General features: G+C 35.3%; 31 protein-coding genes. 17 read left to right on the forward strand and 14 right to left on the reverse strand.

Annotated elements, in window-relative coordinates; genetic code table 11:
• Positions 1 to 397: 397 nt before the first annotated feature.
• The 3 genes from APR43_RS02895 to APR43_RS02905 are packed head-to-tail and all read left to right on the forward strand — an operon-like array spanning position 398 to position 4,226.
• Complete coding sequence (locus APR43_RS02895) at positions 398 to 1,036, forward strand: 2Fe-2S iron-sulfur cluster-binding protein (RefSeq protein ID WP_053471955.1); 639 nt, start codon at positions 398 to 400, stop codon at positions 1,034 to 1,036.
• A complete protein-coding gene (locus APR43_RS02900; protein ID WP_053471954.1) occupies positions 1,033 to 2,013 on the forward strand; it encodes an FAD binding domain-containing protein in 981 nt (326 codons plus the stop codon). The genes APR43_RS02895 and APR43_RS02900 overlap by 4 nt, the downstream gene beginning before the upstream one ends.
• 8 nt (positions 2,014 to 2,021) lie before the next feature.
• Positions 2,022 to 4,226 (forward strand): xanthine dehydrogenase family protein molybdopterin-binding subunit, encoded by a 2,205-nt coding sequence (locus tag APR43_RS02905; RefSeq protein WP_053471953.1) that lies wholly within the window; start codon positions 2,022 to 2,024, stop codon positions 4,224 to 4,226.
• 160 nt (positions 4,227 to 4,386) lie between these two features.
• On the opposite strand, the gene APR43_RS02910 is transcribed toward APR43_RS02905, so the two are convergent.
• From APR43_RS02910 to APR43_RS02965, 12 genes are all read right to left on the reverse strand, one after another.
• Positions 4,387 to 4,866, reverse strand: coding sequence for a DUF1203 domain-containing protein (locus APR43_RS02910; RefSeq protein WP_053471952.1), 480 nt, complete (start codon positions 4,864 to 4,866; stop codon positions 4,387 to 4,389).
• 405 nt (positions 4,867 to 5,271) lie between these two features.
• On the reverse strand, positions 5,272 to 5,835 hold the full coding sequence (locus APR43_RS02915) for a DUF2911 domain-containing protein (protein WP_053471951.1): 564 nt from the start codon (positions 5,833 to 5,835) through the stop codon (positions 5,272 to 5,274).
• 102 nt (positions 5,836 to 5,937) lie between these two features.
• Positions 5,938 to 7,740 (reverse strand): glycoside hydrolase family 2 protein, encoded by a 1,803-nt coding sequence (locus APR43_RS02920; RefSeq protein WP_053471950.1) that lies wholly within the window; start codon positions 7,738 to 7,740, stop codon positions 5,938 to 5,940.
• A gap of 255 nt (positions 7,741 to 7,995) precedes the next feature.
• Entirely contained in the window at positions 7,996 to 10,410 is a 2,415-nt protein-coding gene (locus APR43_RS02925) for a glycoside hydrolase family 2 protein (RefSeq protein ID WP_053471949.1), read from the reverse strand.
• Positions 10,411 to 10,505: 95 nt separating this feature from the next.
• Positions 10,506 to 11,678, reverse strand: coding sequence for a glycoside hydrolase family 88 protein (locus APR43_RS02930; RefSeq protein WP_053471948.1), 1,173 nt, complete (start codon positions 11,676 to 11,678; stop codon positions 10,506 to 10,508).
• 286 nt (positions 11,679 to 11,964) lie between these two features.
• Positions 11,965 to 13,485: a RagB/SusD family nutrient uptake outer membrane protein gene (locus tag APR43_RS02935; protein WP_053471947.1), complete on the reverse strand. Its 1,521-nt coding sequence runs from the start codon at positions 13,483 to 13,485 to the stop codon at positions 11,965 to 11,967.
• 13 nt (positions 13,486 to 13,498) lie between these two features.
• Entirely contained in the window at positions 13,499 to 16,501 is a 3,003-nt protein-coding gene (locus APR43_RS02940; protein WP_053471946.1) for a SusC/RagA family TonB-linked outer membrane protein, read from the reverse strand.
• A gap of 215 nt (positions 16,502 to 16,716) precedes the next feature.
• Positions 16,717 to 20,808 carry a two-component regulator propeller domain-containing protein gene (locus tag APR43_RS02945; RefSeq protein WP_053471945.1) on the reverse strand — a complete coding sequence of 1,364 codons (4,092 nt, stop codon included), beginning with the start codon at positions 20,806 to 20,808 and terminating at the stop codon, positions 16,717 to 16,719.
• A gap of 326 nt (positions 20,809 to 21,134) precedes the next feature.
• A complete protein-coding gene (locus tag APR43_RS02950) occupies positions 21,135 to 22,763 on the reverse strand; it encodes a DUF4955 domain-containing protein (RefSeq protein ID WP_053471944.1) in 1,629 nt (542 codons plus the stop codon).
• A 323-nt stretch (positions 22,764 to 23,086) separates the two neighbouring features.
• The gene (uxuA, locus tag APR43_RS02955; protein ID WP_053471943.1) at positions 23,087 to 24,274 is read right to left on the reverse strand and encodes a mannonate dehydratase; all 1,188 of its coding nucleotides are present in this window, start codon (positions 24,272 to 24,274) and stop codon (positions 23,087 to 23,089) included.
• A 125-nt stretch (positions 24,275 to 24,399) separates the two neighbouring features.
• Positions 24,400 to 25,212, reverse strand: a complete 813-nt coding sequence (locus APR43_RS02960; protein ID WP_053471942.1) for an SDR family oxidoreductase — start codon at positions 25,210 to 25,212, stop codon at positions 24,400 to 24,402.
• A 190-nt stretch (positions 25,213 to 25,402) separates the two neighbouring features.
• Positions 25,403 to 25,855: a YhcH/YjgK/YiaL family protein gene (locus APR43_RS02965; protein ID WP_053472032.1), complete on the reverse strand. Its 453-nt coding sequence runs from the start codon at positions 25,853 to 25,855 to the stop codon at positions 25,403 to 25,405.
• Positions 25,856 to 26,068: 213 nt separating this feature from the next.
• Between APR43_RS02965 and APR43_RS02970 the strand changes: the two genes are divergently transcribed.
• Positions 26,069 to 27,076: a LacI family DNA-binding transcriptional regulator gene (locus tag APR43_RS02970; RefSeq protein ID WP_082356420.1), complete on the forward strand. Its 1,008-nt coding sequence runs from the start codon at positions 26,069 to 26,071 to the stop codon at positions 27,074 to 27,076.
• A gap of 105 nt (positions 27,077 to 27,181) precedes the next feature.
• Here APR43_RS02970 and APR43_RS02975 read toward each other — a convergent pair whose 3' ends face one another.
• A complete protein-coding gene (locus APR43_RS02975) occupies positions 27,182 to 28,351 on the reverse strand; it encodes a DUF4861 family protein (RefSeq protein WP_053471940.1) in 1,170 nt (389 codons plus the stop codon).
• A gap of 165 nt (positions 28,352 to 28,516) precedes the next feature.
• Between APR43_RS02975 and APR43_RS02980 the strand changes: the two genes are divergently transcribed.
• The 9 genes from APR43_RS02980 to APR43_RS03020 all read left to right on the forward strand — a co-directional run bounded on the left by APR43_RS02980 (position 28,517) and on the right by APR43_RS03020 (position 48,864).
• On the forward strand, positions 28,517 to 29,440 hold the full coding sequence (locus tag APR43_RS02980; protein WP_053471939.1) for a YybH family protein: 924 nt from the start codon (positions 28,517 to 28,519) through the stop codon (positions 29,438 to 29,440).
• A 68-nt stretch (positions 29,441 to 29,508) separates the two neighbouring features.
• Positions 29,509 to 29,976, forward strand: a complete 468-nt coding sequence (locus APR43_RS02985; RefSeq protein ID WP_053471938.1) for an NUDIX hydrolase — start codon at positions 29,509 to 29,511, stop codon at positions 29,974 to 29,976.
• A gap of 89 nt (positions 29,977 to 30,065) precedes the next feature.
• Complete coding sequence (locus APR43_RS02990; RefSeq protein WP_053471937.1) at positions 30,066 to 30,704, forward strand: HAD family hydrolase; 639 nt, start codon at positions 30,066 to 30,068, stop codon at positions 30,702 to 30,704.
• A 533-nt stretch (positions 30,705 to 31,237) separates the two neighbouring features.
• Complete coding sequence (locus tag APR43_RS02995; RefSeq protein ID WP_053471936.1) at positions 31,238 to 34,168, forward strand: triple tyrosine motif-containing protein; 2,931 nt, start codon at positions 31,238 to 31,240, stop codon at positions 34,166 to 34,168.
• A gap of 528 nt (positions 34,169 to 34,696) precedes the next feature.
• Positions 34,697 to 38,653 carry a family 16 glycosylhydrolase gene (locus APR43_RS03000; protein ID WP_053471935.1) on the forward strand — a complete coding sequence of 1,319 codons (3,957 nt, stop codon included), beginning with the start codon at positions 34,697 to 34,699 and terminating at the stop codon, positions 38,651 to 38,653.
• Positions 38,654 to 38,831: 178 nt separating this feature from the next.
• Positions 38,832 to 41,501: a beta-1,3-glucanase family protein gene (locus APR43_RS03005; protein WP_053471934.1), complete on the forward strand. Its 2,670-nt coding sequence runs from the start codon at positions 38,832 to 38,834 to the stop codon at positions 41,499 to 41,501.
• Positions 41,502 to 41,672: 171 nt separating this feature from the next.
• Positions 41,673 to 43,313: a glycosyl hydrolase family 18 protein gene (locus APR43_RS03010; protein WP_053471933.1), complete on the forward strand. Its 1,641-nt coding sequence runs from the start codon at positions 41,673 to 41,675 to the stop codon at positions 43,311 to 43,313.
• 261 nt (positions 43,314 to 43,574) lie between these two features.
• The gene (locus tag APR43_RS24645; protein ID WP_240514915.1) at positions 43,575 to 46,436 is read left to right on the forward strand and encodes an RICIN domain-containing protein; all 2,862 of its coding nucleotides are present in this window, start codon (positions 43,575 to 43,577) and stop codon (positions 46,434 to 46,436) included.
• A gap of 502 nt (positions 46,437 to 46,938) precedes the next feature.
• Positions 46,939 to 48,864, forward strand: coding sequence for a metallophosphoesterase family protein (locus APR43_RS03020; RefSeq protein ID WP_053471932.1), 1,926 nt, complete (start codon positions 46,939 to 46,941; stop codon positions 48,862 to 48,864).
• A gap of 469 nt (positions 48,865 to 49,333) precedes the next feature.
• Here APR43_RS03020 and APR43_RS03025 read toward each other — a convergent pair whose 3' ends face one another.
• Positions 49,334 to 50,392, reverse strand: coding sequence for a phosphatidylinositol-specific phospholipase C1-like protein (locus APR43_RS03025; protein ID WP_053471931.1), 1,059 nt, complete (start codon positions 50,390 to 50,392; stop codon positions 49,334 to 49,336).
• A gap of 264 nt (positions 50,393 to 50,656) precedes the next feature.
• On the opposite strand from APR43_RS03025, the gene APR43_RS03030 reads away from it, so the two are divergent.
• The 4 genes from APR43_RS03030 (at position 50,657) to APR43_RS03045 (ending at position 57,321) form a co-directional block, all read left to right on the forward strand.
• A complete protein-coding gene (locus APR43_RS03030; RefSeq protein ID WP_053471930.1) occupies positions 50,657 to 51,181 on the forward strand; it encodes an RNA polymerase sigma-70 factor in 525 nt (174 codons plus the stop codon).
• Between the two features lie 83 nt (positions 51,182 to 51,264).
• Positions 51,265 to 52,194, forward strand: a complete 930-nt coding sequence (locus APR43_RS03035) for a FecR family protein (protein WP_053471929.1) — start codon at positions 51,265 to 51,267, stop codon at positions 52,192 to 52,194.
• 72 nt (positions 52,195 to 52,266) lie between these two features.
• The gene (locus APR43_RS03040; RefSeq protein ID WP_053471928.1) at positions 52,267 to 55,548 is read left to right on the forward strand and encodes a SusC/RagA family TonB-linked outer membrane protein; all 3,282 of its coding nucleotides are present in this window, start codon (positions 52,267 to 52,269) and stop codon (positions 55,546 to 55,548) included.
• 3 nt (positions 55,549 to 55,551) lie between these two features.
• The gene (locus APR43_RS03045; protein ID WP_053471927.1) at positions 55,552 to 57,321 is read left to right on the forward strand and encodes a RagB/SusD family nutrient uptake outer membrane protein; all 1,770 of its coding nucleotides are present in this window, start codon (positions 55,552 to 55,554) and stop codon (positions 57,319 to 57,321) included.
• The last annotated feature ends 350 nt before the right edge of the window (positions 57,322 to 57,671 follow it).

Raw genomic sequence — 57,671 nt, forward strand, 5'->3', positions numbered from 1 at the left:
CCCGCCGAATATCAATTCCAGCTTTGCGAACTTTGCCTTTGCTTAACATAAAGTGAGATTAAAAACCTTTGCGCACTTTGCGTTAAAAAAACACCCCAATATTCAAATCCCAGCTTTGCGAACTTTGCCTTCGCTTAACACAATGTGAGATAAAAAACCTTTGCGCACTTTGCGTTAAAAAACACCCACAGAATATCAATTCCAGCTTTGCGAACTTTACATTCGCTCAACACAATGTGAAATAAAAAACCTTAGCGTTCTTTGCGTTAAAACCCACACCGAAATTGTAATTATTCTAAATAAGCACAATGTTTGAATTTCGTAACTTTTTGTGGATTAAGATTGTTAAATTTGTTAGAATACCCAAGAGTTTTTGCTAATTTAAAAGAGAGATGGAATGGCTTCTAAAAAAACAAATCCAGATAAAGTAACAGAGAATGATTCAAATTCCCGTCGTGACTTTATAAAAAAATCAGGACTTTTTACTGCCCTTGCTCTGGCGCCGCCTTCGCTGGTTATGGCTTCAGAGAATAAGTGGGATGAAAAAATAGCGGAGTATTTAGAAACAGTACCGCTTTCTATCGAAGTAAATGGCAAAAAACACAGTCTTAATATCGAGCCTAGAACTACTTTACTCGATTTATTAAGAGAGCAATTATTGCTGACCGGAACAAAAAAAGGCTGTGACCACGGACAATGTGGTGCGTGTACGGTTCACGTAAACGGAACCCGAATTTTGTCGTGTCTGACTTTGGCAACCATGCAGCAAAACGCTCAGGTTACCACAATCGAAGGACTTTCAAAAGGAAAAAAACTGCACCCAATGCAGGAAGCTTTTATCAAACATGATGGCTTTCAGTGTGGTTATTGCACGCCGGGACAAATCATGTCGGGAATTGCCTGTATTAAAGAAGGTCATGCCAACAGCCGTGAAGAAATTAGAGAATACATGAGCGGAAACATCTGTCGATGCGGCGCTTATCATAATATTGTTGATGCAATAACCGAAGTGAAGGAAGGAGGGAAGGAATTATGAAAAATTTTCAAATAATTAAAGCATTATCTTCAAGTTCGGCGGTATCGAACATCAGCAAAGAAAAAGAAGCTATGTTTATTGCCGGCGGAACAAATTTGGTAGATTTAATGAAAAAGAATGTGGTGGCTCCAGACAAACTGGTTGACATTACAGGATTAGATTTAAAGAAAATAGAATTCCTAACCGGAAAAGTTTCAATAGGAGCCTTAGCTAAAAACAGTCAAGTTGCCGAAGATGCATCCATAAAAGAAAAACATCCTTTGCTGGCTTTGGCTTTAGCAGCCGGAGCATCCCAGCAAATCAGACACATGGCAACTGTTGGTGGTAATATGCTGCAAAAAACACGTTGTTCCTATTTTTATAATACGGATATGCCATGCAATAAACGAACTCCCAAAAGTGGCTGCGGTGCAATTGGAGGCTCTAACAGAATGCACGCTATTTTTGGAGCTTCAGACAGTTGCATTGCCGTTCACCCAAGTGATATGTGCGTGGCATTAGCGGCATTAGATGCAAATGTTTTAGTCGAAGGTCCAAAAGGAAAACGACAAATAAAATTTACAGATTTCCATCGTCTGCCAGGAAATACTCCTGAGAAAGACAATACTTTAGAAAATAAAGAATTGATAACTTCAGTTGAAATTCCAGATAATAATTTTACCAAAAATGTACATTATTTAAAAGTTCGTGACAGAACGAGTTATGCTTTTGCATTAGTTTCTGTTGCCGCGGCTTTAGATATAAAAAATAATGTAATAAATGATGTTCGACTGGCAATGGGCGGTGTAGCGCATAAACCCTGGAGATTAACTGAAGCAGAAGAATTCCTAAAAGGAAAAACAGTTTCGGAAGAGATATTTAGAAAAGCGGCAGATTTGTCAATGAAAGGTGCGAAAGCATACGGCGGCAATGATTTTAAACTAACGCTTGGTCCAAATGCAATAACAGAAGCACTTACAATAGCAGCATCAAAATAATTAGAATTATGAGCAAGACAAGTAATATTAATAGAGTTGACGGATTTGCTAAAGTAACGGGATCAGCAACTTATTCTGCCGAATATAAAACGCCCGGAGTGGTGTATGCATGCTTGGTGGGAAGTACAATTGCAAAAGGAAGAGTCAAAACCATAGATACTAAAAAAGCAGAATGGGCGCCGGGAGTTCTCGCTGTCATTACGCATTTAAATGTAGACAAACCTGCCGGATATCAAAAAGCAAAAGACAAACATAATTTTGGCCAGCCCCTGCAGATTTTCAAAGATGATTCGGTTTTGTATTATGATCAGCCTATTGCGTTGGTAATTGCCGATACTTTTGAGCGTATGCAATATGCAGCGAGTTTAATTAAGGCCGATTATTTTAAAGAAGAACATTCGACTGAACTTCAAAAAGCTGCGGATAAAGAGAAAAAAGTTGAAACAGATAAAGGGAATGATTACCACAGAGGAGTTCATGACGGTTACAAAAATGCAGAAGTAATTTTAGAAGCCGATTATACGATCCCGACGGAAGTTCATAACCCAATGGAGCTGGCGAATATTATCGCAAAATGGGACGGAAATAAACCCATTTTATATACCAAAAGTCAAGGCGTTGAAGGAACGCGAAAAAGTGTGGCAGGAGTTTTTGGAGTGCCGGTTGAAGATGTAGAAGTACACTCTGAATATCTTGGAGGTGCATTTGGAATGGGATTACATACCTGGCCATATGAAATTGCAGCATTAATTGGGGCAAAGAAATTAAACCGTCCTGTAAAATTAGTTTTGCACCGTGAGCAGATGTTTACCAATGTTGGTTTCAGACCTTATACGATTCAGAAAATGGGTCTTGGTGCAACAAAAGCCGGAAAACTAACAGGATTAACACACGAAGCTGTTGCGATGACTTCGAGCTATGAAGATTTCATGGAAGGAACCGTAAACATGTCCCGATTTATTTACGATTGTGAAAATGTTTCGACACGTTACAGAATTGTTCCGTTAGACACTTGTACGCCAATCTGGATGCGTGGTCCGGGTGAGGCTACTGGTTCTTTTGCATTAGAATGTGCAATGGATGAAATGGCTTATAAATTAAACTTAGATCCAATAGAATTTCGAAAATTGAATTATGCTGAGAAAGATTTGGAACAAAATAAACCGTGGAGCAGTAAATATCTTTTAGAATGTTACGAAGGCGGAATGGAACGCATTGGCTGGAAAAACCGTAAAAACGAACCTGGTTCTGTAAAAGAAGGAGAATGGCTAGTAGGTTACGGAATGGGAACCGGAACTTTTGGCTGTTATAGAAGTCCAACTTCTGTAAAAGCAAAATTTTTACCCGATGGAAATTTAGTACTTCAGTGCAGCGTCAACGATATGGGACCGGGTACGGCAACTATGATGACGGCAATTGGTGCTGAAATTACTGGTTTACCTGCTGAGAATGTAATTATCGAAATGGGAAAAAGCGGATTACCAAAAGGCCCAACACAAGGAGGATCGGCAACGACTTCGTCTGTTGGTTCTGCGGTTCATGATGCTTGTAATTTGTTGGTAAGTAAAGTGTTGGGATTAGCGACTGAAAACCCGGCTTTAAAAGGAACTCCAATTACAGATTTAACTTTTGCAAATGGAATTGTTTCTTCAACAAAAGATACTGCTAAAACTGTTGCTTTGACTTCTTTGCTTAGTGCGAATAAATTAGATGGATTGGAAGTTGAAAACCAATCGAAAGGAACGGAAGAAGCTAAGAAATATTCCATTTATTCGTTTTCAGTTCACTTTGTAAAAGTATTAGTGAACCCGAATTTGGGTAAAATACGTTTGGCGCATGTTGTTTCTTGTGCCGATATTGGAACGGTTATCAACCAAAAAACTTCTGCGGGACAAATGTACGGCGGTGCAGTAGGAGGTATCGGAATGGGATTAATGGAAGCATTGGAAATCGATCATCGTTTCGGTCGTCCAATCAACAATAATTTTGCCGATTATCATGTTCCCGTAAATGCCGATATTGAAAAGCAGGAAGTTTTCTTCGTCAATAAAAAAGACCCAATCAGTAACCCAATGGGAACAAAAGGTCTTGGAGAAACGGCTTTGGTTGGAATGGCGCCAGCAATTGCAAATGCTGTTTTTAATGCTACCGGAAAACGTGTTAGAGATTTACCAATTACATTGGATAAAATTATAGAAACCGTTAAGGTTTAAATCAAAAAAGAGACATTGAAAAATGTCTCTTTTTTTGTATTCTATTTTCAAATATTGCCTGTGGTTTCAACCACAGGGACACGAATTGTGTTTTGATTGTGTCCCCGTGGTTGAAACCACGGGCTATGTTTACATTTAATTACGTCTCAATTGGCATCGATTATATTCTTTCAATTTTACAAATAAAACAACAAGCTTCTGAATTTCTGGCATGAAGATATTCAACATTATTTTCATTTTCAAAGATTTCAGAAATTAACTGATCAACATCATTGTCACCAACCAGTTTTGTAAAAATCATTTTTTGTTCATTATCATAACCAATTAGCGACAAAGGAAAATTTTCTTTATCAGCTTTTATTTCTGGCGGAAAATTATAAACGTCTGAATATTCTTCCACCTCATTTTTATGAATAAATATTGGTCCGGATTGATTGAAAGCATTGTTTTTTGAGAATGGGCTGTAAGCAAAAACCAATCTAATGTCTTTACCAATATTAAACGGTTTCAGGGAAACTCTGCAAGGGCCTTTTCCAGATGCTAATTGCTCATATACTTGATTGCCGAAATTATCTGTATTGGTATCACGAATTTTGTTGGCAAATTCTTTTGAAAGCGGAACAATCTTAAAATTTTTCATAATTTATGTATTTTAAATTTGATCAAATTTCTATTTTGTTCGTTCTATTTAAAACCCGTTTCTTGCTAAATAAGAATGTGATAAATATATATTTTGCGGCTCTGATAGGGATTGTGTCCCCGTGGTTGAAACCACGGGCAATGTTTATATAGAATTGTATTAGCAGGTAAAGAAAAAAATAGTAATCAAAAAAAGAAGCATTTGAAATACCTCTTTTTTTGATTACTATTTTCAAATATAGCCCGTGGTTTCAACCACGGGGAACGTATACATACACAATTTATTTCATCCCAAGAATTGAAATCATTAGCAATGTTCTAAGCAACGTATTTAGAAATAAAGTATCATCCATAAAAAAAGAGCCATTTTTAAATGGCTCTTTTTTTTATATCTGAAAACGATTAATTATTTAACCGTAATAGGCAATTCAACCGTAGTTTTATCCCATCCAATAACTAAATTAGCTACATTACCCTGAGTTGTAAAAGCAATTGATAAAGCTTCAATAACTTCATTTACTGGTTTTATAGGAACAGAAACTCTAACAATATCTTTGCTTTCGTCATAAGCATAAGCACCCCATAAATCAATTTCTTTATTGATAATGATAGTCCATTTATCTTTTTCAGGAATAGCAAATAAACTGTAAGTTCCTGCTGGAATACTTTTACCGCCAATTGTTACTGTTTTGTAAAATTTAATTTCTGTATTTTCATTCGCACCAACTCTCCAAACTTCACCAAACTTCACGATATCTCCAAAAATAGTTCTCCCTTTTACAGAAGGTCTTGCGTAGATAACTTTTACAACCGGACTAGGATTGTCTGTTTTTTTGAATTTAACAGATTTGTTTGGGAAATAAGAAATATCAACCGGACTTGCATCAAGCGGAGCAAATTTTACTACATCTTGAGCTTGAACTGTAAAGGCAGCAAATAAAGTAACTGCCATTAAATAAAATTTTTTCATAAGGTTACAATTTTTAGAATAACTACAAAGTAAGTTAATAATGAAGAAAAATCATATAAATACAGTCTGTTTTTTGTTAATGAATTGGTAATGGTTCTTAATTTATTTTTCTTCTTTTTTCTTTTTTTCGTACCAATTCTGCATAATGTAAAAAGCTTTCTTCTTTTCACCATCATTTGAAATTAAACCTTTACGATTGTAACCGTCCTGAATACCCGGAAGTAATCTTTTTGGAGATCTGAAATCAACTAAAATCCACGGACTTAATCCGCTTAAATGAGGGATTTTTTCAATCATTTTCAAATTCTGAATGTATAAATATTCCTGATATTCTTCTGTCCAGCGTTCGGTTTTATCTCCGTGAAAGCCAGCTTTTGCATCACCTCCAAATTCTGAAACAAAAACAGGTTTGTTGTATGGAGTAGTCCAAAATGTTTTTTCAGCATTTTCTAAGTTACCGCCGTACCAGCCTAAATATTGGTTGAAAGCAATAATATCAAGCGATTTACCAATTTCATCGTCAATTTTTCCGTTACGCGTTAATAAAGCCGCACTAATTAATCTTGTATTATCAAGAGATTTTGTATGCGTTACTAAATTCGTGATAAAAGTATTTCTGGCATCAGAAATAGGAGTTTCATTTGCCATAGACCAAATTACGATACTCGCTCTGTTTTTATCTCTGGTAACAGCAGCAGTTAACTGATCTTGGGCATTTTTATAGGTATTTTCATTTTTAAATTCAACCGTCCAATAAACCGGAATTTCTTCCCAAACCATTAATCCCATTTTATCAGCCTCTCTAATAATGTTTTCGTTATGCGGATAATGCGCCAAACGAACATAATTACAGCCTAATTCTTTTGCCCAGTTTAATAAGCGTAATGCATCTTCCTGAGAATTCGCACGCCCGCCTTTGGCATTTTCTTCGTGAATAGAAATTCCTCTTAAAAAAACCTGTTTTCCGTTTAATAAGATTTTATCTTCTTGTGTTTCAATCGTTCTAAAACCAATCTTATCATTTAATTTCTTTCCGTTAAAATCGATTGTAACATCATATAATTTCGGATTTTCCGGCGACCAATACGAAATCTTTTTAGCTGGAATTTCAAAATTTAAAATTCCGTCAGCACCAATTTTTCCTTTGTAATTAATTTTTAATTCCGGAATAGAAATCGAAGCCTGATTTTGTGCCGGATTCAAATTATTGATTTTGATAAAACCAGAAATAATATTGGCATTATTCTTTTTAAGCTGAATGGTGTAATCTTCAATAAATGCAGATTCTTCTTCGATTAAAGTAACATCGCGTGTAATTCCACCATAATTCCACCAATCGGTATTAACTGTCGGAACATCTTCTTTATGACGCGTATTATCTACTTTAATAACTAAATAATTGTCTTTAGGTTGTACAATCGCAGTAACTTCATAATTAAATGGAGTGAAACCGCCTTCATGAGTTCCTAGTTTTTTTCCGTTTAAATAAACATCAGCTTTGTAATTGATGGCTCCCAAATACACAAAAAGACGTTTATTAGCGGCCAAATTGTAGTCGAAAGATTTTTTGAACCAAACGTTTCCTTCGTAATATTTTAGTTCTGTAACCTGTGAATTCCAGTCGCCGGGAATATTTATTGTTGGCGATTTATCAAAATCATATTCTACTAATTCCTGTTTGTTTGCCGCGTGATAATTACTAAAAAATGCGCCTTTTGCCGGTTTTTCCTGTTTGTCGTATTGATCAAGGTGAAAGCTGTAAAAGCCTGTTTGATACGGATCAATAATATAATTCCAAACGCCGTTTAAAGAGGTTGTGTTTCGGTTTGGAACGTTTGAAATTAAACCTTGTGATTGTCCGGCAGCGAACGTTGTCAGGAATAATAGTGTTAGGATTTTTTTCATTTTTTGTAATCTTTGTTTGTAATGTATTTATGTGTTTTGCCACAAAGGCGCGAAGGCGCAAAGTTTTTTCATTTTTGTCAAGATTGGCGATTTACATTGTGGAAATTCTAGTGCGATTTACTTCGTCCGTTCGCTATCGCTCGGGTCTCTTTCCTCGAAATGACAAACTTCACGCTTATTTTTTAAAATCTTTTTAATCCTTTTAATCTGTGGCAAAAAAAACTTTCTGTCTTAGCGCCTTAGTGGCTAAAAATCTTATTGAACAGGTATTTTCAAATATTCTCCTTTAAAACTTTGGTTAAGCGCCGTTATTTCAATAGGATCATTAGAACCATCAGGAATAACTTCAATAGACGCTTTTCCATTTGCCATTTTTATCGATTCACTTCCGGTTGGTGTTCCTTGATTCTTCAAAGTTTTTCCACCTTTCAAACATTGGAAATAAACACTTTCTTCATAATCTAAGCAGCGTAAATTGTTATTATCAATTGCAATTGCCGTAACCAGATAATTACCATTTTTTAGTTTCTCTGAAGACAATTGTAAAGACGAAGCCGTATCATTTTTATTGAAACGATAATTAACCTTAATCGTATCAGAAACCGTTTTACCGTCTTTATTTTTACCAATAGCAACTAAAACATTTTCTCCTTTTTTAAAATTGACATCCCAAGTTAGCCCATTTGCAGGATATAGAGCAAGATTTCTTTGCTTTTCACCAAGAGATTTTCCGTCATGGAATAAGGTAACTTTCTCGCAATTACTAAAAACATTTATCGTTCTTGGTGTATTTTCAGGACCTTGACGTTCTGTCCATGTATGCGATTCTATGTAAGCGAAAGGCTCTTTGCTCCAATAACTTTTAAAAACATAATACGCATCTTTCGGATTCCCGTTTCGGTCCACCAAACCTTTTTGGTTCATATACGGAATATCATCTTCTGGACGTAAAGGCGTTGCAAAATCCTTAAATGCCCATTGTACATTTCCCACAAAATTTGGGTCATTCTCGGATATATGCAAGTGCCAGTCAAATAAATCAACGATATAATTTTCGCTCCAATCTCCAATTTGAGCAATATTGGCCACTTTAGTCTGTACAATTGCTTCTTCCCAGCCTTCCGCTTTAATAACATTTTCGCCTGTTACTGGGTTTTCGCTGTGACGGCCTACGTGGCTGTCTCCGCCATATTCAGCGTGAATGAAATGTTTGTATTCTTTTTTGTAAACATCAATTGCTTTTTGGTAGCTTTTGTAACTTCCAGAATACCAGCCAGACCAGATAGAAGGGGAGAATACATCCACAATATGTGAACCTTCATAATATTTTCTAATTGCCGTTTTTCTGGTTGGGTCCAGTTTATGCGCAATGTCATTTAGTTCCGTTAAAAAAACATTTGTTTTTTCTGTATTGTCACCATTAGGAAAATCAGGAAGCCAGTTCATTTCATTTCCAAGTGACCAGATTATAATACTTGGATGATTGTAATTTTGATTAATAATTTCTTTAAGCATGTTTTTAGTATTTGTCTGCCAAAGTTCACCGCCAATTCCACCGCGGCACCAAGGAAGTTCATCCCAAACTAATAATCCTAATTCATCACAAGCTTTGTAAATTTCAGGATCTTGCGGATAATGTGCTAAACGAACAAAATTTGCCCCCATATCTTTTATTGATTTCATGTCGGCCCAATGTTGTGCATTGCTCATTGCCGCGCCAACTCCGGCTTGTTCTTCATGGCGATGTGTTCCGCGAATCAATAAACGTTTTCCGTTTAAATAGAAAGGACCATGATCTTTAAACTCAAACCATCTAAAACCTACTTTCTCAGAAACGCTGTCTTTAATTTGATTTTTTTCTGATAAAACAGCCGTTAAGGAATATAAATTTGGTTTTTCGGTATCCCAAAGTTCCGGGTTTTTGATGTTTTCAAAAGTGATTGTCGAAGTTTTATCTGAAACAGGAATAGTTCTACTCGCCACTTTTTTTCCTTTCGGATTTTTAAGTGTTACGGTTAACGATAAATCTTTTGAATTATCTGAATTAATGAAAGAAGAAACAACTTGTACCGTAGCATTTTTAGCCGAAACTTCAGGCGTTGTAATCTTCAAATTATCAATATGATTTTTGTATTTCGAAACGAACCAGACATCGCGCGTGATTCCGCCATAAATAAAGAAATCACTTTTTTGAGACGGAATAATTTCGATATCGTAACTATTATCAACGCGAACAAAAATATCGTTGTTTCCTTCTTTAATAAAGTTAGTAATGTCTATAGAAAAGCCAATATAACCGCCAATGTGTCCGCCGGCTTCTTTTCCGTTTACATATACTTTTGTGGTAATATTTGAACCTTCAAAGTATAACGAATACACTTTGTTTTTGTCAATTTGCGGAATATTTAATTTCTTTTGATACCAGCTTGCGTCACGTCGGTAACCCGGATATAAATCGGTTGCATCTTCGGCATTCCAGGTATGTGGTAAATTTATAGAAGTCCAGTTTGAAGCCTTTAGAGCTTCGGTAAGATTTGAAGTATGATTTTCAAGATACAGCCAGTTGTCGTTAAAATTCATCTTTGTCTGAGCAAAACTGCTGCTCAGACAAATCTGAAAAAAAACAAAAAGCGCAAAAATTGAAAATGTATTATTTTGATAATTCTTCATGTGTGTTTAGGTTCAGAGGTTCAAAGTGACAAAGGCTCAGAGGTTCAAAGTTCAAAAGCTGAAAACCTTTGTCGCTTTGTACCTCTGTACCTTTGTTACTTTTTTCTAAGTAACGCTTCCAAAAAATAATAGTCGGCGTAGATTATTGGTTCGTCAATTTCGTCATGTTTTGGCCAGTTTCCTGTGCTGTGATCAAATAGAAAAGGAGCCTTAATTTTAGAATCTAAAATATATTTATCAGTTTGAACCGATGCTATTAGTTTATCGGCGAAAGCCAAATAACTTTTATTTTGTGTATAACTATACAATTCATATAATCCTGATGCCATTACCATTGCAGCTGAAACATCTCGCGGCGAATTTGGAATACTAGGATCTTTTAAATCCCAATACGGAATTCCGTCTTCCGGCAGATTTTTATTTGTCATAAAAAACTTTGCTGTCGCTTCGGCTTGTTTTAAATAAGCCGGATCTTTTGTATATCGGTACGACATTGTAAATCCGTAAACTGCCCAGCCTTGTCCGCGTGCCCAAACTGAATCGTCATTAAAACCTTGTAAAGTAGTTTTCTTTCTAACTTCACCCGTATTCGGATTATAATCTATTACGTGATAACAGCTGTTGTCTTCTCTAAACTGATTTTTTAAAGTGGTATTGGCATGCTGAATGGCTACATCACGGTATTTTGGATTTCCGGATAATTTAGATGCTTCAAAAAGCAATTCCAAATTCATCATATTGTCAATGATAACCGGATAATCCCAGATTTCTTTATTGAAATCCCAGGAACGAATGGAACCTACTTTTGGATTAAACCTTGTGCATAAAGTTTCGGCGCCTTTAATAATTACCGCTTCGTACTCTTTCTTGTTTTCCACTTTCAGCGCTTCTCCGAAACTGCAAAACACTTTAAAACCTACGTCATGCGAATTACTGTTAACACTTTCCTTTTTGCTGAAAGGAGTCCATTTTTGAGCTTGTTCTTTATATTTTGAGTCGCCTGTTAATTGGTATAAATGCCAAAGATTTCCGGCAAAAAAACCGCTTGTCCAGTCTTTTGAAGGGACTTTGCGAATCTCATTGGTTTTGATATTCATGCTTCTTGGCATCGACAGAGAATCTACCGGATAATCGAGTAACATTTTGTAACGCGTTTCCAGTAAATTATTTGCCGCTGCAGTGCTTTTTGTTTGAGAATTAATCCCGGACTTGCACGCTGTTACCAGCGATGCAAACCCAAGGATTAAAATGAAACTAACTTTATTCATATTACTAATTAATCTAATTTTTAGTTTCTAGACTTTGTTTTTAGACGCAGATTTTACGGATTCGCATTCGAGAAAACGCTGATTTTTGCGAATTTTTTTCTCTCGCAGATTTGGCAGATTTGGCAGATTTTTTTATTTCCAACAGATTATTTTTTTTAAAAATTCAATCTGCTCAATCTATCAAATCTGCGGGAGACAAATTATTGGTGACATAAAAAATCCGTTCAAATCTGCGTTTTCGCGAAGCGAATCCGTTCAAATCCGCGTTCAATATAATTATGCTAAATTAATAACCCGGATTATTTGGTTTTAAATTTGGATTTATTGCCAATTCTGTTCCCGGCAATGGCCATAAATAATCTTTGTTTGGATCAAAATTTGCATGCGGTTCTAAACCAGCAGGACCAAACACTTCAGGACCATTTTTCAATCTTTTGATATCATACCATCTGATATATTCAAAAGCCAGTTCTAATCTTCTTTCGTCAATAACCATTTTTTTGAAATCAGCTTTTGACAAACCTGGTGTTACATTTGCAGGGAAAGAAACTTGTCTTCCTCCTTTATTTCTTGCTCTTGCACGAACTCGGTTTACATAACCATCAGCTTCTGCAGTTCCCGGATTAATTTCGTTTAAAGCTTCGGCTGCTGTCAATAAAACTTCGGCATAACGCATTGTAATATAGTTGTGCTGAGAAGTTCTTCCGTTTGCACCTGCTTTTCCCGGAAAACGGAAATATTTTGCAATATGCGGACGCGGCGCTTTTTCGTTATCGCTTGAAGGAAATACCTGCAATGATCCGCCCGGACCGGTTTTCTTTCTAATAATAGTATCAAAACTTACTGCTCTTCTGTAATCTCTTTGATCCCAAGTATTAAACACTTTTAATGACGGAACGGCAACCGAAAATCCTTGTCCGTAGCTGTAACTGTCATCTTTTAATGAACCAGTAAAAAACGCTGTATAATCCTGACCGTAATTTCCTGATGTTAAGTTATTAAAATCTACTGTAAATAATGGTTCTTTTAACGAAGCTGCTTTTGTAGCGTTAAATAAATCCTGAAAATCTGCATCAAGACCTAAACCAAATTTTACTTCGTTTGTAATAACATATTTCGCTTCATCATATGCTTTTTGATATTGACCCAAAGTTAAATAAACAGAAGCTAAATATCCTGCTGCAGTACCTTTTCCAGGAACGGCTTTTACTTTTGGTTTATCATCCAGCCATTGTTTTGCAAATTCTAAATCGGCAATAATTTTAGGATACACATCTGCTTCTTTTGTTTTGCTGATAGAGTTTACTTGAGAAACATCATTTACTACAAAATCAATGTATGGAATATCTCCGAAAAGACGTACTAAATGATAGTAAGTAAAAGCTCTAGCAAAATAAGCCTGAGCTACAATTGCGTTTACTTTTGCAGGATCTCCCGGCGTTTTTTTAGCACCTTCAATAGCCTGATTTGCTGCCGTAATGATAACATATGATTGTGGCCAAAAGTTAGCAACAAGCGCATTGGTATCGTTCATACTCATATCGTTTACATCGATACGTGCGGCTTGTGTAGTTCTGTCGCCAATGTCAGACATATCGTCGCGAAGCATTAAGGCAATTGTAAATTCTCGTCCCCAATAATTATTATGTGCAATGTTTGCAAAAGCTCCGTTTACAGCGGCCTGTAAATCGTCGGTATTATTGAAAAAGTTTTCTGGACGAATGACTCCCACCGGATGTTCTTCTAAATCAGAACATGCAAAAAAGGTAAGTGTTCCCAGGAAAAGAAAAGCTATATATTTTTTCATGATATTTTTATTGTTAGAATTTTACGTTTAGACCCATTGTAAACGTTCTCACGTTTGGATAACCTCCATAATCCAATCCTAAATTGGTATTACTTCTTGAGTTGTTGTCGTTTAAGTAACTCGTTTCAGGGTCAGTTCCCGGATAATCAGTAATAGTCCAAAGGTTTTGTGCACTGATGTAAAAACGAATTTTGCTTAATCCGAATTTAGAAACAACTTTCTCATCTAAACTATATCCTAAAGAGATGTTTTTTAAACGGATATAACTTCCATCATAAACAAATCTTGACGTAACTCTTTTCGTTCTTGCCGCATTTTTAGGAACATTTGTATCTGTATTTGTCGGCGTCCAGGAATCTAAAACTTCAGTTGTAGCATTGTTGTTTCCAGATGCTAATTCCATTAAAGTATAGTTTAGGATTTGTCCGCCTTCTGAACCTTGGAAGAAAATATTCAAATCAAGATTTTTATACGTGAAATCATTGTTTAAACCAAAGATGAAATCAGGATTTGGGTTACCGATAATCGTTTTATCTTGTGAATCTAATTTTCCGTCACCATTGTAATCTCTGAATTTTTCACCACCCGGAGTAGTTTCAAAATTCCCTGGTAAAACAGTTTCTCCCTGTTGAATTACACCATCATAAATAAATCCGAAGAAAGAACCAACCGGCTCGCCAACTCTCAAAATTTGAGATTCTGTTGCTAAAAAGTGACCTGGAGTTGAGTTGATCAATAAATCTTTATTATCAGCTAATTTTAATACCTTGTTTTTGTTTGAAGAGATATTAAAACTTGTATTCCATGTAAAATCCTGACCAATAAAGTTTTTAGAATTAATACCTAATTCCCATCCTTTGTTTTCTAATTCTCCAACGTTTTGAAGCTGAGAAGCAATTCCGGAAACTCCCGGAAGCGGCCTATTGAATAATAAATCTTTCGTGATCGTTTTATAGTAATCTGCCGTAATGCTGATTCTGTTATCAAATAAACCTAAATCAATTCCGTAATCTTGTTGGTATGAAGTTTCCCATTTCAAATTCGGATTATCCAAAGATGTCAATTGAACCGCATTTACAATAACGTCACCGCTCACATCATAAATTTCAGAGAATCTTGAAAGAGTAGAGTAGGCACCAATTGATGGATTTCCTGTTGCTCCGTAACTTGCTCTCAATTTAAGATTAGAAATCGTTTTGCTGTCCTTTAAGAAATTTTCTTTACCAATATTCCATCCAATTGCTCCAGAAGGGAAAGTTCCGTATTTGTAGTTTTTACTAAAGCTTGAAGAACCATCTCGTCTGGCCGTAAATGTTAGTAAATACTTATCATCGTAATCAAAATTCAACCTTCCGAATGCAGATATTAATTCCGTTTCAGATAAATTAGAATCTGGTTTTAAAAACACAGTTCCCGCGCCAAGATTTCTATATGAATTGGTATTTGTTAAAAATCCTCTTGAAGCCGCATACGAACTTTCGTTTTTGTTTTTTTGATAAGAGTAACCTCCCAGAACCGTTAAAACTCCTTTTTCGATAATTTCACGTTTAAAAGTCAAATAATTCTCTGTTAAGAAAGAAGAAAACCTTGTGTTGTTTACAGAAGCTTCTCCTTTGATATTTTTTCCGGCAATTAAAGTTGAAGGAATAAATCTACCTGTTTGAGAATTATTATCTGTTAAACCTAAAGTGGTTTTAAAATCTAAATCTTTAGTGATTTTGTATTGTGCAAAGAAATTGTTTCTGTTTACGATAGAAACTGTTTCCAGAATATTTTCCATCGCCGTTGCATACGGATTGTCAATGTCATCACCAATTGGCGCTGTTGTTGTATACGTTCCGTCTTCGTTATAAATTCCTTTGTCTGGCATAAAACGGTAAGCCGATGCAATTACACCCGCAGCTCCAGTTCCCCCGGCTCCAGTCTGGCTCACAATTCCGTCCTTGTTTTGTTTACTCGTAAAAGTGTTTAAACCCACTTTAAATTTAGGAGATAAATCAGCTTCAAGATTGGCAACAATCGTATATCTGTCAATTCCTGAATTAATTACAACACCATTTTGGTTGAAATAAGTTCCTGAAACATAATATTTCACAGTGTCAGATCCACCTGAAAATGATAATTGTGTATTCGAAATCATTCCATCACGATAAATAACATCCTGCCAATCTGTGTTTGCAGGTCCTTGTGTATGTGTTGTGAAACTTTTTCTGTACGCCGCAAACTGATCTGCATCTAATAAATCCAGTTTATTGTTTACCGTTTGAATAGAAGTAGAGTTGCTGAATTCAATTACCGGTTTTCCTGGTTTTCCCTTTTTAGTCGTAACCATAATAACCCCGTTTGAACCTCTTGATCCGTAGATTGCCGTTGCCGAAGCATCTTTTAAAACCTCAATAGAAGCAATATCCTGTGGAGCTGGCATAGAAACTCCTGCAAAACCGTCTACAACTATAAGAGCATCTCCGCTCGCATTAATAGAAGTTCCGCCACGAACCCTGATTTTTACAGGCGCACCCGGCTCACCACCATTATTACTTTGTACCGAAACCCCTGCTGCACGACCTTGTAAAGCTTGTTCTGCACTTAAAACAGGATAAGCAGTCAATTCTTTTGCCGTTACAGAAGATACTGAACCTGTAATGTCGCTCTTTTTACGAGTTCCATAACCTACTACAATTACTTCTTCAAGATTTTTAGTATCTGGTTTTAAACTTACATTAATGGCAGTTTTGTTTCCAACCGGAATTTCAACACTTTGGTATCCTACGAAATTGAATACTAAAACAGCATTTTTTTCAGAGACAAAAACAGTGTAATTTCCATCCATATCTGTAGTAGCTCCAACAGAGGAATTCTTGATATAGACATTAGCACCAGGTAAACCGAGTAAATCTTCGCTCGAAGTTACTTTTCCTGTAACTTTTCTCTCCTGTGCACTCATCATGATAGTTGCCAGTAAAAAAGTTACTAGTAAATACCATCTAAACGATTTAATTTGTTCGTCTGTAAACATTCATTTTTTGGTTTTAAGGTTAATGTTAGAGAAAGTAGAAAAGCAATAGACTCATTCCGATTATCATAATGACAAACAAAATTTGCAGCAATAAAAAGTTTGTTTTCCTGATTTTCATATCGCAAATGTATAGGCCGAAAACGATATAGAAATACAAAAAAGGGTATCTAAAAATACAGATACCCTTTTTTAAGCCCTAAAAAACAGTGGGATTTTTAAAATACGACAGTAGATTTATAAAATTTGTCGGAATATTGCGACGGAGTTTCTCCGTATCTTTTTTGGAAGCATTTGCTAAAGTATTTCGGATTGTTAAAGCCGACTTTATAACTGATTTCTGAAACGTTTAATTTGTTTTGTTCCAATAATTGAGCGGCACGTTTTAACCTGATTTCATGAATGAATTCGTTTGGTGTAAAATTTGTCCAGGCTTTTACTTTTAAGAATAACATGGTGCGGCTTACGCCCAATTCTGAACAGAAAAACGGAATATCAAATTGTTCGTTCGAAATATTATCTTCTACAATTTTAAATGCTTTTTTCAATAATTCTTCGTCGAGAGATGAAACCGTAATTTCAGAAGGAATAAAACTGTCTTCGCTTGAAAATTTAAGTTTTAAACGTTCGGTTGAATTTAAAAGGTTTTTAACGCGAAGTCTGAATTCCATTAAATTAAACGGTTTGCTGATGTAATCATCGGCACCGCTTTCCAGTCCTTCAAATTTATAAACTAACGAAGATCTCGAAGTCAGCAAAATAACCGGAATATGACTCGTTTTTAAGTTTTCTTTAATTTTAGAACAAAGCTCCGTTCCCACCATTTCGGGCATAATAACATCACTTATAATCAAATTCGGAACAAATTTTAAAGCCTTTTCAAAAGCAATTTTTCCGTTTTCGGCCTCAATAATATTATAATCTTTTTTGAGCAGGTTTTTCATGAATTTTCTCAAAACCTTATGATCTTCAACAAGCAGAATTGTTTGCTTTTCTTCATTAACAATCAAATCTTCAATGTCTTCGTTTTCTATAGTTTCCGAAGGTTCAAGCTGCGCCGTATATTGTGCAATATCATCGCTGATTTTAAAATCAGGAATAATCTCGCTGTCTAAAAGATGTTCACGCCCAAGCGGAAGCGTTACTTTAAAAATAACGCCGCCCGAAGTTTTATTGGTAACATCGATTGTTCCTTTATGCAGTTTCACAATATTTTTTACGATTGAAAGTCCAATTCCGGTTCCTTTATTATAATTTTTCTGAACCTGATTGTGTGTTGGCACTTCAAAAAATAAATCGAAAATTTTATCAATATGTTCTTCTGAAATTCCCACTCCCGAATCTTCCACAGCAATAAAAAGATTTTCGTGATCGTGATTTATTTTAATGTTGATCGTTCCGCCTTTTGGCGTATATCGAAACGCATTCGAAATCAAATTATAAAATACACGTTCGAGTTTATATCGGTCAAAATAAACCGATATTTCCTCATCCGAAGTTTCAAAAGTATAATCGTAACCGCCGTCTTTGGCATATTCTATAAACGATAAAAAGATTTCTTTAGTGAATTTTACTATATTTCCGTTAGCAGATTCCAGTGTAACCTGATCATTCTCCAATTTTCTGAAATCCATTAAACGATTAATTAAACTTAAAAGATGATTGGCGCTTCCTTCAATCACCAAAAGCTTTTTGTACATTTCATTCGTTCCGTTATAATCCGCCAGAATTTGCTGTAAAGGCCCTAAAATCAACGTTAAAGGCGTTCTAAATTCATGCGAGATATTAGTAAAGAAATCCAGTTTTGCACGGTTATTTTCTTCAATACGTTTTGTTTCAAGATATTCCAGTTCTAATTTCTGTTTCAATCTCGCTTTTGATTTCATAATCCAGATTAAACCGTATAAACCTAAACCAATAATAATTCCGTATAATAAAAACGCCCAGATACTGCGCCACGGAGCCGGATTTACAACAACCGTAAGCGTTGCCGGAGTTTTGTTCCAAACACCGTCGTTATTAGCACCGCGAACTTCAAAAACATAAGTTCCAGGATTTTGAATGGCAAAATTAGCTTCTGCATTTTTAGTCGTTGTCCAGTTATTTTCCAATCCAATTAAGCGATAACTGTATTGATTGTTTTTGGATCGAATGTAATTTGGAATTGCAAAGTTTATCGAGAAATTAGCTTTGTCATAATCCAGCGTTATGGTTTGGGTAAAACCAATACTTTTTTCTAAAATTCCGTCTTTATCTTCTGCATGAATAGTTTCGTTCTTGATTTTCAAATCGGTAATTAAAACCTGAGGTGAATATTGATTTAGGGAAATTTTTGCAGCATCAAAATAGGTTGCCCCAGACGGACTTCCGAAATAAAATTGATTCGAATCTAATTTTAAAGCCGAATTATCATTGAATTCATTACTTGCCAATCCATCTTTTTGATCATAAATTACAATATTCTTTTTCGTTGTATTGTATTTAATAATTCCCAAATTAGTGCTGATCCAGAGGTTTTTATCATCATCTTCTAAAATAGAATGAATAGAAGTAATTACCGTATTTCCTATTTTAAGATTAATGTGATTAAATTTTTTTCCATCAAAATAATGCAGCCCTTTTGCTTTTGTTCCCACCCAGATTTTATGTTGAGAATCCTGAAACAAAGTCAAAATATCATCACCGGACAAAGCAGCATGATCATAAAAGAAATGCTGAATAGTATATTTTTGCGGATTGAAATTTTTTAACGGAATTCGGTTTAAACCATTTTGAGTTCCAACCCAAACATAATTTTGTTTGTCAACTAAAATAGTTCGGACAATATTATTGGTTAAAAAAACAGGTTTTGTATTATCATTTCCTATAATTTGAAAAGTTCTATTTGCTGTATCGTAACGAATTAAACCTTTTCCAAAAGTTCCAATCCATAAAACAGGACCTTCGGTTTTAAGCGAATAAACGCCGCTTTCTTTCAATAAAGCCAGTAAATCCGAAGTAATTCGATTGTCTTCAATTCTTTTTGAAATTGTATTATAAGCCGATAATCCTTTGCTAAAAGTTCCAATCCATAAAATATGATCGTCAGAAAGGCACATCGATTTAATATCATTTTTATTGGATTGTCCGGTTTTGCTGTTAATGTAACTTACGGCTTCGGTATTTTGGTTGAAAATCGTGATACCGCCGCCTTCTGTTCCAAAATAAATATTGTGATTTTTATCGGCAATGATCGAACTAACCACGTCAAAACTCATTGGAATCTTTTTCGAATTTTGATTGTAATTAGAGAAATTAACATTTGAAACATCCCAAAGATTCACGCCTTTGTAATAACAGCCAATCCAGATCGAACCTTTTTTATCCATATAAACAGATTTTACTTTGTCGATTCCGTTGTTGTTATTGGTGTTGTTTATTTTTTGCAGACTTTTATCCTGACCTAAAATGTAAATTCCGTCATAAGCACCGATCCACAAAGAACCTTGCTTGTCAATTATCAAAGATCGAATGTCACTATTGATTTCGCGGTATTTTGCAGCATCTAAAAAAGGAACATAAGCTTTTTGTTTTTGATCGAATTTTAAAAGGCCTTTGTTTTTTGTTCCAACCCACAAATTGCCTGTTTTATCTTCAATAACCGATTGTACCGTTAATAAATCAACAGGATTTAACGGATAATTTTTAAACGAAAATTTACTGCCTTTTCTGCTTGTCAACTGGCATAAACCTTTTGTAGTTCCAATCCAGATTTCACCTTTTTTGGTTTTTACAATGCTTAAAATATTATTGCTGGGAAGTGTAGAAGTATCCGTGTCTGAATGAAAAACCGAAGTAAAATTTCCTGTCTTTTTATTCAAAATTGTCAATCCTTTTGAAGTTCCAAACCACATTTCGTTACCAATTTCTTTAATCGTCCAAACCGCATTATTGCTTATCGTATGATTGGCTTTGGTATGCAGATATCTGGTAAATTTGCCAGAAACAGGATCATAACAATTCAAACCATTGTAAGTTCCAACCCAGATTTTTCCAGAATTGTCTTCTACAATTGCCAGAATATCATTGTTACTGATCGAAGATTTATCATTAACATCATTCCTGAAAATCGTAAATCGGCTGCCGTCGTATTTATTCAATCCGTCGCGCGTACCAAACCACATCTGCCCAAACTTATCTTGATGTATAGCAATAACAGAACTCTGCGAAAGCCCGTCGGTTGTAGAAATATTTTTAAGGCGGTATTTATTTTGGGAAAACAGATTTCCGAAAATAAGTACGGTTACGAGAAAAGCTATTTTGTATTTCATAGCGTTTATTTTTTAGGTTCAAAGAGGCAAAGGATCAGAGGTGCAAAGGTTTTTATATTGATATAGAATTTAAAACATAGCCAGCGGTTTCAACCGCTGGAACACAAAGTTTTTTCTCATTTTTGTCATTTCGACGAAGGAGAAATCTTCGCGAGAAACTCTACAAAGATTGGACTCTCGTTGGCGAGCTAATTGAGGAGATTTGCTTCGCCTATTCGCTATCGCTCGGGTCTCCTTCGTCGAAATGACAAAGAATACTTATTAATGATGAAAATGAACAAATAAAACTTTGCGTCTTAGCGACTTTGCGAGATTAAAAAAGAACTTTACTTCAATCGCTTTTTCAATTGATAATCATACAGCGACGGGATTTTTTCTATCGGCGTATTTAAAAATTCAATATAGGGATCGACGTCGTATTTGATTTCAAATTTTGTATTTCCGTGTACGCCAATGATTCTGGCAAAAGCTCCGTCTTTCATTCCGTATAACAAAACCGGTTTTGACTGATCCGGGTTTTCGACCTGTACATTTAAATTCCAAAACGTACTGAAAGGTCCGTGCGAAGGTTTCCAGTAATCAGCACCGCCGCCGCCAAATAAAAAATAACTATTGTTTTTATCAGCCGTAATATGAACCGTGATATTATCAAACAAATTTTGATGATTTGCTCCCGAATGCTGATCTAAAAGAGCATCGGCAAATATTTCACAATCCTGATATACGTTTTTGGTAGAAAAAGTATTGAAACTCAACGGATGAACCGCTTTGTTGTAGATTTTAAGATTCTTTACTAAAACATTATGAACGCCGCCTAAAGTTACCGTATAATGGGAAAGATGCGGTCCGTCAGTAATTATATTCTGAACCGTAACATTTGAAATTTCTTCGCCAAGAATCCCGCTGTCGGCATTGGTGATTTTTACATCATTCACCCAGCTGTTAAAAAGACGGGTCAGGAAAATAGCATTATTTCCCGGCTCAACATGATGCGCCACTCTCGGAATATCAGGAAAAGTAAAACGAAGATGTTCAATTCCTATTTCGTTTAAATGTTTCCATTCTACCAATTGTGCCTGATAACTTGGTTTAATTGAAATAGTTAATGGAGTTTTAATAGTAATTTTTGAATTTGAAATCTTCACAATTTCAACCTGCTGTCTTACAATAGGAAGTTTTGGAAACTGCCAGTGGTGCGAGCCCGGTTTTACTTTTGCGCCCTGATATAAATCTTTAATAATTTCGCCGTTTTCACCATCTTTATTGAACAACTGTAATTCGACAATATCACCAACTTTTAGATTTTTTACATCAGAAACATTGATCGTAAATTCGCCCATTTTCCCAGAACTGACTTTCGCCAAAACATTAGAATCCGGTTCGTATTTATCCAAGTAAGATTTTACGCGTTCACCCGGAACCTGTGTCCAGATAAAACCGCCAGACCATGCATATTGTGAAAAAGGCAAATCGACATTGTTTTCAGGTTCGCGTTGTCTTTTATCAAAAGTGATAAGATATTCACGAAGTTCCGCCAGAGATTCAGGATCTTTAAGATACATCATTGGTCTTGGACAGTAAATTTCTGTTCCGTTTTCACCAGAACCAGCACCACGAAGAACGAAATTGCTTCTTTCGATATATACAATTTCACTCAGAATAATTTTGCCTTGAGGTAATTGTAAAATAACATTTCCGTCAACGGCATTGGCTGCTTTTAAAGCTTTCAATAAAGCTTTTGAATCGTCTAAATTATCATTTGCTTTTACGCCAAAATCAACAGCATTAATAATTTTTCCATTAGATTCAGGAATTTGGCTTTCGCCGAAATGATATCCCGCAAAACTAAAATCAGGAAGATAATCTGTTTTTGAAGTAATAATTTTGGGTATTTCCTGCGCCAATACAGCGTTCATAAAAAGGCTGCAGGATATAAGGATGGTTTGGCGAATCATGGTTTTGTGGTTTTTGTGGTTAGTTAGTTTTATTGTGTGGGTTTGCCACGAAGGCGCTAAGGCACAAAGTTTTTTTTCTCGCAGATCTCGCAGATTTTGCGGATTTTTTTGTCATTTCGACATAAGGAGAAATCGCACTAGAAATTCCGTGTAGAAATTCTCCAATCTTTGTCGAGCTGCTTGTGCGATTTCTCGTTCCTCGAAATGACAAACTAAACTTTTAAATTATCTGCTTAATCAGCAAAATCTGCGAGAGAAAAAAATCTTTTTAATCCTTTTAATCTGTGGCTAAAAAAAATCTTAGTGCCTTCGTGGCAAAACCTTTATAATATAGATCGCTTAATCCCTAATTCAAGTCCTCGCAATTCTGCAAGACCTCTTAAGCGCCCAATTGCAGAATACCCCGGATTTGTTTTTTTCTTTAAATCATCCAGCATTTGGTGTCCGTGATCCGGGCGCATTGGCAATTTAGTTTTGTTTCTTTTCTCCACTTCCAAAATTGCTTTTACAACTTCGTACATATCAACATCACCTTCAAGATGATTTGCTTCATAGAAACTTCCTTCTTCATCTCTTTGTGTACTTCTTAAATGAATAAAATTCATTTTATCACCGTGACGTCTCACAATTCCCGGTAAATCATTATCTGCTCTTACGCCGTACGAACCTGTACACATTGTAAATCCATTTGATTTAGAAGGCGCAGCATTCATTAATTCAATCAAATCTTCTTCCGTACTAACAACTCTCGGCAAACCTAAAATCGGATAGGGCGGATCGTCAGGATGAATTGCCATCAAAACACCTTTACTTTCGGCAACCGGAATAATCTGTTGTAGAAAGTAGAATAAATTATCTTTTAAAGCTTGTCTGTCAATATGATGGTAACCACTTAATGTAACTAGAAAATCTTCAACAGAATAAGCTTCTTCGGCGCCAGGAAGTCCAGCCAGAATGTTTTGTTGCAGTTTTACTTTATCTTCATCCGTCATAGCCAGAAAATAGTTTTTGGCTTTTTGGGTTTGCTCTGCAGAATATTCTTTTTCTGCGCCTGGTCTTTTCAAAATGAATAATTCAAAAGCAGCAAAAGCATTAATATCAAAACGTAAAGCTTTCGATCCATCTTCAACCGTATATGATAAATCGGTTCTTGACCAGTCTAAAACCGGCATGAAATTATAACACACACATTTAATTCCGCATAAAGCCAGATTGCGAATGCTTTCTTTATAATTTTCAATGTATTGAAGATAATTTCCAGTTTGTTTTTTAATGTCTTCGTGCACCGGAATACTTTCCACAACCGACCAAGTCAAACCCGAAGCACCTTTTTTAGGATCTCCGTTTTCGTGTTCAATTTCTACTTTTCGTTTAATAATTTCTTCAATGCTCCAAACTTCTCCGTTTGGAATATGGTGTAAAGCCGTTACGATTCCGGTTGCTCCGGTTTGTGCAATATCTTGTAAAGAAACAGGATCATTTGGTCCGAACCATCTTAATGTTTGTTCCATTTGTTATGTGTTTTTGGTTTGTTCTCCTGCAAGGTTTTCAAAACCTTGTAGGTATTATTTTTTATTTATATAGATGTATAATTTAGACCTACAAGGTTTTCAAAACCTTGCAGGATGTGAAAATCTTAAATGCTAGTTGCGGCAAAACCTCCGTCAACTTTTAGGATTGTTCCCGTTACGAATTTTGACATATCGCTGCATAAAAATAAAAGCGCACCGTCTATATCTTCAGGAGTTCCAAATCTTCCCATTGGTGTGTGATCAATAATTTTTTCGCCACGCGGAGTCAATTTTCCTTCTGGAGTCAATAATAATGCACGGTTTTGTTCTCCAATAAAAAATCCCGGTGAAATCGCATTTACACGAATTCCTTCGCCATATTTTTGAGCTAATTCAACCGCCATCCATTGTGTAAAGTTGTCAATTGCCGCTTTTGAAGCCGAATAACCTACAACTCTCGTTAAAGGTCTTTGTGCCGATGCCGATGAAATATTAATAATATTTCCTGATTTTTGTTTCGCAAAAAGCTCCGCAAAAACCTGAGTTGGAAGCATAGTTCCAATGATATTCAAATCGACAACTTTTTGTAAATCATCTGTCTTCATATCATAAATAGCCTGATCCGGCTGAATCGTTGCGCCCGGCATATTTCCTCCGGCAGCATTAATTAAGATATCTAAACGACCGTATTTTTCTACAATAAAGTCTTTTGCTTTTTCTAATTCTTCTTTGCTTAAAACATTCGCCTGAATCGCAAATCCTTGTCCGCCATTCGCTTCTATATCTTTTACAGTTTTTGTTGCTTTTTCAATCGATTGAGAAACAATCCCAACAATTACGCCTTGTTTTGCCAAAACGTTTGCAAAGTTGCTTCCTAATACTCCGGCACCGCCCGTTATAAGTGCAATTTTTCCTTTTAGATTAAATATTGAATCCATTTAGTTTTATTTAAAAATTTCAATACTTTAAATTCCAAATTCCAAACCTCTGGAAAGTAAAGTATATTTATATGTGTTTGATTTTATGTTTAAATCTCAATTTTTTAAATCCCAAATTCCAATTTTTGAAAAATAATATTTTAAGTTTTCACTTGGAATTTGGAATTTTAAAATTTGGAATTTTTCTCCGTTAGGAGATTCTAACTTTAAATACCAGTTTTTTCAAAAAGCCTTCGCCAATCATTGCGGCGTGAACATCTTCCGGAAATAAAATCGCAAATTGCTTTTCCTGAAGTTCAAAAAACATATCCGGTTTATCGTGAAAAAAACGAACATCTCTTTCGTCGCTGTAATCACCGTTTGGACTGACACATTTTTCTCTTGGTTTCCATGCAAAAGTTTCAGGACCTTGTATTGAAATCTGAATGTCAATGTTTTTATCGTGGCATTCAAAGCCTTTAATACTTTCTTCTCTCGTACTTCCGTCACCGTGAATTACGATTAATTTTAAACCTTCATTAATTTCTATAGTTCCCGCTTCAAGATTTGCAATGTCAGTTTGATTTACGTACTCAAAAGCTTTTTGAAAATTAGGATGCAGACTATAATATTTAGCTACATTATGTAATGAATCTACAATCATTGGGTAAAGTTTTGTTTTGGTTTTTGAAATAATAATATAAAAATTGTTTGCCGTTTTTATATTATGTGTATTTTTACGTGTACGCACACGGTATTTTACAAATGTATGTAAATTGTAATGTAAAACAACTTATTTTTGCTAAAAAAATAATTTATACCAAAGAGCTTTTATTATTTTAACTAAAAAAGAATCAATATCATAACAATTAAAAAAATAGCCGAATTAGCCAATGTTTCGCCCGGAACTGTTGACAGGATTATACATAATCGCGGTCAGGCTGCACAGGAAACTGTAGATAAAGTCAATGCTATAATTGAAGAATTTGGCTATAAGCGAAATATTCTCGCCAGTAACTTAGCCTTAAATAAGAAGTTTCATTTTGCAGTTTTTCTTCCTAAATATGAAAAATTAGAATATTGGAGAAGTCAGGTTGAAGGTATTGAGAAAGCTGCTTTGGAGTTTAGCAAATTCGGAATCGTTCTGGATTATTTCTTTTACGATTTTAACGCAGCTTCTTTTAAGGAATCTGTCAAAAAAGTACTGGAGTTCGATTGCGACGGATTATTATTTGCTCCAATATTTTATGAAGATTCTGTTCAGTTTTTAAATGAATACAAAAAGAAAAATATTCCGGTTGTGATGATCGATTCGAATATTTCGAATGAAGACGATCATGCTTATGTAGGTCAGGATGCTTTTCAAAGCGGTTATTTGGCCGGAAGACTAATCAGTTTTGCGGTGAAAAATGAAAGACATGTTTTGATTTTTAAAATTACCCGCGAAATCGAAAGTACCTCTGTGTACTTGCAGCGAATTGACGGATTTTATTCTTTCTTTAAAGGAAATGAAGATCTCACGAATTTTAAATTTTCAGAAGTTACCATTAAAGATTCGGGAATCGATCAAATGAATTTGGAGATGTTTTCAGGAATCAGCAGTATTTTTGTACCGAATTCAAGGGCTTATATTGTTGCCAGATTTTTGGAACAAAACAATATAAAAGGCATCCGAATTATTGGTTACGATTTATTAAATGAAAATATCGAATACCTAAACAAAGGCGTAATCGATTTTTTAATCAACCAAAGACCCGAAAGTCAAGGTTATATGGGAATCAATTATTTATATAAAAAACTGGTTCTTCAGGAAGATGCAGAACGCACACATTATATTCCCTTAGAAATTATCTTAAAAGAGAATTATTTTCCTGCAAGGCGTTGAGTTTAATTGCCCACGGGTTTTACGGATGAAACTGATTGACGCAGGTTATTTTTAAAATAAACCAGTGAAAACCCGTTCAATCCGTAAAACCCGCGGGCAATAATATTATTTCTTAATCTTAACAATCAAAGGATTATTTACCTTTTCAGCAAAAGAAGTCAAATAGGTTTCCCATTCTTGTTTGGTTTGAAACGGACTTCCTTTTTTCCATCCAAAACCAACATAATAAATTGCTTTGTTGTTTTTAACAGAAATATCTCCGTACAGGTTACTTAAATCTTTTTCATCGGTAACATGATTATCAAAACTCGTTAATGTCCCTTTTGGAGCGACTAAACCTAATCCAATTTCAGAATCATCGATTGGTTCCCAGTAACTCAGCCAGCCATTTTTTAAATTAGTTCCAATAGTTCCTTTTTTCTCATGAAGCGTTATTCCGGCAGAAATAGTTTTAGTTCCTGTCAGATTGATTTCGAAACGCGAAAACTGACTTCCGTAATCTAAACTGATTAATTTTGATTCAGTTATTTTATTTCCTTTTGCATCCCAATCCGCATACGTTAAAATGAAACTCGTTCTGATTGGTCCGGTTGTAATGGTTTTCCAGCTTACGAAATTCTTAGAAAAATAATATTTACCATCTACTTTTACAGCAATTCCGCCAATTCCGCGGCTGTCTCCAACGTGAAAATTATCCAAACCTTCGCCAGTATCCTTATGGTACGTTCCCGTTCCGTTTGTTGCTTTTTCGTACCATTTATTGATAATAGGATAATCGACTCTTTTTAGCCAGGCGTCAATTCCGCTGGTTAAAGTTCCACCTGGAATTTTGTCTTCTACCATTTTTTGCGCCACAGGCCCGTAAGTTCTAAACGCTACTTTATTGTTTTCCCACGCATAATCATCTGTTCGTTCCGGAACAAATCTTGAATAACAACTAATAATTTTAGAAGCCGAAGGATTAGTTCCAATAAAAACTTCAAAATCCTGTTTTGACGAAGCTTTTACTTTAGGTTGAAATAAAAGTACATCCGCAGTTCCGTCGCCGTCATTGTCTACGGTTTGGGTTTCTAAAAATGAATTGTTGCTGATGTCTTTTACAGCATAATTTTCAAGTTTAGAATCTGCTGCTAATCCGAGTGATTTTTTTGTGAGTTCAACGGTTTCAAATTCTCTGTCAACTTTTAGGTTGTTGCTGACCGTTATCATTTTATTTTGAGACTGAATGGTGAAACTTCCAGCCAGAATTGCGGTGAATAAAAAATGTTTTTTCAAAATATAATAGTTTTAATTTTTTGCTTTTTTTATTTCATAAAAATACAAATCTAAACGGCACTATGAATACATAAAAGGAGTAATAATGTACAAATCGTTGATAGTGAATTTTATATATGTATTTTTTTTCTACTTTTAAGATATCAATTTAAATATTCTAAAAGCATGAAAAATAGATATTTATCGATTATGATCTTCCTTTTGGTTTTTACGAATTTAGAAGGACAAACTATTAAGAATACAGAACAGTTAAAAGAAAAACTAAAAGCTGTAAACAGCCAGATAGCAGATTCTTTTTTGCGTAATGATAGTAATGTTATAGTACAATATTATGATGATGCAGCGCCTGTTTGCATGCCCGAATATCATAAAGCATTATATTCAAAAGAAGATATAAAATCCTATTATCAGCAATGGCTTTCTAATTTTAAGATCAATGCTTATAAACGAGATATTTTTGAAGTACAGCTGATTGATAATTACGGAATTGAAATTGGAACTTTCAATATTGATGCAATAAACGATAAAGGCAGCGCGCTGGTTTATGACGGAAAATATTTGAATGTATGGAAAATAGGAAAAGACGGAAAACTGACTTTAGTATCAGAAATCTGGGGAGCAAACAAAGCAATTGACGGAACCAATTTTGCTGCCATAAAAACAAAAGAAAGCGATACGCCAAAACCTGCTGTAAAAAAGTCTTTAGAGGATGAAGTCAATAAACGAAATCAGCGTATTGCCGAACTCGTAACGAAAAGGGAAGGCGAAAAACATGCGGTCGAATTTTTTACAAAAGATGCTATTTACCTAACATACGATACGCCAATGTTTATTGGATTTGAAAATATTAAACCGTATTTCGTTGAACACGAAAAACCAAATGGAGTTTCCATTGATTCGATATCCATTAAAGCAAGCAGAATTATTCCTGTAAAGAATTTTGTTATCGAGTACGGTTATTATTATGTCGATGTTTCGTGGGATAATAAAAAGGGAAGAGCTATTGTAACCGGAAAAAGCATTAATCTTTGGAAAAGAGATGAAAACGGAATCCTAATGCTTTACCGTCAAATGGTTAACCATAATTAATCTCTGATATTCCAAAAAGTATAACGATATTTATAGACTAGATTTTTGAAAAAATAAATAACAGCCTCATGAAGAAACAAAGCGCCGGTATATTACTGTATAAATTTGTAGACAAAACAATCTTTTTCTTTTTGGTGCATCCGGGCGGGCCTCTTTGGAAAAACAAAGATTTAGAAAGCTGGTCGATTCCAAAAGGGGAGTTCACAGATGATGAAGATCCGCTTGACGCTGCTATACGCGAGTTTAAGGAAGAAACCAGTTTTGAGGTCGATGGTGATTTTATTAAACTGGAATACGTAAAACTAAAATCGGGTAAAATTGTTCATGCCTGGGCGGTTGAGTTTGAGGTGGATGAAACTTTGATAAAAAGCAATGATTTTGAAATGGAATGGCCTCCAAAATCTGGAAAAACAGAAAAGTTCCCCGAAGTCGACCGTGGTGAATGGTTTCAAACTGCCGAAGCTTTAAAGAAAATAAATCCCGCACAAGCCGATTTTATAATTCAGATGGTTTCTAAAATTTCGGCTACGTTATGAATCAAAAGTAGTTTTTGAATTAATTTTTGTAATTTCCATTTTGGTCATCTGATGAATTTATCAGATTAATTAAAAGTTTAAAATTAGATATGGAAGTTAAAGGTATTATTTTCGATTGTGATGGGGTTTTGGTCGATACAGAAAAAATTGGTAACGGTATTTTGCTCGAAATGGCAGCAGAACATGGTTTTGAAATGGAACTTGAAGATGCTTATCGCAATTTTAACGGCCGGAATTTAAAAGACTGTTTCCGACATATTGAAGAAGCTATCGATCAAAAACTTCCCGAATCTTTTGAATCAGATTATCGCCAGAAAAGTTTTGAGGCTTTTAAAACGCAGGTGAAACCAATGGAAGGCGTAATTTCGTTTATCGAAAAATTAAAGATTCCGTATTGCGTAGCTTCGAGCGGGCCGGTTGATAAAATCAGATTAAATCTTGAAGTGGCTGGTTTACTGGATAAATTCGAAAATAAAATATTCAGTTCTTACCAAATTAGCAGTTGGAAACCTGATCCGGGTATTTTTTTATTTGCTGCCAAAGAAATGGGTTTTGATGTAAATGAATGTGTTGTTTTAGAAGATAGCAAAGCGGGTGTAAAAGCCGGAGTAAGCGGAGGTTTTAAAGTTTACGGTTTTGCCAATGGTTATAACAATGATGATTTAGAAGAAGAAGGTGCGGTTCTTTTTCATAGTTATGATGAGTTGAGTACTATGCTTGGAGTTTAGTTGTTTCAGGTTTCAAGTTTCAGGTTTTTGCATGGCGGGCTTCGACTTCGCTCAGCCTGACATGGCGGTAGATTAAGTTATCAGCCTGAGCGAAGTCGAAGACACACAAAGTATATCCGCAATCTTGTCATTCCGAGGAACGAGGAATCGCATTCGTAGATCGACAAAGATTGGTCATTGCGAGGAACGAAGCAATCTCACGTGCTAAATCATAGTAATCTTTGTTAGTGTGGTTGCTTCGTTCCTCGCAATGACAAGATTGTGTTTGGAATTTGGAATTTCAAGATTTGGATTTTAAAATTTAATCTTACAATTACTAATTTGTTTGATCAAATTGTAATTTGTTGCATTAAAATAAATTTTTATATATTTGAATTTCGACATTCTCTATTTTGGTTTGATAATAATGAATAATTGTTATTGATACATTTAAAAAATGAATGTTTTTTGCCTGGAAAATGGCTTTCCCCAAGAGTCAATTTCCTAAAATGTGATTCCCAAAAATCACACAATAACCTACAGACAGAAACAAAATGACGAAATGTATAATTAGAATTTTAGTTTTATCGATAATACTCGTTCCTCCAATTGTAAAGGCGCAGATTAAAAAAATTGGAGTTCCATTTATAACCAATTATAATCCGAAAACCTACAAAGCCGCTTCCGAAAACTGGGATGTTTTACAGGATTCTAAGGGAATGATGTTTTTTGCCAATCACTTCGGGATCATGCAGTTTGACGGTGTTCGCTGGAGCATTGTAACGCAGCCCGAAAACAAAAGTATGGTTCGCTCGCTTGCCATCGACAAAAAAGACAAAATGTATGTGGGCGCACAGGGCGATTTTGGTTACGCTATTCAATTGCCAAACGGGCAGTACCAATACACCTCTTTAGTAAAATTACTTCCGGAGTCGGCGCGAAATTTTGGTGATGTGGTGCATACCGTTATCCGAAATAATGAAGTCATTTTTTTCTCTTATGAAGAAATATTTATCTACAAAAACAATAAAATCAAGGTTGTAAAGTCTAACGTAAAATTTGATGATTTCTTTGAAGTCAATAAGGAAATCTATGTTTTGGACAATGCAAAAGGCTTATTGCAGTTAAAAAACAATGCGCTAACGGCGATTACAAACAGTGATCAATTTGCCGGAATGAAGATTCGAAAAATCTTTCAAACCAAAAACGGACTTTTAGTACTGTCACAAAAAAACGGACTTTTTACTTTTAAAGATAATCAGTTAAAGCCATTTGTGACAGAAGCCGATAATGTTTTAAAGCAAAATCAAATTTCTACAGGGATTCAGCTTTCTGATGGATATTTCGGAATTGGAACCCGACAATCGGGGTTGATAGTCATAGATGGTTCGGGGCGTTTGATTCAGCATATCAACAAACAAATGGGTTTACAAAATGATTATGTAACCAATTTAAAGGTTGATAAAGAAGGTAATTTATGGGTTACACTTAAAGAAGGAATTTCGCTGATTCAGATTTCTTCGCCTTTATCCAGAGTTTTAGACACTTCAAATTCAGAAACTAAAATATACTGCAGTCAGATTTATCAGGACAAATTGTATATCGCTACAGACAACGGTTTGTTTTGGATGGATTGGCTTTCTTATAAAAACGGAAAACATGAAAATGCAAACTTTCAGCACGTTTCAGGAATGTCTGAAAATGTTTGGAATATTGGTGTTTTTGGAAATTCACTTTTGGCTTTCGAAAAAAACGGAATCTTTGAGGTTTCCGGTAATTCGGCAAAATTAGTAGCAAAAACAGACGGAGCGTGGAAAGGAATATTAGTTCCTAATCATCCGGATTTACTGATTGTTGGCGGTTATAACGGAATGTATCTTCTCAAAAAAATAAATAATTCGTGGGTTTATCAAAATAAAATAAAAGGTTTTGAAGAAAGCAGCCGTGTTATCGAAACAGATAAGAACGGTGATTTCTGGATTGCTCACGGTTACAAAGGAATTTATAAAATTCAGTTTAATAAAACATTCGATGTGGTTTCAAAAGTGGAATTTTACAATCAAAAGAATGGTTTCCCGTCGAGTTTGTTTCTGAATACTTTTAAAATTGACGATCAAATTCTTTTTGGAACAACAAAAGGAGTTTACAAACAAGATTCGCATTCGAAGAAAATGATTCCCGAACCCGTTTTTAAGAAATATCTTGGAATGGAAAATCATATTCGTTTATTAAAATCGGATAATCAGGATAATATCTGGTACGTATCTGGAGAAAATACCGGAAAAATAACTAAGAACCCAAATGGAAGTTTTGAGGTTGAAGAACTGCCTTTTAGAAAACTTCGTTATTTATACGTTCCGGGTTTTGAGAATATTCAAACCACAGCCAGCGGCGATGTGTTTTTTGGTACGCAAGATGGTTTAATTCATTACAATACAATTAAAAACAAGCAATATCAAACGAAATATAAAGCGGTAATTTCAGAGGTTAAATGTATTTTTCCAAAAGACAGTCTGTTATTTTCAAGCCGATTTGATGTGCTTCCAAATGAAACAAAAGAGGCATGCGAAGAAATTTCAAATGTTTTATCGCATTCCCATAACGCGCTTCATTTTTCTTTTTCATCACTTTTTTATGATGAAGCCGACGCTACAAAGTACGAATATTGGCTGGAAGGTTTTGAACCAAAATGGTCAGAATACAGCCTTCAGACAGAAAAAGAATATACGAACTTACCTGAAAACGAATATGTTTTTCATGTAAGGGCAAAAAATATTTATGATGTGGTAAGCGAAGAAGCGGTTTTCCGTTTTGAAGTTTTACCGCCTTGGTACAGAACGATCTGGGCTTATATTTTGTATTTAATACTTTATAGTGTTGTGATTTATTTCATTATTAGATATCAAAAATCCCTGGCAGAACGTGATCGTCAGCAATTAATCCTGAATCAGGAAAAGGAATTGCTTCGAAGCCGTGCTGAGCTTAACGAACAGCGATTGACATTGGAACAGGAAAATATGGCTATCGTTCGTGAAAATCTTCAAACTACGATAAATCTTAAAAATGCCAAAGTAGCTTCGAATACCGTGAACCTTATTCATTTAAATGAAATCCTGCTTTCTATAAAAGAATTGATAGGGCAGATGGATAAGAAAAATGATCCGAATGTGAATTTTAGTTTATTGACCAAAATAAACAAACTGATCGATCACGAATTGCAGGGCGATAAACATTGGAACGAATTTGAGGAAATCTTCAATCAATTGCATGACAATTTTATGCAGAGGATGAAAACAACTTATCCGGAATTGACTCCACGCGATATGCGATTGTGTGCGTATCTGCGAATGAACTTTAATACAAAAGAAATTGCTCCGCTTTTGGGAATTTCTGTTCGTGGAGTTGAAGATACCCGATACAGAATTCGAAAAAAATTACAGCTTCCTTCTGATGCAAATATCACAGAATTCATTCTAAATTTCTAGGCGATTATTTAAACACATAGGAACATAGTTTTGCTTTGTCTTTAAAAAAGGCGTTTCACTAGTTTAAACAAACATAGCTGTGTGAAAAAGAAGTAAGTAAATTACAGGACGATTATTTAAACACATAGGAACATAGTTTGCTTTGTCTATAAAAAAGGCGTTTCACTAATATAAACAAACATAGCTATGTGTGAAAGCGAGCTTTTTTTATAATCTCAAATAAGAAGCAAGAAGAAAATCTATGTTTCTATGTGTTTAAAATTTTTCACGCTTTAAATCTCTAACAGCTTTTACGATTGAGAATAACTTCCAAAACGGGATTTCATCTCGTAAGTAATATCCTAAGTAGTTTTACGCCTTTTTTCTGCATTTTTTTTAAATCACCGTAGTCAAACCGTACTCAAAAATGTAAGTGTAGCCTGATTTATTTGTTAATATTGTCGGATTATTATTAGAATAAGAACCCATTTCTGCAAAATAGGTTTTTGTCGAGGTAATAAACTTTACTAACAAAAAACTAAAAAAAAAATGAATCAAAATGACCCTTTTTTCGGCCGACCACCGAAAGACAATTTCTATTATTTTAAACGATTTTTGGCTGCGGCAATATTTGTGTTGCTGCCAATTTTGAATGTCCAGGCACAATGTAAAACATTGGTTTGGTCTGATGAATTTAACGGTACTACTGTCGACCTAACCAAGTGGCAGAGTATTTCAGGAAACGGTTGTCCGGCGCTTTGCGGATTCGGAAATGCTGAGGCTCAGCGTTACGATCCAAATCAGGCGACAATTGTAAAAGAAGGAGCAAACAGTTATTTGAACATTCAGGCAAAATATGAGCCGAATGGCGCATTTCCTGATCAGCCTTATGCTTCTTCAAAATTAACCACAGAAGGAAAATATTCCCTTAAATACGGAAGAGTTGAAGCCCGCATGAAGTTATCAAACGGACAAGGTGCATGGCCTGCGTTCTGGATGCTTCCGGTAGGAGGAAACTGGCCGTATACTGGTGAAATTGATATCATGGAAGCCAAACACAGAAACCCACAATCTGTAGACGGAACAATTCATTACGATGGAAACGGATATCATTTTACGGGAAGAAGTTATAGTTCTCCAACAGATTTATCTACAGACTTTCACGTTTATGCTGTAGAATGGGGACCAAATTTTATTAAATGGTATGTTGATGATGTTTTATTCCACACCGCAACGCCTAATACTACTGTAAACGGCGGATGGCCTTTTAACGACAATCAGTTTTATATTATTTTAAATCTGGCTGTTGGTAGTGCAGGAACGCCTTATACAAGTGTAAATGGGGCAGGAGTAGCTCCAGTTCCAGCTGATTTTCCGGCAAAATTGCAGGTAGATTATGTTCGTGTTTATGACGGAAGTTATAAATATGGCGTTGCCGGAGATGCAAAAGTGTATCAAAACGAAACAGGTAAAACGTATTCTATAAATGCTATTACTGGCGCAACTTACAATTGGACTGTTCCTGCGGGAGCAACAATTACGGCTGGGCAGGGAACAAATGCCGTAACTGTAAATTGGGGAACTGCAGGCGGAGATGTTTCGGTAACGGCAACAACTTCTGGCTGTACGGCAAATACGTATAAACTGGCTGTAAAAACTGAACCTGCTATTCCGGTAGAGAAAATTCAGGAAGATTTTCAAACGAACAGAAATGTTGTTTACGGAAACAAAACGGGAGTTTTAACAGAAGCTGTAGCAAATCCTTCTGCAACCGGAATCAATACTTCGGCTTTGGTAGGAAGATATGTTCGTAATTCTTCTGAATTGTACGATGTTTTCAATATCAAAAATGTAGTAATCAGCAATGCGAATGATTATGTATACGGAAGAAAAAGAATTTCTTTTGATTTGTATACTTCGGCTCCGGTTGGAACTAAAGTTTCGCTGCAGTTAGAAAATAGCAATGTAACAACTGCGACAAATTATCCGTTAGGAAGACACAGCGGTTACAAAGCGACTACAACAGTTCAGAACAAATGGGAAACGATTGAGTTTGAATTCGAAAAAATTATCGATGCAAATACAAGCGCTTTAACGATTAATAATGTGGCTTTACTTTTTGAATCGAATTCAAATTCTGGCGCAACATATTATTTTGATAACCTGTTGACAAGAGCTACACCAGAAAAACCAATTGTTGCCACAGACGTATTGCAGAATTACGACGGCATCAACAAAATTATAAAAGGAACTACAACAGGAACTTATTCGGTTGTGGCAAATCCGGGTTCAAACGCTGTTAACTCGTCTGCAAATGTGGCGAGATATGTTAGAAACGTAACGGAACAATACGATGTACTTTTCTTTAATACACAAAGCACGATTGAAGATGCTGGTTTACTAATAAACCAGACAAATAAAATCATGATTGATGTGTATACAACTGCTCCAGTTGGTACGGTTGTAAGTTTGAATTTAGAAAACAGTGCAACTTCACTTCCTGCGAATTACCCAACGGGAAGAAACAGTAATTACGTTGCGATTACGACGAAACAAAACCAATGGGAAACGTTGACTTTTTATTTCAATTCAAGTCCAGATGCAGGAACTTCGAATTTGGCAGTAAACCAAATGGTTTTATTGTTTAACTCAGGTTCTTTTACAAGCGATACGTATTATTTTGATAATATCAGAATTGGAGCAACAAAACTTCCGGATACATTCACGCCTGGAGTTGTTTACGAAGATTATCAAACGGTTCACAATATTACATTTAGAGATGCTATCGGAACTTACACAGCAAACGTAGCTAACCCAAGTGCGACAGGAATTAATACTTCTGCAAACGTTGGAAGATACGTTCGTAAGTCAACAGAATTATATGATAATTTCTCCTTCAATACGACTTTAACCAATATTGGAGATTTCAAAAGCGGAACTAAAAAATTCGCTATGGATGTTTATACGTCTGCTCCGGTTGGATCTGTTATTTCATGGCAGGCAGAAAGCAGTGCTTCGGTTCCGTCAAATTATCCGGTAGGAAGACACAGTATTTATCAGGGAGTTGTAAAACAAACCAATACTTGGCATACGGTTACATTTACATATGTAAGCACGCCAGATGCTTCGACTTTAGACAGTGAAGTAAACCGTTTTGTTTTCTTATACGAACCGGGAACAAATTCTGGAAACACGTATTATTTTGACAATTTAAGAGCTTTAAATTTAGTTTCGACAGAAACTCCAGTTGGATTACCTGCACCGTGGGTTAGTACAGATTTGGGTGCGGTAGCACCAGCGGGAGAAGCGACACATTCTAGCGGAACTTTCACTATAAAAGGTTCTGGAACTGATATTTGGGAAACAAGCGATCAATTTCAGTTTGTAAATCAATCTATTACTGGTGATGCCGAAATTATTGCCAAAGTAAATTCGTTAACAAATACAAATACATACGCAAAAGCGGGAGTAATGTTTAGAGAAACACTTACAGCAACTTCTAAACATGCTATGACAGATGTTACACCGGCTGCAGGCGCTGAGTTTTTATCAAGAAATGCTACTTCGGGAGTAACGGTGGCAGATGTTGCCGCGGGAACAGCTCCAAAATGGGTTCGTGTGGTACGTGCAGGAAATGTATTTACATCTTACACATCTGATAATGGTACAACGTGGACACAACTTGGAACTCCAAAAACAATTACAATGGCAAATACCATTTATGTTGGAATGGCGGTTACATCTCACGCAAACGGAACTTTAGGAACGGGAGTTTTCAGTGATGTTATTGTTAGAAATATTACAGCAAATCCAAATGTAAATTTAGCTCTGTCAAAAACGGCTACAGCTTCTACAGAAGAAAATCCAACTTTAGCAGCAGGAAAAGCTACTGATGGAGACGGAACAGTTTCAAGATGGGCAAGTTCTTTTGCTAATGCTACGGAATGGATTTATGTTGATTTAGGAAGTAATTACAACCTGAATCGTGTAGTATTGAAATGGGAAGCAGCTTTTGCAACGCAATACAAAGTGCAGCTTTCTACAGATAACGTTTTTACCGAAAACGAAACTATCAACACACAAACTGCCAGCGATGGAGGAACGGATGATTTAACCGTAAGCGGAACAGGGAGATACCTTCGCATTTTATGTACAACAAAAGCTTTGGCTCCTTACGGATATTCATTATATGAAATAGAAGCCTACGGATCTGCTTCTGCAGCTAAAAAAGCGAATGTTATAGTTGAAGAAAGTACGCCTGAAAGTATTGTTTTTGCCATCTATCCAAATCCGGCGAGTAACTATATTCAAGTTGCCATTCCTGAAAATTTAGACAACAAAATCATCACGATTTATGACAATTCAGGAACGCTGGTTCTTCAGAATAAACCGGAGAAAGAAGCAAGTGAAAGCGTAATTGATTTGAGCAGACTGACAAAAGGAATTTATATACTGAATTTCAAATCAGATCAAAAAAGCTGGACAAAAAAGCTAATTAAGAAATAATTAAAAATCCGTTGGGTGTAGTTTGTTTTAAAATAAACCCTCTCATTCAATTGTAAGCTGGAATTAAATTTAAATGGATAGCACCAAATAATTGCACCTGACGGATGATTAAAAAGTCATGATTTAAAAATGACTTCAGTTTAGAATCTATTTACATAAACCCCACAATTATTTAAATATGAAAAAAAATAAACTTCAAAGATTTTCGCTACTGACAGCACTGTTTCTTGTGTTTTCAAATTTTATGTTCGGTCAGGGAGCCATTCCTTTTACGATTAGCAATACTTCTACATTTAATGATAATGAATTGTATGTAGCCATTGTTGGTATCGATTATACCACCGGAAACCATGTTTGGGTAAATGCCAAAACAAGTCAGGTTTTACCAATGAGTTCATCTTATAATACCGTTACGGGACCAACAATTGGAGGAAATACCGGACCGGGACAAAATTCAAAATATGCAGCTTGTTTTACCAAACTGAGCGAAATTCCAAACAAAACTTTCACGCTGCCATTAATTGCAGGCTGCAGGGTTTTTATTTCTAAAGGTTCTCAGCTGTATTTTTACTTTTTTGGTGCCAATGGAGCTCCTTCGGGATATACATCGCCAAATCCGCTGAATGCAACAGATCCAAATCAGGGAATTTTATATGAAATAATCGAGTTGACTAATAATCAATATGGTTTCTTTGGAAATCCTTCAAGAGTAGATTCGTATAAATATCCAATGGGACTGGAATTATTTGGCGCAAACGGATATCAAAAGAAAGTTGGAGAATTAAAAAACCACGCTGATATCGTGGCCGCTTTTAAAGCCAATGTTCCATCAGAATTTCAAGGTTGTGTAAACAATACAACAGGTGAAATTACAGCTCCGTCAAAAACACCTGCTTTTGCAGATGGAACAGGAGGAACGACAGTTGGGCCACAAGCCAATTATTTAAAATCCTATATCGACGCGATCTGGAATAAATATAAAAATGAAGATTTAATTTTTTATGCCGGAGACGCCGGAGTTTTTAAAGGAAGAGTTATTGGCGAACAGCTTGAAATGGTTGGACAATCTGGAGGATTTGTTGGCCGTACAGGAAGAGTTCAATACAGACCAAGTACTCAGGAAGCTCTTGAAGGAAAAGGTGTTCTGGACAGAAGATTGGTTGACGGAGATTTAGATCTTGTGATTCAGGCACAATTAACCGCTGCAATCAACAGACACGTTGTAAATACTACAACAGCAAATCCGGGTCAGCAAAACTGGTACGATGCTTCAAAATTTTATCAGGTAAACCCAACCAATCATTATTCTAAATTCTGGCATTTACCGGGAATCAGCATTGATAATTTGGCTTACGGTTTCGCTTATGATGATGTTGCAGATCAGTCACCATCATTGCATTCGCCACAACCAACAAAAGTAATTGCAGTTTTTGGAGGTTATGCAGGAACGGTTCCTTCTGTTCCGGCTTCTACAGATGTTATTACAGTTTATAAAGATTGTAACTACACAGGTTTCTCTGGCGGATTAACAATTGGAGATTATAACTTAGCTCGTTTAAATACTTTAGGTGTTTTAAATGATGATATTTCTTCATTAAAAATCACACAAGGATATCAGGCCATTTTATACCAAGATGATAATTTTACAGGAGCTTCAACAGTAATTAATTCTGATAATTCTTGTTTAAATGCAACCTGGAATGATAAAGTAACTTCTATCAGAATCCTTGCAAACGGAACTACAACTTTAGGAAACCAGACTTTCTTTTTACAAAACAGAAACAGCGGTTTGTATATGGATGTTTGGAATGCAAGTTTGTCTAACGGAGCAGGAATTAATCAAGGTGCTTTGAATTCAGGAAACAATCAGAAATTCACTTTTACACATTTAGGCGATGGATTGTACAAAATTATTGCTAACCATAGCAGCCAGTCTTTAGACATTAATAATTTCAATAAAGCAAACGGCGCGCGTTTAGAGCAATATCCATACAATGCAACAACAAATCAGCAGTTTGTATTGGTTTCTACTGGTGACGGTTTTTATAAAATTGTAGCAAGACACAGCGGTAGAATTGTTGAGGTTGCAGGAGCAAGTACAGCTTCTGGCGCAATTGTACAACAATGGGATAATAACAACCAGACTTGCGGACAATGGAAACTGGTTCCTGCCACAAGTTCGCAGACTTCTGTTTTAATTCAGGCCGAAGATTATTCAGCAATGAGCGGAATTCAGGTTGAAGCAACTACAGATACAGGCGGAGGCTCAAATGTTGGTTACACAGAAACTGGTGATTGGTTAGCGTATAACAGTATCAATTTCCCAACAACAGGTTCTTATTTAATTGAATACAGAGTGGCAAGTGCCGTTACTGGCGGCAGATTATCATCTGATTTAAACGGAGGAACAATTGTTTTAGGAAATGTTGATATTCCAAATACTGGAGGATGGCAAAACTGGCAGACGGTTTCGCAAACGGTAAATGTAAATGCAGGAACATACAATTTCGGAATTTACATTCAAAATACCGGAATGAACATCAACTGGATTAAAATTACTAAAGTTGGTGCGGGTGCGGCGGCTAAAACGGCTTCGGTTCAACCAGCAGAAGAACCAGCAGAAATTGCTTTAAATGTTTATCCAAGTCCGGTAGAAAATACATTGTATGTAACGACAGATCTTTCTGGCGGAAGCGTAAAAATAGTCGATTCACAAACGGGATCTACTGTAGCATCTCAAAAAATCAATAATAACAGTTTTGATGTTTCGCATTTGAAGCAAGGAATCTATTTTATTGTTTTTGAAAAAGAAGGCAAACAGACGATCAAACGTTTCATAAAAAAATAGTTTTAAAAACGATTTTAGGCTTTAGATTTTAGATAATAATTAGGGAGCGTTAGTTAGTTTGACCCAATTAGATTGCACAGCGATCAAATCTAAAATCTGAAGTTTGAAATCTAAAATTTTTCATTTCCCCCAATATTTACAAATTTTTATTAATCTATTAAACAATTTATTATGAAAAACAATTACCGAAGAATGCTGCAGAAATGCATTATTATTTTAGTGTTGGGTGTTTTTAACTTAGCTGCGGCCCAGCAGAAAAAAGTAATCGCTTATGTCCCGAACTGGGTAGATTTAAATGCTTTAGCAGGAACAATCCAGTACAGTAAATTAACGCACATTAATATTGCGTTTGAAAATCCTGATGCAAACGGATATTTAAGTTTTAATTCTGGAAATAATGCCATTATTAATACTGCACATGCTCAAAACGTTAAAGTTTTTGTTTCTCTTGGAGGAGGTGCCATTTCTGAAGGCGGTGCCATTCGCGACAATTATTTTAATTTAATTACGCCGGGAAACCGTACCGCTTTTATTCAAAAACTGTACGACTATGTGGTCGCTCACAATTTTGACGGAATCGACGTAGATTTAGAAGGTCCGGCAATTAACGGCGATTACGGCGGATTTGTTATTGCCTTGGCGAATAAATTACATGCCAATGGAAAATTGATTTCGTCAGCGCTTTCAGAAGGATATGGTGGTGCAAATGTACCTGCATCTACTTTTGCGGCTTATGACTGGATTAATATCATGGCATATGATGCAACTGGTCCATGGCAGCCAAATAATCCGGGACAGCATTCTCCATACAGTATGGCTGTAAATCAGTTTAATTACTGGACAGGAAGAGGTTTACCTGCAAGTAAAGCTATCATTGGATTACCATTTTACGGATATGGTTTTGGAGCTTCTGCAAATCAGGGAATTTCTTATGCTAATATTGTAGCTCAATATCCGGGAGCAGAAAATTTAGATCAGGTTGGAAATACGATTTACTATAATGGAATTCCAACAATCAAAGCAAAAACAACTTTTGCGATTCAAAACGCAGGCGGAGTTATGATTTGGGAATTATCCCAGGATGCAACTGGTTCTAAATCATTATTAACTGCAATCAATCAGGTAATTACAGGAAGTAATCCTCCTGGAACAGGAACTTTAATACAAGCCGAAAGTTATAATACAATGAGCGGTGTTCAAACAGAAGCTACAACAGATACAGGCGGAGGTTTAAATGTTGGATATGCAGATACAGGAGACTGGATGGCGTATTACAATATTAACTTTCCAACATCTGGTAATTATGTAATTGAATACAGAGTTGCAAGTGCCGTTAACGGAGCAAGATTATCATCTGATTTAAATGCCGGAACAATTCAGCTTGGTGCAGTTAATGTACCAAATACTGGCGGATGGCAAAACTGGCAGACGATTACGCAAACTGTAAATGTAAATGCCGGAACGTATAATTTCGGAATCTACATTCAAGCTTCAGGAGTAAATTTAAACTGGTTTAGAATCACAAAATCAGCTTCTGGTTTAGCGGCTAAATCTGCTGCACCTGCTGCAGAAACTTCTGCTGATATTGCAAGCGTTACTATTTATCCAAACCCAACAGAAGATACACTTTTCTTTAGTTCAGAAGTTTCCGGAGCAAATGTAAGTGTTATCAATTCTGAAGGCGGCGCTACAGTTTCTTCACAAACAGTAAACAACAACAGCATTAATGTTGCTGGTTTGAAAAAAGGAATTTACCTGATTTCATTGGAAAAAGATGGAATCAAAACGGTAAGACGTTTTATTAAAAAATAAGTTTTACGTAAAGCACTTTTCTTCTTTGTTTCGGCAGAGAAGATTAGTGCTTTTGTTTATAGAGTATTTTTTAAACACATAGAAACATAGATTTTTTCTTCTGAAATAAAGGAAATTCAAAAAACTAGTTTTTACACATAGCTAAACGCAAAACACTATGATTGTTTATGCGAGTGAAACGTCTTTATCCATAATGAACTATGTCTCTATGTGTTAAAAAAACGCTCCATTTAAATTGTAACCCCCTTTAACCCCAATTATATGAAAAATAATTACAGATTTCGGTTAAGTTTACTCTTGATAATTTCCTTTGGATATTTTGCCACGGCGCAGACTTCTTTAGGTTCGAGCAAAACATTTTTAAATAAAATAAAAAGTGGATTAGTTTCTTCAACAACCGCAAAAGGTCCTGAAAAAACAATTCTGCTTCAGGCAGCCGATTCCAAAAGCTTTAACGGAAAAATAAACTATAAAGAATCAGATCAGTCAAGTGAATTTTTAATTGGAGAAATTAAAAATGTTGCAGAATCTTCTTTTTATATTAAAGTTAAAGATCAATCTCTTGAAGGTCATATTATTTTAAAGAAAACCAGAGAAGCCTACAAATATTACTCTGATGCACAAGGAAATGCTTTTGTTTCTAAAGTTGACATCAATACTTTGGTTTGTATCGATTATAAAAATCTTCCATCAAAAGCTGCAAATAAAACAACAGCGGCAGCAGAAATTGCTCCGGCATTGCTAAACCTTCAAAGTTTACCGGGTGCAGCAGGCTGCGTTTTATTAGATTTTGATGGTTATTATATGCCTGCAGGAAATCTTTGGAACAATGGTAATGCTATAAACGCTGCAGCTTCAGGAATGAGCGATGCAGCAGTTCAGCAGCATTGGGAAGTAGTTTCAGAAGATTACAGACCTTTTAATTTAAACGTAACCACAAGCGAAGCCGTTTTTAATTCATACCCAAGAAACAGAAGAATGCGTGTTGTAGTAACGCCAACAAATACGGCAGCTCCGGGCGCGGGTGGTGTAGCTTACATTGGTTCTTTTAACTGGGATAACGATGTACCTTGCTGGGTATTCATTACTTCCGGGAAATCAGGTGGTGATGCTTCTTCTCACGAAATTGGTCATACTTTTGATCTTGGTCATGACGGACGTACCAATCCTGCCGAAGATTATTTCGTAGGTTTAGACGGAACTTCGTGGGCTCCAATTATGGGTGCTGGATATTACAGACCTGTGGTACAATGGAGTAAAGGCGAATACAATTTTGCTAATAATTTACAAGATGATGTAGCGACAATTGCAGGTTCTAAATTTGGAGTTGGATATCGCGGAGACGATTATGGAGATAATACTGCTTCTGCAGCCACTTTAGATTATAATGCAAGTGGAGCAATCAATCAAAAAAATGGAATTATTTCAAGTGCAGCTGATTATGATTTCTTCACATTTACAACTGGCGGCGGAAATGTTTCTATAAATGCCAACACTGTTTCGAGAGACGGAAACCTGCATCTTTTATTAAGATTATATAATTCTGCAGGAACAGAAATGGGAACGTATTGGAATTCTGATCCGTTTGCTTTAAATGCTTCTATGAATGTAAATCTTCCGGCTGGTAAATATTTTGTCGGCGTTGATGGAAACGGAGCAGGAAATGCCGGAAGCGGCGGATATTCGGCTTACGGTTCTATCGGAAGTTATTCCATTACAGGAACAATTCCACCGGGAGGAAATATCAATCCATCAACAGATGTAATTACCGTTTATAAAGATTGTAATTATACAGGTTTCTCAGGCGGATTAACGATTGGTGATTATAATTTGGCGCGTTTAAATTCTTTAGGCGTTTTAAATGATGATATTTCGTCACTTAGAATTACACAGGGATTTCAGGCAATTTTGTACCAAGATGATAATTTTACCGGAGCTTCGACTGTAATTAATTCTGATAATTCGTGTTTAAACACAACGTGGAATGATAAAGTAAGTTCGATTAGAATTCTTGCAAACGGAGTTACCACTTTAGGAAATCAAACTTTCTTCCTTCAAAACAGAAACAGTAACCTAAATATGGACGTTTGGAATGCAAGTTTAACAAACGGAGCAGGTATCAAACAAGGAACTGCCAATACAGGAAACAATCAAAAATTTACGTTTACACATTTAGGTGACGGTTTATACAAAATTATTGCCAACCACAGCGGACAATCATTAGACGTAAATGGTTTTAATACAGCAAATGGAGTGAGTGTAGAGCAATATCCATACAACGGAACTACAAACCAACAGTTTGTATTAGTTTCTACAGGCGATGGCTTTTATAAAATCGTTGCGAGACACAGCGGAAGAATCGTTGAGGTTGCCGGAGCAAGTACTGCAAATGGTGCCAATGTGCAGCAATGGGATAATAACAACCAAACGTGCGGACAATGGAAATTAATTGCAACAACGACTTCTCAGACTTCTAGTTTAATTCAGGCTGAAGATTACTCAGCAATGAGCGGCATTCAGGTTGAAGCTACAACAGATACTGGCGGAGGTTCAAACGTAGGTTACACAGAAACGGGCGACTGGTTGGCGTATAACAATATTAATTTCCCAACTACGGGTTCTTATTTAATTGAATACAGAGTGGCAAGTGCCGTAACTGGCGGTAAATTATCATCTGATTTAAACGGAGGAACTATCATTTTAGGAAATGTTGATATTCCAAATACAGGAGGATGGCAAAACTGGCAGACAGTTACACAAACCGTAAACGTAAATGCCGGAACATATAATTTCGGAATCTACATTCAAAATACGGGAATGAACATCAACTGGATCAGAATAACGAAAGTTGGAGCAGGAGCACCGGCTGCATCAAAAGATATAGATGAAAAAGTTGAAGAGGTTGTATTTAATGTTTATCCAAATCCGGTTTCAGAAACGCTTTTCTTTACAAAAGATGTTTCGGGAGGAAATGTTAAAATAATAGATTCTCAAGGATCTGTAGTTTCATCACAAAAAAGCAATGATAATAGTTTGAATGTCTCGAATTTAAGACAGGGAATTTATTTTGTTGTTTTTGAAAAAGATGGGCAAAAAACAATAAAACGTTTTATAAAGAAATAATCCATTTCGCCATAATGGTTTTATACATTAAATTTTAGGTTTTAATGTGAAGGCTGTCAGAATGACAGCCTTTTTTTATGATTAAAATTTTATTTAGAGTTAGATAATTTTGTGTGTAGTCCCTACGGGACATTTTCGGGGGCGATATATTTATGTTCTACCGATATTTAACTCCTAACGGAGTTTTCTAAATTACCTCGATAGAGGTTAAATATCGGTAGAAAAAAAGTGATTTCTCAATGTAATTGTCCCGTAGGGACTACATTTTTTTTAAATCAATCTAAAATTCCGCAAAGCTTTGTGATCTTTAGTTTATTAAAAACTTACTTAAAAAATCTTCGTGAACTTTGCGAAAAACCTTTGCAAACTTTGCGTTAAAAACAACCTCAATAAAAACATTATCATTCGATAACAATAACATAAACTCATTTCATCATTAAATCGATAAAATTGCTGCTTATTACTTTTAATAAATTCCCCATTTTGCAAAAGCTTAAAACCTATGAATTTAAAATTTACTTCGCCAATAATTATACTCTTTATAATAATCTTCAATCATACCATTTCAGCCCAAAACCAAAAGAATTTAGACGGCGTTCAGGTTGCATTTTTATCTGATGTTCACCTTCAGGATTTGTTTGGAAGCTTCTCTGATAATGAATTTAAAGGTGTTTTGAATACCAAAACCGGAAAATATGCGTTAATAAGAACGATGGCCTCGCAGTTACATTCGACGAGAATTTTCAATGAAAATTATTTTGCCTTCATCGCCGCTCTTGAAGATATTGCAAAACGAAAGATAAAATATGTTGCACTTCCGGGCGATTACACCGATGACGGACAGCCGATACACGTGCGCGGATTGAAGAAAATTTTAGATCAGTACCAAAAAAAATACGGTATTGAATTTTTTATAACGACCGGAAATCATGATCCGGTTGGACCATTTGCTCAGGAATCGGGAAAAGAAGATTTTTTAGGAAAGGAAGGAAAAAGCCAACCCATTTTTAGCAAAGACGGCATGTATAAGCCAAACATGAATATCGAACAGCCAGTTGTCATAACAGCCGATATTGCTAAAATGGGTTATTTAGGCATAACTAATGATCTCCAAAATTTCGGTTTTTATCCGAATAAAAAATACAAATTCTGGTCGACTCCTTTTGCCAGTTATAATTCCCAAAACTACAATTACAAAAAAGCCGTTGAAGCTTCACAATTAACCAAAAGAGTTTACAACGTGGCGCCTGGATTTGAAGTTCCGGACGTAAGTTATGTCGTTGAACCAATCGACGGACTTTGGTTAATGGCAATTGACGGAAACGTTTATATTCCGAAGAAAACCGATGGCGATCCAAAAGATTCTAAAAGTTATTCTGAAGCAAGTACAGGTTATAATAATGTACTATCAAACAAAAAACACCTTATAAAATGGGTTCAGGATATTTCGGCGGAAGCCAAACTTCGCGGAAAAACTTTGGTTGCTTTCAGTCATTTCCCAATGATTGATTTTAATGATGGCGCTTCCGCGGAAATTAAAGAATTATTAGGTCCGAATAAATGGCAGTTAAACCGAGTTCCCGTTGAGGAAGTAGCGCAGGTTTTTGCCGATGCGGGATTGAAGATTCATTTTGGCGGACACATGCACATTAACGATACAGGATTGCGCACCACGGCAAAAGGCAATACTTTGGTTAATATTCAAACTCCATCGCTTGCCGCTTATATTCCGGCTTATAAATTATTGACGATTAAAAAAGATAATCTGGTCGATATTCAAACCATTACAATTGATGAGGTTAAGGGATTTGATGAACTTTTTGATTTGTATAAAATGGAATATCAGTTTTTACAAAGTCAAAACACAAAAGACATTTGGAATATCGATATTCTGAAAACTAAAAATTACCACGATTTTACCGATTTCCATTTGAAGGAATTGGTTCGTTTGAGATTTTTATCAGATGACTGGCCTTCTGCTTTTAAGGATTTTATTCTGAATGTTTCTGCCAATGATTTATTGGTTTTAGCTAATATTCAATCGGATAAAGATTTTGATTTTATTCTGAAAAATAAATCTCAGTTTCAGAAAGAATGGAGTGAAGCTGAATTGAAATCGGAACAAATTTTAGCTCAAAATAATCTCAAAAAAGAAGATTTCAACTGGAAAGGAAATGATCTTTTAATTGACTTTTACCGTTTTAGAAGTGCTGATGAATTGGCTCTTTCAGATGTTGGAGAAAAACGTGTTGAAGCTTATAAAGTTTTATCGAAGCTGTATTTAGAGAATTCTAAAGAAGAAGCGTCAAAACCTTTACAAAAACAGATGAAGTTATTTCTTGTCATCTTTAACAAATTCATGCATGAAGTTCCCGCAGATCATTTTACAGTTGATTTGAAAACGGGTGAAGTTAAAAGTTTAAAGTAATTTAACCACAAAGAACACTAAGGTTTACAAGCACGCAAAGTTTTCTTTTAATCTCGCAAAGACGCAGAGTCGCAAAGTTTTTTATAATCTTTGCGACTCTGCGTCTTTGCGAGCAAATTTAAGCAGCAAAATCCGCAAAGCTTTATACATTTAGCTTTGCGAACTTTACGTTTATTAATAAACGCAAACAAAAGCCTTTGCAAACTTTGCGAAAAACCTTTGCGCACTTTGCGTTAAAAAAATCACAGCCACAAGCTGAAAGTAATGGTACGCAGATGACGCAGATTTAAACAGATTTTTGTCATTTCGACTGAAAGGAGAAATCGCACTCGTTAATCTACAAAGAAAATCGCCAATCTTTGTCGATACACTAGTGCGATTTCTCCTTTCAGTCGAAATGACATACTTTATGTTTTTCAAGTTTCAAGTTCCAAAAGGAAGCTGAAACTTGAAACAATAAAACTTGAAACTATTTTTCACCATTAACCGGATCAACTCTCACATAAGTTCCATCATCATATTTAATTTGATAAGAAGAATTAAAGAAAGTACTCGGCAGGTAATAATCGGTAGTGATGATTTGTGCTCCAGAAGTTTTTGCAGCGTTGAAATGCGTGTAATCATTTGCTCTTGCTTCTTTAGTGTCAGCATCGGCTCTCGTTCTTATGATATAACCTTTTTTTACTAAATCGGCAATTGTAGCATCTTCAGGATTATTTCTAAATATCGTTGCAGCTTCTGGTTTTCCGGGCTCGGCGTTGATGAAAACCGCACGCCCTTTTAACGACGGATGATTTAAAGCATATAAATCTCTTTTTGCTCCGTTATTATCCAAAATAAACAAAAATTTACCTTTTGCTTTTTTCAGTGTTGGCCAGTTGTTGTTTAAAACCGCTTCTTCCAGCGTTTTGTATTTTCCACGTACCATGTCTGGCGTAATCAATTTATTTCCTAAACCTTTACGTAGTTCTTTGTCTAAAGCATCAAAAAGTTCAGATGTAAATTTCTCAGCTTTTGTTCCCAAGTAGCTGTCATCATCTTTTGGTTCTAAAGTAATAAAAACCGGAACATGATCAGGATTTGCGTCAGACCATTTTTTTAGTTCTGCAAGACAGCCTTGAAGCGTGTAGCAAGAAGTTCTAAAATCGATATCAATCATATGAAAAACTTTAAAACCCGGTTTTTTCATTTCACCATTTGGGTCGTAAGCTTCTTGTGATTTTACAATGTCAAGACCTTTTGGATGTACAAATTTTCCACCTTGAGGATCGCCCTGAACATCAATTTCTAATTGGCGTAAACCTTTATTCAATTGGTCTGTAAGGCTGATGTGTGTGTATTGTAAACCTTTTAGCGAACGTGTAGTATCTTTTGCCTGAATGAAATTGAATAAGTCAGGTTCGATATTATGGCGATAACTGTTGTGTGAACCAATAACTTGTATCTGGTTGATTTTTAAATTCTCATTTTGCGCTTGACTCAATTGTACTGTCCCGGCAAAAAGCAATGCAAACAAAATTTGTTTCATGATTTTAGATGAAATTAGGATTAAAAAGTATGGAGACGCAGCAAGAGAGAATTGCATTTTAGAGATTACTAATGTAGCGCCGCAATTTAATTTTTGTGTTAGCTAAACGAAAAGAAATCGCAAATCGATTGTCATTTTTGCCCGAAAATCGTAGTATTAATAAAACAAAACAATTCAAAATTTAATTTAAAGATAACTTTCAGGCAAAAACTATTGGTATAACATTTCCTTATTTTACATCACTTAATGTGATTAAAATAACCAATGAAGAATCCTGAAATTTTTGAAAAAACGTATACTGATTACTGGCAGAAACTCAATGCCTTCTCCTATACGATGACTCAGGATAAAGACTTGGCGCAGAATATTGTTCAGGATGTTTTTATTGATTTATGGGAGCGAAAAGACGATTTAAATATCAATGCAATCGAACCTTATTTATTTAGAGCGGTAAAAAATCAAATTTTCAAACATTATCAAAATAATCGTTTCGACAAGACGATTATGGAAGATAAATTTGAAGATTACATTATCGACAATTTTCAGTCAATTGATCCCGAAGTAATGGATTTACTTTATTCCTTATTAGATAAACTTCCGGAGAAAAGAAAAGAGGTTTTATTAATGTATAAATTTCAGGATATGTCAATTGATCAAATTGCAGAAGAACTTGGAATTTCTAAACAAACGGTAAAAAACCAAATTTCATCGGCAATAAAACAATTGCGCGAAGGCTTGAAAGATCTGGCCTGGATAGCTCCAATTATCTTTTTTAAGCAAAATTTTTAAGATAACTTTCTGTTAATGGTTTCATAATATTTACGGATAGTACGATTTTAAACTTTCGGTACTTATAGGTAACAATAAGTATTATGATAAAAAGAATTAAGCATAGTTTAGAATATCTTATAGATAAAAGTTCTCGAAATAAAACTTCAGAGGCAGAAGAAAATCTGCTGAATAATTTTGCTTTAAGCGAATACCAAAATTCAAATTGGGATGAATCTTCAATGGGAAATTCTGTTGAAGTTTCTAAAAATATATACGACGGAATTCAACTTCGAATGGTGAAGAAGAAAACATTCAATTTCAATCCGTACCTAAAATATATGGCGGCTGCCAGTATTCTTTTTCTTGCTGGTTTAGGTTTTTTCTTTAAGCCTGATTTTGCAAAAGAAAAACAATTATCATTTAAAACGTCATCGGATCCCAAATCTATCAAACTAAGTGACGGCTCGAAAATTTATCTGGCAGCAAACTCATCATTTCAGTATCCTGAAAAATTCGAAGGAGACGAAAGAAAAGTCGTTTTATTAAAAGGAAATGCATTTTTTGAAATTGCAAAAGACAAAAAACATCCTTTTATAATCACTTCTGGCGAGCTTAAAACGAGAGTTGTGGGAACTTCATTTCACATTCAAATGTCAAAATCAAAATGTGAAGTTATTGTCGTAACCGGAAAAGTAAATGTTACTTCAAAAGGGCAGAGCGTTGATTTAGTTCCAAATGAAGAAGCATTATTTGAATCGCAAAAACTTACTAAACAACTGGCTGATAAATCATTTTTGGTCAATTGGTACAATACAGATGTTACTTTGGATCAAACTACACTTAGACACGTTATCACCATTTTACAATATAAATACGGAGTTTCATTTCAATATGATAATGAACAAGTATTAGCAACGCCGTTAACGGTATTCATTAAAAAAGACGCAGCATTAGAGAATGTTTTAGAACAAATAAATTATATCACAAACCTAAAATTCAAAGTTTATGGCGAAATAGTAAAAGTGGATTAAAAACAAAAAGCAGTTGCTGAGAACAACTGCCATTAATAATTAAGTATCGTAAAAAAACCAATAACTTAAATCATGTATTTTAAACCTTCTTATTTAAATCTAAAGAGTTGTATCTTTTTAGTACTAGCGTTACTAACCATTCAGAGTGGTTTTAGTAAAACTACCTTAAAAAAATCAAAAATAGAAAATAAAATAGAAAAAGCTACACTTGTTTCTATTTTTTCAAAATTAAGTCAGAAGACTGACTATAAGTTCAGTTACGGACAAGCTGTAATTGCTGATAACACATCGTATGTTGTAGATTATAGTAAAGAATCGGTTACATCAATTTTAAGCGATCTTTCAAAAAAAGCTAATTTCAATTATAACATCAACGGAAAATTAGTTTTAATTCAGAAAACAACTTCGGCTAAAATTTCTAAACCCGTAGATGCTGAGAAAATCAAAGTAAAAGGAAAAATTGTTGACGAAAACAATGTTCCAATGCCGGGTGTAACGATTTTAGAAGCTACTACAAAAAATGCAGCAGTTAGTAATTTTGACGGAGAATTTGAACTTTCTGTTGAAGAAGGAAAAACGCTTGAAATTGCTTATTTAGGATATAAAACTAAAACAGTTACTGCTCAAAAAGGTTTCATGACTATTCAATTAGAACCAAACACTTCTGAACTAAGCGAAGTTTTAGTTGTAGGTTACGGAAAACAATCTAAAAAAGACGTTACCGGAGCAGTTACACAATTAGAAGCTGCAAATTTCAAACAAGGAGTTAACGTTTCTGTAGATAATTTAATCCAGGGAAAAGTTGCGGGTGTACGTGTGGTGAACACAAGCGGTGAGCCTGGAGCAGGAGTAAATGTTACAATTCGTGGAGTTGGATCTATCAGAAGTGGTAGTACACCTTTATTTGTTGTTGACGGAATGCCATTGACTAATGATGATGTGAGCCCTTCTGGAAGTAATGTTGGATTTGGTAACTCATCTGCAAAAAATCCATTAAACTTTTTGAATACAAGTGATATTGAATCGATTACAGTTCTTAAAGACGCTTCGGCTGCAGCAATTTACGGTGCAAGAGGATCTAACGGAGTTGTGTTAGTTACAACCAAAAAAGGTTCAAAAGGAGAAGGAACATTAACTGTTGACTCTTATATGGGAGTTTCGACTGTTGCTAACAAATTAGATGTTTTAAGCGCAAGTCAATATAGAGGTGCAATAAAAGATAAAGCATTTGATCATGGCGGCAACACAGACTGGCAAGATGTAATTTATAGAAGTGCAGTTACTAAAAACAATGCGTTGTCTTTTGCAAAACAAACAGAATCAGGAAATTACTATGCATCTGTTGCACAAATGGATCAGGAAGGAGTTATTCGTAACAGTAATTTCAAACGTCTTTCTGGTAGAATTAATGCTGCAGAATCATTTTTAGACAACAAACGTTTAAAAGTAAAAATGAATCTTACTGCAAGTGAAACTAAAGATGATGGTGTTCCTACAAGTGATGATGGTGGTTCAAACGGACAGTTAATCGTTCATACATTAATGGCAAACCCAACAAGATCAGTTTTTGATGAGAACGGAAATTACACAAACTTTAACATGAATGCGCATTATAATCCTGCTTATTTATTGAGTATTTATGAGGATCAAACGCGTACGCTGCGAGTTTTAGGAAATTTTGAAGCTTCTTTGAGAATTATTGACGGATTAGAATATAAATTAAATGTTGGTCTGGATCGTTCTACAGCAGAAAGAAATACTACTATTTATCCAAACGTGACGGATTTAAATCCAAAAGGAAAATATGTTCAAAATAATTTAGATTCTAAAAACTCTTTAGTTGAGCATTATTTGACTTATAATCTTGCATTAGACAAACATAAAATTGAAGCTTTAGGTGGTTTCTCTTATCAAAAATTTGAAAGATCAGGAACAAGTTTCAGTATTGACGGAATTGCTGCTCAGGGAGTTGGTATAAAACCTTCAATTAATCCTGGATTTGCCGGAATTCAATCAGGAACTACAGGTTATGCTCAGGAAAATGAATTACAATCGTATTTTGGAAGATTAAATTATTCTTTTAATGACAAATACCTTTTTACAGCTTCGATGAGAGCTGACGGTTCTACACGTTTTGGTGATAACAATAAATACGGTTATTTCCCGTCATTTGCTTTAGGATGGAATATTTCTAAAGAAAGTTTCTTAGAAGATGCAACTGCTATAAATAATTTAAAACTTAGAGCGAGCTGGGGACAAACAGGAAACCAGGAAGTTCAAAACAAATTGACTAAAGCAAGTTATTCATTATCTGGTCCAGACGGATATTATTTATATGATGATTTAAATTTAGTTAACGGAGTTTCAGTAACCAGAACAGCAAATCCTGATTTAAAATGGGAAGTTGTTACTCAATACAATGTAGGTTTAGATTTCAGTTTATGGAATGATAAATTGTACGGAACTGTTGATTATTTCAACAAAACAACTACAGACGCGATCTTAAACGTTCCTTCAAGCCCTTTAAAACCAACAACAACTGTTTGGACAAATATTGACGGGAAAATCGTTAACAAAGGTTTTGAAATTATGTTAGGTTCAAAAATCGTTGATACTAAAGATTTTAGCTGGAATATTGATGCAAACGGAGCAACATTAAACAATAAAATTGAGGACTTACCAGTTTCAGAAATCTTAACAGGAACTATTTCAGGGCCTGGACAATCTGGGGTAAATGCTAACATTTACAAAAGTGGTTATGCAGCAGGTTCATTTTATTTGTTACAACATGTTGGTTTTGATGATAAAGGCGGAAACATCTTTAAAGATCAAAACGGTGACGGTAAAATTGATAACAGCGACAGAATTATTATCGAAGGAGCTTTACCAACTTTTTACTACGGATTTAATAGTGATATGAGGTACAAAAACTTTAGTTTTTCATTCTCGATCATTGGGCAGACAGGAGGTTACTTATTGAATAATACAGGATTGAACGCATTAAATATTAACAACCTTGCTTCTGACAGAAACGTTGCTACAGGTTATTATGAGTCTGGTGCAAATCCAACAAACTCACCAATTTTATCTACACTTTTCTTAGAAAAGTCTGATTTTATCAGGTTAAATGCAGCTCGTATTGGTTACAATTTTGATTTAAAAGGTCAAAACTGGATCAACGGATTAACACTTTATGTAACAGGAAATAACCTGATTACAATTACTAACTATACAGGATATGATCCGTTAATCAACAGTCCGAAATCAAACGGAGGAAATCAATCTATAGGTATTGATTACGCTGCTTACCCAACTTCGAGAACATTCAGTTTTGGAGCAACTTTAAAACTATAAATCATGAAAACAAAGACATTTTTTAGCATAAAAATTATAACGATATTCTCTTTTATTTTTCTATTAAACAGTTGTACAGACCTTAATGAAGCTGTATTAGATGAAAAATTAGGAACAGATGCTACAGATCCTGCAGGTTCGCTTGCTGCAGCATATGACAGACTTGGAGACGGAACTTTTACAGATCACGGAGCTGTTTTTGCAATGCAGGAATATACTACAGATGAGGCTATTTTACCAACTCGTGGAAGTGACTGGGGAGATGGTGGAAAATGGAGAGATATGCATGAATTTACATGGACTTCAAGTAATGCTATTATTGTAGGTAACTGGGATTTATTGACAAACGGAATTACACGTTCTTTAACGGCAATTAAATCATCTGAAGAAAATACTTTTCCTGAAAAGAAATTATTTTTAGCAGAAGCAAAAGCTCTTTTAGCCTATTATACCTATACTACATTAGATCTTTACGGACAAGCTCCATATAGAGATCCGTTGAATGTAGATGCACCAATACAAATTTTAAAAGCAGATACTCAAATTGACCAATTGATAAAAGATGTTGAAGCTATATTACCAGATTTGGCTGATATTGGAACTCAAAGAACTTACCACGGAAGATTTACAAAACAAGCTGGTTATGCTTTTTTAGCGACGATGTATTTAAATCGTGCGACATTCAAAGATCGTTACAATGCTTCATCAAATTTCAATTTTAATGAACCAGCAGTATCAGGTACAGGAACAGATATGGACCGTGTTATTTATTACACTTCATTACTAATTGATTCAGGGAAATTTAGTTTAGAAAGCGACTTTTTCAAAAACTTTGCAAGAGACAACGATAATGGTAAAGAGCTTATTTTCGCGATTTCTCAAAAGATAGATTATATCCGCAACGGTTCAAATAGTTTTGCTTATGTATGTATGGAGCGTAACCAGAGAACATCTGCTTTAAACAGAGGTACAAATGCCGCCTGTACAACTCCTGAATTTTACGCAAGCTGGGATGGAAATCATGACGATCCAAGATTTGAGCAGCATTATCAATATGCTGATGGTACATGGTTTATGAATGATGGTACAGATGTAAGTGTGCCTGCAACAGATATTGTTCCTAAAAGCAGCCCAGCACAACCTTGGTTCCATTTTAACAGAGGTATTCAGGCCGGACCACAATATGGTCCTGTATTATTAACTTCTGCATCTTTTCAAATGATAGGTAACCGTATTAAAGTTTCTCCATTAGTTATGGAAAAAAGTACTACTACGAGAATGGATTTTACACCATCATTAACGTTTGCAGATCCTACAAAATCTGTTTTTGCTCAAAATGAAATCAATCAGGGAGCTCGTGTATTTAAATATGAATTTGATCCAGAAGGAGGAAACGGTAACAGTAATGTTGATATTCCGTTATTCCGTTTAGGTGGAATGTACGCTATGAGAGCTGAAGCACTTTACAGAAAAGGAAGCACAGGGCCAGCAATGGATGATTTGAACAAATTGCGTACAAGCAGAAAAAGAGAATCATTATTTGCAAATGCTCCGGGAAAAGCGCTTACTTCATTAGATGCCGCACAATTATATAAAGAATTAGGTTTCGAATTATACTGGGAATTACAAAGAAGACCAGAGAGCATTCGTTTTGGAAAATTTGATTTAGCCGGAACAGCAAAAGCTGCTACTCAGCCATTCAGAAGATATTTTCCAATTCCACAAACAGTTATCGACCAAAAACTGTTTAAACAAAACCAAGGATACAATTAAGAGTTTGTGTTAGTTTATTTTTTATTTTTTTTGAAAAAAGCCTGTCTTCGAAAGAAGCAGGTTTTTTCTTTTTAAGGTTCAAAGGTTTTTTCTGTAGAGACGCACAGCAGTGCGTCTCCCGTCCAATATTCTGTAACAAGAATCCATTCTCAATAAAACGTGTTGTCTCACATAATGTTAGACGCACTGCTGTGCGTCTCTACGGAAAATCTTTGTCGATAGAATTATCAATATCCAATATTCCGTTCCAATAAAAAGCCTTTGCACCTCTGAACCTTTGTCTCTTAAAAAAACTGAAAAAAATATAATAAACAATTAAGAAAAATGTAAGATTTAACTGTTTGAAAATA

The sequence above is a fragment of the Flavobacterium sp. NLM genome, from assembly GCF_002210235.1.
GTDB classification, from domain to species: domain Bacteria; phylum Bacteroidota; class Bacteroidia; order Flavobacteriales; family Flavobacteriaceae; genus Flavobacterium; species Flavobacterium panici.

Coding starts and splice junctions, on each gene's coding strand:
- APR43_RS03035 (WP_053471929.1), top strand. CDS start 51,265: ATGATAAAAAGAATTAAGCATAGTTTAGAATATCTTATAGATAAAAGT.
- APR43_RS02925 (WP_053471949.1), bottom strand. CDS start 10,410: ATGAAGAATTATCAAAATAATACATTTTCAATTTTTGCGCTTTTTGTT.
- APR43_RS02995 (WP_053471936.1), top strand. CDS start 31,238: ATGACGAAATGTATAATTAGAATTTTAGTTTTATCGATAATACTCGTT.
- APR43_RS02945 (WP_053471945.1), bottom strand. CDS start 20,808: ATGAAATACAAAATAGCTTTTCTCGTAACCGTACTTATTTTCGGAAAT.
- APR43_RS02930 (WP_053471948.1), bottom strand. CDS start 11,678: ATGAATAAAGTTAGTTTCATTTTAATCCTTGGGTTTGCATCGCTGGTA.
- APR43_RS03030 (WP_053471930.1), top strand. CDS start 50,657: ATGAAGAATCCTGAAATTTTTGAAAAAACGTATACTGATTACTGGCAG.
- APR43_RS02935 (WP_053471947.1), bottom strand. CDS start 13,485: ATGAAAAAATATATAGCTTTTCTTTTCCTGGGAACACTTACCTTTTTT.
- APR43_RS02950 (WP_053471944.1), bottom strand. CDS start 22,763: ATGATTCGCCAAACCATCCTTATATCCTGCAGCCTTTTTATGAACGCT.
- APR43_RS02900 (WP_053471954.1), top strand. CDS start 1,033: ATGAAAAATTTTCAAATAATTAAAGCATTATCTTCAAGTTCGGCGGTA.
- APR43_RS03000 (WP_053471935.1), top strand. CDS start 34,697: ATGAATCAAAATGACCCTTTTTTCGGCCGACCACCGAAAGACAATTTC.
- uxuA (WP_053471943.1), bottom strand. CDS start 24,274: ATGGAACAAACATTAAGATGGTTCGGACCAAATGATCCTGTTTCTTTA.
- APR43_RS02895 (WP_053471955.1), top strand. CDS start 398: ATGGCTTCTAAAAAAACAAATCCAGATAAAGTAACAGAGAATGATTCA.
- APR43_RS02990 (WP_053471937.1), top strand. CDS start 30,066: ATGGAAGTTAAAGGTATTATTTTCGATTGTGATGGGGTTTTGGTCGAT.
- APR43_RS02915 (WP_053471951.1), bottom strand. CDS start 5,835: ATGAAAAAATTTTATTTAATGGCAGTTACTTTATTTGCTGCCTTTACA.
- APR43_RS02920 (WP_053471950.1), bottom strand. CDS start 7,740: ATGAAAAAAATCCTAACACTATTATTCCTGACAACGTTCGCTGCCGGA.
- APR43_RS03010 (WP_053471933.1), top strand. CDS start 41,673: ATGAAAAACAATTACCGAAGAATGCTGCAGAAATGCATTATTATTTTA.
- APR43_RS02965 (WP_053472032.1), bottom strand. CDS start 25,855: ATGATTGTAGATTCATTACATAATGTAGCTAAATATTATAGTCTGCAT.
- APR43_RS03005 (WP_053471934.1), top strand. CDS start 38,832: ATGAAAAAAAATAAACTTCAAAGATTTTCGCTACTGACAGCACTGTTT.
- APR43_RS02960 (WP_053471942.1), bottom strand. CDS start 25,212: ATGGATTCAATATTTAATCTAAAAGGAAAAATTGCACTTATAACGGGC.
- APR43_RS03040 (WP_053471928.1), top strand. CDS start 52,267: ATGTATTTTAAACCTTCTTATTTAAATCTAAAGAGTTGTATCTTTTTA.
- APR43_RS02905 (WP_053471953.1), top strand. CDS start 2,022: ATGAGCAAGACAAGTAATATTAATAGAGTTGACGGATTTGCTAAAGTA.
- APR43_RS02940 (WP_053471946.1), bottom strand. CDS start 16,501: ATGTTTACAGACGAACAAATTAAATCGTTTAGATGGTATTTACTAGTA.
- APR43_RS24645 (WP_240514915.1), top strand. CDS start 43,575: ATGAAAAATAATTACAGATTTCGGTTAAGTTTACTCTTGATAATTTCC.
- APR43_RS02980 (WP_053471939.1), top strand. CDS start 28,517: ATGAAAAATAGATATTTATCGATTATGATCTTCCTTTTGGTTTTTACG.
- APR43_RS03020 (WP_053471932.1), top strand. CDS start 46,939: ATGAATTTAAAATTTACTTCGCCAATAATTATACTCTTTATAATAATC.
- APR43_RS02910 (WP_053471952.1), bottom strand. CDS start 4,866: ATGAAAAATTTTAAGATTGTTCCGCTTTCAAAAGAATTTGCCAACAAA.
- APR43_RS02985 (WP_053471938.1), top strand. CDS start 29,509: ATGAAGAAACAAAGCGCCGGTATATTACTGTATAAATTTGTAGACAAA.
- APR43_RS03045 (WP_053471927.1), top strand. CDS start 55,552: ATGAAAACAAAGACATTTTTTAGCATAAAAATTATAACGATATTCTCT.
- APR43_RS03025 (WP_053471931.1), bottom strand. CDS start 50,392: ATGAAACAAATTTTGTTTGCATTGCTTTTTGCCGGGACAGTACAATTG.